The organism is Nonomuraea sp. NPDC059007 (assembly GCF_042740555.1).
Lineage (GTDB): Bacteria > Actinomycetota > Actinomycetes > Streptosporangiales > Streptosporangiaceae > Nonomuraea.
This window is the reverse complement of record NZ_JBHYJD010000056.1, coordinates 1-55,938: the sequence shown is the minus strand read 5'-3', so window position 1 is coordinate 55,938 and position 55,938 is coordinate 1. Positions and strand designations below refer to the sequence as shown.

Sequence of the window (55,938 nt, the reverse complement as noted above, 5' to 3'; positions counted from 1 at the left end):
GTTCTGTGTGAGCTGGGTGTTCGTCCTGTTCGGGATGATCGCCAGGACGCCGGGGGCGGTGCAGGGGCTGTCGTTCCTGGTGATCTTCCCGCTGACGTTCGGCACGAGCATGACCGCGCCCAAGGGCACCATGCCGGGCTGGCTGCAGATGTGGCTGAACGTCAATCCGGTCGAGCGGGTGATGGACGCCTCGCGGGCGCTCATGCTCGGCGGCCCGGCGGGTGGTCCGGTGCTGGCTTCGCTGGCATGGGGTCTGGGGATCGCGGCGGTGTTCGCGCCGCTGGCCGTACGGGCCTATCGGCGTCGCGCCTGAACCGGGGCTGAGGAACCTACGCACAGCCGTCGTCCTCCGGGAAACGAAGACCGGTCGCCGGAAGCGTTCCGCCCAGCTCGCGCCTGGTCCGTGATCGCTATGACAACAGTTCTTCCGCAACCCGTGCCGCCCAGGAGCCTGTTGGTGGGTTCATGGGCCGGTTGTGCCGCTGTGTTGATGCGTCGTCGGGCAAGTCTCCCCTGATCAAGATGCTCAGGCGGATGGATGGGGGAATGGATCATGGCGTTGCACAAGGCCACCGATCACAAGCAGGTCGACGACGCCACCGACCTGTTCGCCGGTCCGGTGGGCGTGCGCGTCGCGGCCAAGAACCGCATGCCGGAGCAGACGTCGCGGCCGGAGGCCGTCTACCAGATGCTCCGTAACGAACTGCTGCTGGACGGCAACGCCTCGCAGAACCTGGCCACGTTCTGCACCACCTGGTCCGAGGACGAGGTGCATCGGCTGATGAACGAGTGCCTCGACAAGAACATGATCGACAAGGATGAGTACCCGCAGACCGCCGAGATCGAGGCGCGGTGCGTGAACATCCTGGCCGACCTGTGGAACGCCCCGGCCGGCGCGTCGCCGATGGGTTGCTCCACGACCGGTTCCAGCGAGGCGGCGATGCTCGGCGGGCTGGCGCTGAAGTGGCGCTGGCGGCAAAAGCGCCTGGCCGAGGGCAAGCCGGCCGACAGGCCGAACATCGTGGCGGGCCCCGTGCAGATCTGCTGGGACAAGTTCGCCCGCTACTTCGACGTCGAGATCCGCCAGGTGCCCCTGGAGAAGGGCGCGACCGGTCTGCGGCCGCACCAACTGGCCCAGTACGTCGATGAGAACACGATCGGTGTGGTCGCGATCCTCGGGGTCACCTTCACCTGCGACTTCGAGCCGGTGGCCGAGTTGTCGGCCGAGCTGGACCGGATCCAGGCCGAGACCGGCCTGGACATCCCGATCCACGTGGACGCGGCCAGCGGCGGGTTCATCGCCCCGTTCCTGTATCCGGAGCTGGTGTGGGACTTCCGCGTCGAGCGGGTCGCCTCCATCAACGCCTCCGGCCACAAGTACGGCATGGCCCCGCTCGGCGTCGGCTGGGTGGTGTGGCGCGAGCCCGCCCTGCTGCCCGAGGACCTGATCTTCCGCGTCGACTACCTCGGCGGCGACATGCCGACCTTCGCGCTGAACTTCTCCCGCCCCGGCGGGGAGATCATCGCGCAGTACTACCTGTTCCAGCGGCTGGGCAGGCAGGGCTACCGCGAGGTGTACGAAGCCTGCGCGGCCACCGCCCAGTACCTGGGCAAGGAGGTCGCCGCCATGGGCCCCTTCGAGCTGCTCTACGACGGGCGGGGCGCGCTGCCCGCCATCTCCTACAAGCTCAAGGACCCGGACGGCGCGGGCTTCACGCTCTACGACCTGACCGACCAGCTGCGCATGCGCGGCTGGCAGGTGCCCGCCTACCCGCTGCCCGCCGAGCAGCAGGACACCGTCATCCAGCGCATCCTCATCCGGCACGGCATCGGCAGGGACGAGATGGCGCTGCTGGCCGAGGACATGCGCCGCGCCCTGCACCGCCTGACCGCGGGCAAGCCGGCCGAGCTGCCCGAGGACGTGTCCCGGATCGGATTCCACCACTGATGACCACACCCGCCGCGCCTGAGGCTCCCGGCGTGCCCGCCGATCTCGACCTTGCCGCGATCGTCGAACAGGCGGTGGCCGCCGCCACCCCGCACATCGGCGAGGGCAAGGTCGCCGACTACATCCCGGACCTGGCCAAGGTCGACCCCGGCCAGTTCGGCTTCGCCGTAGCCACCCTCGACGGGCAGATGCACACCGGCGGGCAGGCCGACGTGCCGTTCGCGATCGAGAGCATCTCCAAGCTGTTCGCCCTGTCTCTGGTGCTGTCGCGCGATGACGGCGCTCTGTGGCAGCGGGTACGGCGGGAGCCGTCAGGCGAGCCGTTCAACGACCTGATCTTGCTGGAGCTCGAGAAGGGCATCCCGCGCAACCCGTTCATCAACCCCGGCGCGATCGTGGTCACCGACCAGCTCCTGACCTACACCGGCGACGCGTTCGCCGCGATCCGCACCCTGCTGCGCGAGGAGAGCGGCAACCCGCAGTTGCACGAGGACGGCGTCACCGCCCGCTCCGAGGCCCGCACCGGCAACCGAAACCGGGCGCTGGCCTACCTGATGGCCGACTTCGAGAACATGACCAACCCGGTTCCCGACACGCTCGACCACTACTTCAGCCAGTGCTCGATCATGATCACCTGCGCCGAGCTGGCCAGGGCCGGGCTGCTGGTGGCCGGGCACGGCCTGCGCGCCGACGGCACCCGCCTGATCAGCCAACAGGACGCACGCAGAATCACCGCGATCACGCTGACCTGCGGCACCTACGACGAAGCGGGAGACTTCGCCTACCGGGTCGGCCTGCCGTGCAAGAGCGGGGTCGGCGGCGGGATCCTGGCGATCGTGCCGGGCAGGTGCAGTGTCGCGGCCTGGGGGCCGGGCCTGGACCCGCACGGGAACTCGGTCTCGGCGACGATCGCGCTGGAGACCTTCGCGAAGACGAGCGGGCTGTCGCTCTTCTGATCACTTGTGTTGGCAGGGGGGAATCCGTCATGAGCGACACCCGAGGCCCGGCGCGGGGGCAGAGCGCCAGATACATGGCGGTCTCCACCCTGGGGCTGGTGACCGCCGCCTCCATCGTCACCTCGCTGCGCGGGCTGGCGATGATGGCCAAGGAAGAGCTGACGATGTTCGCCTACATCGGCTTTTCCACCTTTCTGTTCCTGATCCCGGTCGGGCTCGTGGCAGCCGAGCTCGGCGGCGCGTTCGGCAAGCGGGAGGGCGGCCTGTACGTGTGGGTCGGCGAGGCGTTCGGCAAGCGCACCGGCTTCGTGGCGATCTTCCTGACCTGGGTGCAGAACATCGTCTGGTACCCAACCGGCCTGACCTTCGCCGCGGTCGCGGCCGCCTTCGCCATCGGCAAGCCCGACCTGGCGGGCAACCACGTCTTCATCGGGGTCTTCATCGTCGTGGCGTTCTGGCTGTGCACGGCCGTGGCGCTGGTCAGCAACCACTTCGCCACCAAGGTGGCCAAATACGGGTTCATGGCCGGCACGGTCGTACCGGGCGTCATCCTGATCGCCCTGTTCGTCGCCTGGATCGTCACCGGCCACGGCGCCGGCTGGAACGAGGCGACCAACCAGGCCGTGGCCACCGTCACCGACGGCCACCCGCACCCGCGCTGGTTCCCCTACATCACCGGCCTGGCCGGGCTGGCGTTCCTGTCCGGGATCCTGCTGAACTTCGCCGGCGTGGAGTCCCAGGCCGTGCACGCCAGCGAGCTCAAGGACCCCAAGCGCGGCTACCCGATCGTCATCATGATCGCCGCCGCCGTCGCATTCACCATTTTCACCCTCGGCGCGCTGGCCGTGGCCGGCATCCTGCCGTACCGGCAGATCGATGTGACCACCGGCGTGTTCGACGCGCTGAGCACAGCCTTCACGACGTTGATGAGCATGTCGTGGCCGGTGCAGGTGCTCGCCGTGCTGATCTGTTACGGCGCGCTCGGCGGTGTGCTGGCCTGGATCACCGGGCCCAGCCGCGGCGTGCTGGCCACCGCCAAGGACGGGCTGCTCCCGCCGGTCATGCAGAAGACCAACAAGGCCGGTGTGCAGCGCAACATCCTGCTCATCCAAGCCGTGATCGTCTCGGTCTTCGCGCTGCTCTACCTGCTGATGGACAACGTCAACACGGTGTTCTTCCTGATCTCGGCGATGGCCGTCAGCCTGTACATCATCGTCTACATGCTCATCTACGCCTCGGCGATCCGGCTGCGCTACACCCAGCCCGACCTGCCGCGCTCCTTCCGCGTCCCGGGCGGCATGACCGGCATGTGGCTGGTGGCCGGGATCGGCTTCCTGGCCGTCGCGTTCGCGTTCGTCCTGGCCTTCGTCCCGCCCTCCCAGCTACCCATCGGCAGCCCCGCCCTGTACGTGGGACTCGTCGCCGCCGGCGCGATCATCTTCACCGGAGCGCCACTGGTCATCGAACGCCTGGCCAAGCCGTCCTGGAAACCGCACGCCACCGACACGACGCCCTCTCGGGCGGCCCCGGTGGCCCGGCAACAACGCAAGCCCACCGACCAACACGACCCGCCTGCGTGAGACGACACAGACCGTGAACCCCGGCCACAGCGCGTGGCTGCTCATGACACCCGGCCCAGCACCCGCAGACGACCTGCCCGTGAACGCTGTCGCTTTCCGGGTGACCTGCGCGTCTTCGGGGTAGGGACGACAGAAACGCCGTGTCGTGACCTGAAGATTCTTTCCCGGCGATGTCGAATCCCCCGGTGCCCCGTTCGTCGGTGGGCGAAGCCACGTACCAAAGGAGGAGACTGACCATGAACGACAACCTCAACGAGGCGACAGCCCTCGCCCGCAACGCACCCAGCATGCCCGAAGCCGTCGACCGGGCCACTTTCCACGCCCAGGTGGACGAGTTGCGGGCCCGGGAGAAGGCGCACACGCGCGAAGGCGACGCGATCGCCGCGGCCCGGCGCCGGCTGCCCATGGTCGAGGTGGATCCCACGACCGAGCTGATCGGGCCTGACGGGCCGGTCAGCCTGCTGGAGACGTTCGAGGGACGGCGGCAACTGCTCGCCTACTACTTCATGTGGCGCGACGGCCGTCCGGCCGCCGAGCAGTGCGAAGGCTGCACCTGGTGCGGCGGCCAGATCTCGGAGCTGTCCTACCTGCACTCGCGCGACATCACCTACGCCGTCTTCTGCCAGGGCCCGTACCAGGAAAGCCGCCGTTATCGCGACTTCATGGGCTGGGACATGCCGTGGTACTCGGCGAAGGCCTCCCTCGGCACGCTGCTCGCCGGGCAGGAGGGCTCGATGCAACTGGTGAGCTACCTGCGCGACGGCGAGCGCGTCTTCGAGACGTACTGGACGACCGGCCGCGGCGTGGAGGCGATGGACTACAGCCTCGCGCTCATGGACCTCACCGTGTACGGCCGCCAGCACCCGGGCGAGGACTCGCCTCCCGGCTGGCCGCAGGCGTGGCGGGAGGAGTCACCCACGGAGTACTGGCGGATCGACGGACGCCCGCTCTCCCAGTGGTCGCGCATCGAAGCCGGACGCTCCGACGACCTCACCACCGCGCCTTGATCGTGCGGGTGGGCGTGCCATAGTGCTGTAGATGAAGTACGCACTGGTGATCTGGCACGGTGAGGAACACTCGGAATCGCCGCAGGAGATCCATGCGTGGCCGGAGCACGAGGCCTGGTTCGCCGACCTCGAGGCACGCGGGGTCTACCGGGGCGGCCACCGCCTGCGACCGGCGGCCACCACGAAGGTGCGGGTGCGCGACGGTGAGACGCTGATCTCGGACGGCCCGTACGCGGAGACCAAGGACCTGATCGGCGGCTTCCTCGTGGTCGAGTGCGAGCATCTGGACGAGGCGATCGAGATCGCGGCGGGGCACCCGTTCGCCGCTTTCGGCACCGTCGAGGTGCGGCCGGTGTGGGAGTGAGCGATGCGGTCGAATCGGCGGTGGCCGCGGCGTTCGCGGCGGAGTGGGGACAGGTCGTCGCGACGCTGATCCGGGTGACCGGTGACTGGGATCTGGCCGAGGACTGCGCCGCTGACGCGTTCGCGACCGCCCTCGATCGGTGGCGGCACGACGGCATTCCCGACAACCCGGGCGCCTGGCTCACCACGACGGCGCGTAACCGGGCCATGGACCTGCTCCGGCGCGAAGCCGTCGGCGCCGCCAAGGTGCGCCAGGCCGCCGTGCTGGCCCGCGCCGCCGAGGAGCCGGGGGAGCCGGACGAGGTTCCCGACGACCGGCTCCGGCTGATCTTCACCTGCTGCCATCCGGCGCTGCCGTTCGACGCGCGGGTCGCGCTGACGCTGCGGACACTGGCCGGGCTGACGACGGCGGAGATCGCGCGGGCGTTCCTGGTGGCGGAGCCGGCCATGTACCAGCGGCTGACCAGGGCGAAGAAGAAGATCCGCGAAGCGGGCATCCCGTACCGGGTCCCGCCCGCGCAGCTGCTGCCCAGCCGCCTGCGGGCCGTCCTCGCGGTGATCTACCTGCTGTTCAACGAGGGGTACGCGGCCAGCGCCGGCGACCGCCTCGTCCGGCAGGACCTCAGCGCCGAGGCGATCCGGCTGGCCCGCCTGCTCGTCCGGCTGCTGCCCGAGCCGGAGGCGCGGAGCCTGCTCGCGCTGATGCTGCTGCACGACGCGCGGCGCCCGGCCCGGGTCGACGAGGCGGGCGTGCTGGTCCCGCTGGAGCACCAGGATCGATCCCGCTGGGACAGGGCCAAGATCACTGAAGGGGTACGGCTGCTGCCCGGCACCCCCGGCCCGTACCAGCTCCAGGCGGCGATCGCCGCCTGCCACGCGACGGCCCCGAGCGTCGAGGCGACCGACTGGCCGGAGATCGTCCGGCTCTACGATGACCTGCTGGAACTGGTGCCCGCGCCCGTCGTCCGGCTCAACCGCGCGGTCGCCGTCGCGATGGCCGACGGCCCCGAGGCCGGGCTCGTCCTGGTCGAGGAGCTCGCCGCCGCGGGCGAGCTCGCCGGCTACCATCTGCTCCCTGCCACGCGGGCCGACCTGCTGCGCAGGCAGGGCTCCTACGGGCGGGCGGCGCGGGCGTACCGTGAGGCGCTGGTTCTGGCGCCGACCGACGCCGACCGCGCCTACCTGCGGGGGCGGCTGGAGGAGACCGAACGTCTCAGGCCGGGAACACCGGCGAGAGGCCGATCTTGAAGTTGACCGAGTTGGCGATGAAGCACAGCTCGTCCGGGTGTCGAGAATGTGGTGGTGGCTCCGTCCCAGGTACACCAGCGGCCACGACGGGCCGCGTAACGAAGAAGGAGAACCACCATGACGATCAAGCGGATGGACAACATCGGCATCGTCGTCGACGACCTCGACGTCGTGATCGCGTTCTTCACGGAACTCGGTATGGAGCTGGAGAACAAGGCGCTCATCGAGGGGCTCTGGGCGGCACGTGTCGTCGGGCTCGACGAGCAGCGGGTCGACATCGCGATGATGCGGACCCCGGACGGCCATGGGCGGATCGAGCTGGCGAAATACCACACGCCGGAGGCGATCGGCGGCGTGCCGCAGGACGCCCCGGCCAACACGCTGGGCATCCGCCGCATCATGTTCGCGGTCGACGACATCGACGGCGTCCTCGCCCGCCTGCGTACCCACGGCGCCGAACTCGTCGGCGAGGTGGCGCAGTACGAGGACAGCTACCGGCTCTGCTACGTCCGCGGCCCCGAGGGCATCGTGATCGCCCTGGCCGAGGAACTCGGCTGACCAGACCGTGACTTGGAGGAACGACCGAGACGAGCAGCACCTACGAGATGACGCCCGAGCAGTGGGTCGAGTGGGAGGCGGAGGTGCGTTCGCTCTACCACGACGGCATGGTCCGGATCGTCGTGACTCCGACCCGGGCGAATGAAAGTCCGCCGGGAAGTGTCGCGAACGGATGTCGAGAACCCGCCCGCGGCTCCGTCCCCGGAGTGAACACGGCCACAATGGGCCCAGAACACACCAAGGAGAAACACCATGGCCAAGTACCTGCTGCTCAAGCACTACCGTGGCGCGCCGGCAGCGGTCAACGACGTGCCGATGGAGCAGTGGACGCCGGAGGAGGTTTCGGCCCACCTGCAGTACATGCGTGACTTCGCCGCCCGGCTGGAGAGCACCGGCGAGTTCGTCGGCGAGCAGGCGCTCTCGCCGGAGGGCACGTTCGTCCGCTACGACGGCGAGGGGCGGCCGCCGGTCACCGACGGACCGTTCGCCGAGACCAAGGACCTGATCGCCGGTTGGATGGTGATCGACGTCGAGAGCTACGAGCGGGCGCTCGAGCTGGCCGGCGAGCTGTCCGCGGCCCCGGGCGCGGGTGGCAAGCCGATCCACGAGTGGCTCGAGGTGCGCCCGTTCTACGGCGAGCCGTGCGTGGTAACCGAGTGAACGAGTCGCTGCTGCGGGAGCTGGTGCCCGCGGTGATCGGCGTCCTCGTCCGTCGCGGAGCCGACTTCGCGGCGGCCGAGGACGCCGTGCAGGACGCCCTGGCCGAGGCCGTACGCGTGTGGCCGGACGACCCGCCGCGAGACCCCAAGGGCTGGCTGGTCACCGTGGCCTGGCGCAAGTTCCTCGACGCCGCCCGTGCCGACGCCTCCCGGCGCCACCGCGAGGTACGCGTCGATGCCGAGCCCGCGCCGGGCCAGGGCGAGGCGGTGGACGACACGCTCCAGCTGTACTTCCTGTGCGCGCACCCGTCCCTGACACCGGCTTCGGCGGTGGCGCTCACGCTGCGTGCGGTCGGCGGCCTGACCACGCGTCAGATCGCGCAGGCCTACCTGGTGCCGGAGGCGACCATGGCCCAGCGCATCAGCCGGGCCAAGCGCACCGTCTCCGAGGTCCGGTTCAACCAGCCCGGTGACGTCGCCACCGTGCTGCGCGTGCTCTACCTCGTCTTCAACGAGGGCTACTCCGGCGACGTCGACCTCGCCGCCGAGGCGATCCGGCTCACCCGCCAGCTCGCGAACAAGACCCACCACGAGGAGGTCGCGGGCCTGCTCGCGCTCATGCTGCTGCACCACGCCCGGCGAGCGGCACGCACCGGCGCCGGCGGCCGGCTCGTGCCGCTCGCCGAGCAGGACCGCTGCCTGTGGGACACCCGCCTGATCGCCGAGGGCGTCGACGTGCTCCAGGCGGCCCTCGCCCGCGACCGTCTGGGCGAGTTCCAGGCCCAGGCCGCCATCGCCGCGTTGCACGCCGACGCCCGGACGGCGGGGGAGACCGACTGGGTGCAGATCGTCGAGTGGTACGACGAACTGGTGCGCCTCACCGGCAGCCCGGTGGCCCGCCTCAACCGGGCCGTCGCGGTGGGCGAGGCCGACGGCCCGCGGGCCGGCCTGGCCGCCCTGGCCGGGCTCGACCCGGCGCTGCCCCGCCATACCGCCGTCCTGGCGTACCTGCACGAGCGTGACGGTGACGCGGCGACCGCGGCGCGGCTCTACGCCGATGCCGCCCGGTCGGCGTCCAGCCTCCCCGAACGCGAGCACCTCACGCGACAGGCCGCCCGGCTCAACGCTCGACTGCGCGGCTGAACGGCGGGCGCCCGGCGTTCTCCGGTTCCCAGCGAAGCAACCGCACCGGGAATCTCGTCGGTCATGGGCAAGATCGGCGGTTCCAGCAGGCACGCGGGATGTATCAGCGGGAGCGGCCTCAGCCGCGTGACGTGTGGCCGCGGCGTTGCGGGGTGAGTTGTCCACGGCCGAGGCCAGGCGGCGCCTGAACACCGCGCTCTGGCGGCTGCTGGGCAGGCTTGCGTGACCCGCGTGCCCGGTCACATCTCCTGGCCGGACAGGTCCATGATCGGGCGTACCTCCACCGTGGAGGTGCGGGCGCCGGGTACCCGGGCGGCGATCTCGGCGGCCCGGTGCCCCGAGTCGCAGTCGACCACCAGGTAGCCGGACAGCTGCTCCTCCAGCGCGGCCCCGCGCGCCACGCGCACGGTCACGGTGTTCACCGGATCGGCCAAGACCCCGCCCGCGACCAGCTCGCCGGGCTCGGTCACCTCGTCGGCCAGATCCGGCCGTTCCGCGCCGTCCGCGCTGTCCGGGCCGCTGTAGATCAGGATCAGGTACTTCATCAAGGGCTCCCCTCGGATCACCGGCTTCATCCAGAAGTCGAAACCCCGGGGACTTTTTCGACATGGTCTCGTCTCAGAGACTGGAAAGGCTTGCATGGACATGCAGTGGTGTGTATATATTTTTGCTCGTGTCCAAGGTTCTCACCTCCCTGCCAGTCGGCGAAAGAGTCGGGATCGCCTTTTCAGGCGGCCTCGACACCTCAGTAGCGGTCGCGTGGATGCGCGACAAGGGTGCAATCCCATGCACGTACACCGCTGACGTCGGCCAGGCCGACGAGCCCGACATCGCGTCGGTCCCCGGCCGCGCCACCGCCTACGGCGCCGAGATCGCCCGCCTGGTCGACTGCCGGGAGACGCTCGTCGAGGAAGGGCTCGCGGCGCTCGCGTGCGGCGCGTTCCACATCCGCTCCGGCGGGCGCACCTACTTCAACACCACCCCGCTCGGCCGGGCCGTCACCGGCACGCTGCTGGTGCGCGCCATGCTCGAGGACGGCGTGCAGATCTGGGGCGACGGCTCCACCTTCAAGGGCAACGACATCGAGCGGTTCTACCGGTACGGCCTGCTCGCCAACCCCTCCCTGCGCATCTACAAGCCGTGGCTGGACGCCGACTTCGTGCACGAGCTCGGCGGCCGCAAGGAGATGTCGGAGTGGCTGGTCGCGCACGCGCTGCCGTACCGCGACAGCACGGAGAAGGCGTACTCCACGGATGCCAACATCTGGGGCGCCACCCACGAGGCGAAGTCGCTGGAGCACCTCGACACCGGCATCGAGATCGTCGACCCGATCATGGGCGTGCGGTTCTGGGACGCCGCCGTCGAGATCCCCGCCGAGGACGTGACGATCGGCTTCGAGCAGGGTCGGCCGGTGTCCATCAACGGCAAGGAGTTCGCCTCCTCGGTCGACCTGGTGCTGGAGGCCAACACCATCGGCGGCCGGCACGGCCTGGGCATGTCCGACCAGATCGAGAACCGGGTCATCGAGGCCAAGAGCCGCGGCATCTACGAGGCGCCCGGCATGGCGCTGCTGCACGCGGCCTACGAGCGGCTGGTCAACGCGATCCACAACGAGGACACCCTCGCCGCCTACCACAACGACGGCCGCCGGCTGGGCCGGCTGCTGTACGAGGGCCGCTGGCTGGACCCGCAGGCGCTGATGCTGCGCGAGGCGCTGCAGCGCTGGGTGGGCACCGCCGTCACCGGCGAGGTCACGCTACGGCTGCGGCGCGGCGAGGACTACTCCGTCCTCAACACCGCGGGCCCGGCCTTCAGCTACCACCCGGACAAGCTGTCCATGGAACGCGTCGAGGAGCCCGCGTTCGGCCCGGTCGACCGGATCGGCCAGCTGACCATGCGTAACCTCGACATCGCCGACTCGCGCGCCAAGCTGGAGCAGTACGCCAGGCTCGGCATGGTCGGCAGCGCGCACCCGACGCTCATCGGCGTCACGCAGGCGGCGGCGAGCGGGCTGATCGGCGCGATGCCCGAGGGCGGCGCCGACGTGATCGCCGCCCGCCCCGAGGGCCCCGACGCCGACGAGCTGCTCGACCACGCCGCCATGGAGGTCGGCACCGACTGACGGTCAGTCGAGGTCGCGGACCTGGCTGACGGCTTGTTCGCGGGTGAGGCCGCTCCCCTCGGCGTACTCCTTGCCGAAGGCGGCCTCGCCCAGCTCCGCCCGCAGCCGCGCCGTCAGCGCGATCACGTCGGGGTGATGGACGGCGGGCAGGCCGCGCAGCTGCTCGGTGGCGCCCAGCACGCGCGCCGCGCGGGCGGGCTCGCCCCTGGCCGCCCACACCGCGGCCGCGGCCACCCCGATCGTGGCCAGCACCGGCATGTCCTTGACCGACAGCGCCCGCTCGACCGCGCCGCGCACCCGCCGCGCGGCGTCGGCGACGTCGCCGAGCGCCGCCGACAGGTGGGCCCGCTGCGCCAGGATCAGCGCGTGGAACTGCGGTGCGACCACCGGCAGCCGCTCGATCGTACGCGAGGAGATCGCGTAAAGGCGGCCCGCCTCGGTCAGGTCGCCCGCGCGTCTGGCCAGGTCGCCGAGCTCCAGCTGGGCGAAGGCCACGCTGCTGGCGTTCCAGCCGCGCGGCGGCTCGGCGGCCAGTGCCTCCAGCTCGGCCCGGCCGCGCGCGGCATCGCCCCGCAAGATGCGGGCGCCGGCCAGCCAGACCCGCTGGTGGCCGGTGGTGTTGGCCGCATCGAGGGCGCGGATCAGCTCGATCGCGGTCTCCAGCGCCGTCACCGCCCGATCGAACTCACCCAGCAGCACATGCGAGCCGGCCAGAATCGTCAGCGCCTGTGAGCGTGCCCAATGCTCGCCGAGCGCCGCCAGTTCGGCCTCGGCCACCAGCAGGTCGGCGCGCATGCCGAGAGAGTCGCCGCGGTTCTCCAGCAGCGCGCCCCTGGCCATGCGCAGGACCGCGCGGGTCCACGGGTCGGGGTGGTCCAGATGGCGCTCCACCGCCGCCAGCCCGAGCGCGTCGTCGTCGGTGAACAGGCCGAGCGCCGGCTCGATCAGCGCCAGCAGCGGGTGGTCGTCGTCGGGGTCGATCGCGTCGATCAGCTCCTGGACCCCCTCCACCGACTGGCCGGGGTTGTTCGGCGCGCCGCCGAACGCGCTGTTGGTCAGCATGACGGCCGTGGCGATGGTCCGGGCTCGCACCGGCGCCGGACCGGGCACCGCCAGCGCCGTCTTCAGCCAGCCGACCGAATCGCTGTTGTTGCCCCACGTCATCCAGAACTGGCCCAGGGCCGCGGCCAGCCGTACCGCGGTGTCGGCGTCCTCGCGGGCGGCGGCGTGGTGCAGCGCGGCGAGCAGGTTGTCGTGCTCGCCGATCAGCCGGTTGATCCACTCGCGCTGGGCGCCGCCGCGCAGGTGCGGCTCCGCGATCTCGGCCAGGCGCAGGAAGTACGCGGCGTGCGCGTCCCGGGCCGCCTCCGCGCCACCGCCGGCGACCAGGCGCTCCAGGGCGAACTCCCTGATCGTCTCCAGCATCCGGTAGCGCCCGCCCGGCGCCTGCTGCAGCAACGACTTGTCCACCAGCGCGGCCAAGGCGTCCAGCGAGGTGCCCACACAACCCGCCGCACCGGCGTCGAACGTGCCGGCGAACACCGACAGCCGCTCGGCCAGCGCCCGCTCGCCGTCCTCGGCGAGGTCCCAGCTCCACGCCACGACCGCACGCAACGTCTGGTGCCTGGGCAACGAGGTACGGCTGCCGCCGGTCAGCAGCGCGAAGCGGTCGTCGAGCCGCTCGGCCACCTGGCTCAGGGTCAGCGAGCGCAGCCGGGCCGCGGCCAGCTCGATGGCCAGCGGCAGCCCGTCGAGGCGGCGGCAGATCTCGGCGACCTGCGCTCCGGGCTCGAACGACGGGTCCGCCGCGACCGCCCGCTCCTCGAACAGCCGCACCGCCAGATCGAGCGGCAGCGGCCCGACCGGGGAGAGCGCCTCGCCGGCGATGCCCAGCGGCTCCCGGCTCGTGGCCAGGACGGTCAGCTCGGGACAGCGGCCGAGCAGGTCGTCGGCCAGCCGGGCGGCGGCGTCGACGAGGTGCTCGCAGTTGTCCAGCACCAGCAGCACGGGGCCGCCGGACAGCGCCTCTGCCAGCCGTCCCGTGGTGTCGCTCGGCGGCCGCCGGGGTGGCGCCGCGCCCAGCACCGCCTGGACGGCCTGCGCCACGTCGCCCGGATCGCTGACCGCGGCCAGCTCCACCAGCCACACCCCCTCGCGCACGTCGTCCACGGGTGTGGCGTCCGGGTCGAGGACGAGGGCGGCGACCGTGGTGGCCAGGCGGGTCTTGCCCGCGCCGCCCGGCCCGACGAGGGTGACCAGGCGGTGGTCGCGCAGCTGGCCGAGGATGCGGTCGATCTCGGTGGTGCGGCCGACGAAGCTGGTCAGCGGGGTGCGCAGGTTGGTGCGCCGGGGTGGGGGCGGGGTGGCGCGCAGCAGGTCCAGGTGCAGGGCCCGCAGGTCGGGGCCGGGGTCGGCGCCCAGCTCGTCGGCCAGGGCGTGGCGCAGGTGTTCGTAGGCGGCCAGGGCCTCGGCGGTGCGGCCCGCGGCGTGCAGGGCCCGGATGCGGATGGCGTGCAGGCGTTCGCGCAGGGGGTGGCGGACGGTGAGCTCGCTGAGCCGCGCCACCACCTCCGACAGTCCGGGGGCGCCGCGCAGATCGGCCAGGGTGAGGTCGGCTTCGGCGAGGTCTTCGATGGCCGACAGGCGCGATTCCTCCAGGCGGGCGGCGTGGCCGGTGGCGAAGGGGGCGGCGGTGACGTCCGCGAGCGCCGGTCCGCGCCACAACCCCAGTGCCCGGCGCAGCAAGGACGCCGACGCGGCGGGGTCGGGGGTGGCGGCGGCCTGCCGTACCAGCTGCTCGAACTCGGCGGCGTCGGTCACGGCCGTCAGGCGGTAACCACCGGGGACCGACTCCAGCGCCGACGGCGAGGGCAGCGCGCGGCGCAGGCGGGAGACGAGCGACTGCACGGCGTTGGCCGGATCGGCGGGGACGGCGCCCGGCCACAGAGCGTCGGTGAGCTCTTCGAGCGTGACGGCGCGACCGCCGGCCAGGGCCAAACGGACCAGCAGCCATCGCAGCCGGGTCCCGCCGATGGTGGCGGACCCGGCCGCGAGCGGGCCGAGGATCGCTATGCGCACCCGGTCAAGCGTGCCACTCGCCGGCGCCACCCGGGATCGGCGGCCCCTGCTCGTACGGCTCGCGCGTCAGGATGAAGGTGTTGAGGTCCAGGTGGTCGGCCAGCACCCGCAGGGTCTCGCCGGCGTAGTAGCCGTCGAGGCCGAGCCAGGTGCCGTCGGCCTGGGGGGCGAAGCGCGAGCCGCGGCTGGAGTTGGCGACGGCGTTCAGCGACAGCTTGCCGTCGGGCAGCACCCGCAGGTGGAAGGGGGTCGGGCCCCAGTGCCACAGCCCGGTCACCGCCAGCAGCGCCGGGTCGGTGGGGACCGGCCGCCACTCCTCCGGCAGGCGCGGCTCGTGCTCGTCGAGGATGGCCAGCAGCTCGTTGAGCAGCTGGTAGCGCACGCCGGAGGTGGTGTTGGCCAGGAACAGCACGCCGGTGCCCGCGTTCGCGTCGGCCCAGACGCCGGCCAGGAAGCCGGGCATGGAGCCGCCGTGCCCGCTCAGGCGGCGGCCGTCGATCCGGGCCAGTTGCAGGCCGAGTCCGAACCCGGCCACCCACGCGTCGCCGTCGGCCACCACGGCGGTCTCGCCCATCTCGGCCAGCGTCTCCTGAGACAGCACGCCGTCGCTGTGGCCGCCCAGGAACGCCGACCATCTGGCCAGGTCGGCTGCGGTGGACCACAGCTGGCCCGCCGGTCCCATCGCGCCGTGATCGTGCTCGGGCTCCTCCAGCAGCACGTCGGCCCACGGGTGGACGGCGAAGCCGGTGGCGTGCGGGGCGGCCGGGCGCAGGGTGGTGCGGGTCATGCCGAGCGGCTCCAGCACCTCCCGGCGCAGCGCCTCGTACCAGGTCATGCCGCGGTGCTTGGCGATCAGCCGGCCGAGCAGCGCGTAGCCGACGTTGGAGTAGTGGAAGGTGCGGCCGGGGCGGTGCTTGGCCTCGGCCGGGCCGATCCGGGCGAACAGGTCCTCGGCGGTGAGGCCGGGCGTGCGCTCCCACCACGTGGTCGGCGGTTCGGCCGTCAGGCCGCCGGTGTGCGAGAGCAACTGGGCGATCGTCACGTCGTCGAACGGCGTGCCCGGCACATGCCCGCCGACCGGGTCGAGCAGGCCCACCAGGCCCTCGTCACGCAGCCGCATGACCAGGACGGCGACCATGCTCTTGGTGATCGAGCCGAGGCGGTACTGGGTGTCGGCCGTCGGCGCGGCGCCCTCGACCTGCCCGCGGGCGCCGAACCAGGCCATCTGTCCGTCGCGCACGATCGCCGCCGCGAGCGAAGGGACCCGGCACTCACTCTGCTCGACGGCGAGCCTGCGCAGCAGGGCCCGCGCCGTCGTCTCCTCAACCTGACTCATGGCAGACCAGGGTATCCGTCAGGGGATGGGGATCAGTTCGGGGCCGATCAGCTCCCCTTGGTGCGGCTGCGGGTGGGCCTGGTCGTGGTAGTAGTGGCCGGCGTACCAGAGGACGAGGTTGGCGCCGTTGATGGATTCGCCGTTGACGAAGCGGTTGAGCATGGCGCGGTTGCGGGGGTCGGGGTCGCCGTCATAGAGCTCGCCGGGGTGGTGGCGCAGGAACCACAGGTCGGAGATGCCGAACGCGTCGGCGGTGCCGTCGAAGGGGCCGGGGTGCAGTTGCAGGCCGCGGCCGGAGGACTTGTCGCGTACCTGCCAGTACAGGGCGGGGTGGCGGCGTTTGCGGGAGGTCTCGCGGATGATCGGCACCGGTTCGGGGATGATCGAGCCGGTGTCGTTGATCTGCTCGACGACGTCGTTCTCGGCGCCGTCGAGGTCGAAGTCGAAGCGCCAGTACGCGTGGTGGCGGTGGACCTTGCAGGTCATCGGGTTACGGGTGGCGGCGAAGCCGAAGCGCGGCCGGATGGTGCCGTCGTCGCCCAGGCGCCAGTCGGAGGCGTAGCGGTACCAGCCGGCGGCCAGCTCGCTGACGATGCGCAGCTGCTCGCCGTCGTGGTGGAAGGCGACGCCCTGGAAGTTGCCGGCGTCGGTGGAGGGGCGCTCGATGATGGTGCGCGGCGCGGTGGCGCACAGGCGCCAGCCCCAGCCGACCGGGTCGCTGCCGGTGGCCGAGAAGCGGGTCTCGAAGCTGACGCCGTCGCGGAAGGTCGTGCCCTCCTCGTACTCGACGTTGAGGATGGGCACGTGGGCCTGGCGCAGCAGCAGGCGGCCCTTGTAGCGGACGTTGCGCAGTTCGACGCCGGATCCGGCTCCGTCCTGGGGTGAGGAGGCGCGCGGCCGTACGACGATGAGGTTCCACAGCTCGCTCTCGCCGCGTACGACGCGTACCCGCACCTGGTCGGGGCCGCCGCGGTCGGCGAGCGCGTCGACCTCCTCCGGGACGGTGTCCTCGCAGTCGTGGTGCATCCGCACGTTGATGCCGGCCGGGGTCCAGTCGACGGTGCGGGCGTGGACGTCGACGGCGACGATGCGGTGGCGCAGGCCGGTGGGGTCGCTCGGGGTGTAGAGGCCGAGGGCGGGGCGGCGGGTGGTGGTGCCGTCGGGGTTGTCCAGGTCGGCCAGGGGCGGCATGGGCCGGTAGACCACGACGTCCTCGCCCGCGGGGAAGGCCGGGTGGGCGCGCAGGACGGCGGCGGCCGCGGCGAGTTCGTCCCTGCCGGGTTCGGGGCGGGCGGCGGTGGGCGTGACCTCGGTGTGGTCGAGCCGGTCGAGGGTGCCGCTGAGCTCCAGGCCGCGGTTGCCGACCGGGTCGAAGACGGTGGCGCGGAAGGGCGCGTCGTCTCCCGGGTCGTGGCCGAGGGCCTCGGCGCCGCTGACCAGCAGGCGGCCGGGTTCGGCCACCTCCAGCTCGGCCAGGATCCCGGGATGCTCGGCCACGATCTGGCGGACACGCTCGGCCGACAGGCCGGGGCGGGCAACGGCCTCGATGATGACGCGAACCTCGTCGCTCATGGACTCTCCCCGTCGAAGATGAGAAATCTCCCCGAGGTGTTCATACCGCCCCGATCGTCGCGCCGGAAGGCCCATCAGCCGGTGGTCACCACGATCTTGCCGAACCGGGTTCCGGACTCCATGTGGCGGTGCGCGGCCACGATCTCCTCCAGCGGGAAGACGCGGTCGACGATGGGGCGGAAGGCGCCGGCGCGCAGGCCCGCGGTGACGAAGGCGACGGCCCTGGCGAGCCGCCGCGGGTCCCTGGTCGTCTCCATCATCGTGTACGTGCGCAGGTTCAGGGCGGGCATGCCCAGATCGAAGCCCGGGTAGGGCGTGGGCAGGCCGCTCAGGGCGCCGTACAGGAAGTGGGTGCCGCCTGGGGCGACGGCTCTGGCCAGGTCGGTGACGCCGGGGCCGGCGACGGCGTCGAAGACGTACTCGGCGCCGCGGCCCGCGGTCAGCTCCAGCACGCGCCCGGTCACGTCCTGCTCGTCGGAGGCGATCACCTCGGCCGCGCCCTCCTCGGTCAGCCGTCGCCGCTTGTCTCCGGTGCGGGTCACCGCGATGGGGACGGCGCCGACGCGCAGCGCGGTGTGGATGGCGGCCAGCCCGACGCTGCCGGCGGCGGCGTTGATCACCACCGTGTCGCCGGCCCGCAGGCCGCCCACCTCGACCAGGGCGCCGTAGGCGGTGACGTAGGGCATCCAGACGGCCGCGCCGGAGATCGCGTCCACGTCCGCGGGGCGGTGGACCAGCGCCGCGGCGGGCACGATGGCCCGTTCGGCGTAGACGCCGTAGTCGTTGGCGGAGAAGGCGGGCACCACGCTGACCGCCTGACCGGCGGCGAACCCCGCCACCTGTGGCCCGGCTGCCTCGATCACTCCGGCGGCCTCGGCCCCGAGCCGCGCGGGCAGTTCCTTGACCGGCTCGATGTAGTGGCCGCCGCGGAACAACGCCTCCGCCCGGTTGATCCCGATCGCCTCCACTCGCAGGAGCACCTCGCCGGGCCCCGGCCGGCCGGGATCGACGTCCTCCAGCCGCATCACCTCGGGGCCGCCGATCTCGTGGAAACGCACCGTCCTCGTCATGGCCACCACTGTGGGCCAGAAGTACGACGAGTGTCAAACTTCGATGCCTGTCGTACTATGGGACCATGGCCCGCACCCCGCCCCACCCCGACACCTTCGACCTCCAGCAGGTGCTCGAAGCCCTCGTCGATCCGGTACGGCGCAGCATCGTCACCCAGCTCGACGCCTCCGGCCAGGACATCAAATGCGGCGCGTTCGACATCCCGGTCAGCAAGTCCACCGCCACCCACCACTTCAACGTGCTGCGCGAGGCCGGCCTGATCCGGCAGTACTACGTCGGCACCTCGCGCATGAACACCCTGCGCAGGGCCGACCTGGACGACGCCTTCCCCGGCCTGATCGACGCCCTCATCACCCGCCCCGCCGGACGCTGACGGCGTCGAAGGCGTCCAGGATCAGCCCGGCCGCGTCGATGCGCCGGCCACCGTCCGGGCGTGGCCACACGTGGCCGGTTCCGCCGATCGTGTACAGCCGCAGGCTCGCCCGGTGGCGGCAGTTCTTCCAGGTGCGCAGCCGTACGCCGGTCCTGACCTTGGAGGTGGCCGGCTTGGCGCAGCCCATGATGCGGGCCCACCGGCCGGCGGTGCCTTCCACCGAGGCCAGCCGTACCAGCTTGGCCAGCGTCCGCAGCCGCGAGGTCGCCCGCGAGAACGGATGCCCGCCCCGGTAGGGGACGGTGCCGTCGCCGGTGCCGTGGAAGGCCACGATCGTGGTGGGCGCCGCCTCCTCGCACGGCGGCACGATGTTGAGCCCACCCACCGGCGCGACGGCGGCCAGCCGGCCCTTCATCGCGCAGACCAGCGCCATGGTCATCCCGGCGCCGTAGCTCATGCCGGCGGCGAACTGCCGGTCCTCGTCCGCGCATCCGGCGGCGACGAGCTTGTCGAGCAGCGCGGTCAGGTAGCCGGTGTCGTCGGGGCCGTAGTAGCCGGGCAGCGTCCAGGCCATGCGGTAGCGGGCCACCTGCGGGGTGACGACCGCGTACCCGCGCGCGGCGCCCACCTCGGGCAGGCGGCTCTTCTCCGCCTGGCGGCCGGCGTTGGAGCCGAGGCCGTGCAGGTTCAGCACCATCGGCCAGGGACCCTTGCCCTTCCCGGGCAGGGACAGCAGGTAGGTGCGTTCCTCGCCGGCGAAGCGCAGGCTGTGCCGTCCCGGCTTCAGCGCGCACTCGGCCTTGGCGGTGCGTGCGGGCGGGGTGGGGCTGCTCGTGCAGGCAGCCGTCAGGAGTACGGCCGGCAGCGCGCGAAGGACCCGTCTCACCATCCACCGATCATCACATGGCATATCGGGGGTCCTGCCTGCCGCCGTAGATGACCGTCATCGTGAAGCGGACCGGTTCGGCGCCCGGGTTGGCGTAGACGTGCGGCCGGTCCCCGCGCATCCGCAGCGCGTCGCCGGGCCCGAGCGAGAACGCCGCTCCGCCCACCGTCACCGCCAGCTCACCCGTGTTGACGTGCAGGAGCTCGCCGGTGCCCTCGGGATGGCCGGGCGAGCGCACCTCCTCGCCCGGCGCGATGAGGAAGTCCCACAGCTCGGCCCGCCCGTCGTTGATGAGCAGCCGCGCCTGCCCGCCCGCTCCGGCGGGGCGGATCGCCACCTCGGCGGCGCGCACCACATGGCCCAGTTCCTCCGGCGGCTCGACGAGGCGGCCGATGGAGACGCCCAGCGTGGAACAGATCCGGGCGAGGGTGGCGATGCTCGGATTGGTCCGGCCGGTCTCGATCTGCTGGAGCATGCCGCGGCTGACCCCCGAACGTGCGGCCAGGTCCTCCAGGCGCCAGCCGCGGGCCTGCCGGGCGGCGCGGAGGTTGGCGGCGAGCGCGCGGCCGACCGGCTCTGCGGGATCCATGCACACAGTATATTGCGTCTATGGCGCAATATAGTGCATCCATCCGCCGGTTACTCGTGTCGGGGCTGGTCGACTACCTGGGCGCCGGGTTGTTCCTGGCCTTCTCCGCCGTGTACTTCACCCAGCTCGTCGGCCTGACCATCGCCCAGGTCGGCCTCGGCATGGGGGCGGCCGGATGCGTGGCCATGGCCGGGGCGACGCCGCTCGGACGGCTGGCCGACCGGGTCGGGGTACGCCGCATGCTGGTGGCGCTGCACCTGGTGCGGGCCGGCGGCACCGCCGCCTACGCGGTCGTGGGGGAGTTCTGGGGATTCCTGGCCGCCGTGACCGCGGTGACCGTGGCCGACCAGTCGATCGCGGCGCTGACCCAGGCGTTCGTGGCCGAGCTGGCCGGGGAGGAACGGCGGGGCCGCGTCATGGCCGCCTACCGCACGATCGCCAACATCGGAATCAGCGTCGGCGGGCCGCTCGGCGGGCTGCTGACCGGAGCCTCCGGGCGCTCCGCCTTTCAGGTGATCTTGCTGGTCAACGCGGCGGCGTACCTGCTGACCGGGCTGCTGGTCCGCACGATCGGCCGGCGCGGCGCCCCCGCGACCGCGCCCGGCCCCTCGCCCGTCCGGCGCTCGCGCGCTCTGCGCGAGCGCCGGTTGCTGGCCTTCGCCGGCATCGACACGCTGCTGCAACTGTGGCTGCCGGTGCTGAACCTGGGATTCCCGCTGTGGCTGATCGCCGACGGGCAGGTGCCGCGGGCCTGGATCGGGCCGCTGTACGCGATCAACACGGTGCTGGGCGTGGCGCTCATGGTGCCTTCGGCCCGGTTCACCGCCTCGGTCAAGGCGGCCAGGCGCTGCCAGGTGGCGGGCGCCGTCGCGCTGGCCGCCGCCTGCCTGGCGTTCTGGGCGTCCTGGTTTCCGGTGGCGATCGTGGTGCTGACGTTCGGCGAGATCGCGGTGGTGGCCGCGGCCTGGACCCTGTCGTACGCGCTGGCCCCCGGCGAACGGCGCGCGGAGTACCTCGCCGCGTTCGGCATGGGCCGCTCCTTCGGCCGCTACGTGCTCGGCCCGCTCCTGGTCACCGGCCTGCTGCAGGCCCTGGGCGGGCTGACGTGGGCGATCCTGGCCGCGCTCTTCTGCGCGGCCGCCCTGGCCACACTCCTGCCGGGCGACCCCGGCACGTGAGCGGTCAGAGCCTGCCCAGCGCGCGGGCCAGGATGGTCGCGGTCTTCGCGATCACCGTGTTGTCGACCGAGGGCTGGTCGCGGTTGGTGTAGACGGAGATGATGATCGGCGCGCCCGACTTGCCCGGCCAGGCGACCGCGATGTCGTTGCCGGCGCCGATCTCGGTGTTGGTGCCGGTCTTGTCGCCGACGAGCCAGGTCTTCGGCAGGCCCGCGCGGATGCGCTCGTCACCGGTCTTGCTCGCGATCAGCCAGCCGTTCAGCCGCTCGCGGTCCTTGGGGTGCAGCGCCTTGCCCGCGGTGAGCTTGACCATGTCGCGCGAGATGGCCGCGGGCGTGGTGGTGTCGCGCCGCTCCTTCGGGTTCCAGTCGTTGAGCTCGGTCTCCCAGCGGTCCAGGCGGGAGATCGGGTCCTTCAGCGTGCGGAAGTACCGGGTCATGCCGGACGGGCCGCCGATCTGCTTGAGCACCATGTTGCCGGCGGTGTTGTCGCTCAGCGTGATGGTCGCCTCGCACAGCTGCGCGACCGTCAGCCCGTCCTCGACATGCTTCTCGGTGGTGGGGGAGTTGGGCTTCAGATCCGCCTTCGTCCACTTCACCACCTTCTCCATCAGCCCGGGTTCGACCGTACGCGCCCGGTGCAGCGCCGCCCCGCACAACGGCGCCTTGAACGTCGACAGCAGCGGGAACTTCTCACCCGCCCGGTACCCGAACGTCTCGCCGCTGCCCGTGTCGATCGCATAGGCGCCGATGCGGCCGCCGAAGGCCACCTCAAGCGCGCGCAGTTCCTTGCGCGCGGTGGCCTCCGGCGACTGCTTCGCCTGTACGGCCGGCGCCGTCGTCACACCGCCGACCAGGAGCGCGGCGGCCAACGCGAGACCGGCTGGGATACGAGTGATGCGCATAGGGCGTTATTTCCTTGCTGATCGCTTGACTGAACGGCAGGAGCCAAACAGGCAAGGCGTCGCCCTGTCCAATAGCGATATCGTCGGCGCGCCCATATCCAGTGAGATATCACCACAGGTCCATGGGGCGCGCCGGCAAGATCAGAGCCAGGTGATCAGCAGATCAAGACGGTAGGTCTTGAAGGGACCGATCTTGACCTTCCGCACGCACCGGTACTCCTTGGCGAGCTTCTTGCCGGTCGTGTAGAACTTCCCGGCGGCCTTGCACTGCCACTTCGTCGGGTAGTGCCCGTAGGTGACCCAGCGGGCCATCTGGACGGAGGCCGCGGCCGCGGCCGCCGGCTGCGGAGCGGCCTGGACCGCCGCGGGCGCGCTGAGCCCGAGGGCGGCGACGGCGACGAACGCGGCCGCGCCGATGCGGAACCTTCTGTTCATGACTTCCCCCATTTCAGCAGGTGACGGTCTTGTCGTAGCCGGACAGCGGCGTGCCCCACTTCCAGGCCCTGATGCTGCCCTTGCCCGTGCCGAAGCAGGGGCTGTCGGGGCCGCGCTTGATGATCACCTTGACCCACATCTTCTTCTTGCACGTGTTGCGCAGGATGATCGCTTTCTGGGCCTGGCTGACGTAGCGCGCGACGCAGGCCGGGGCCGTACCCAGCACCGCCGTGGCGGCTTGCGTCGCGGCGGATCCCGCGCCAGAGACGCCCGCGGCGTGCGCCGGCACGCCGGCGAGCAGTCCCACGGCGATGGAGGTGGCCGCGAGCGACCCGAACACCTTCACTCTCATGTCGCCCACTCTCATGTCGCCCACTCTCATGTCGCCTTCCTCTCCGTTGATGGAGCGAAGGTAGGGCGGCCGATGTTGGGAACCTGTTGAGGATCCGCTGAGACCCGATGTAGTGGGCGATGCTCAGGTGTGCGCCCGGCGGGTGCGGGGGCGCGGCGGGGAGGGGTGGGGCTGCGGCAGAATACCCGCATGGCACCTGATCGTCCGCCCGGCAGCGTCCTTGAAGCCGTGCTGGAAAGGGTGACATATGCGAATGAGGAAACGGGCTACACCATCGCGCGGGTGGCGACCGAGCGGTCGGGCAGTGAGTTGCTGACCGTGGTGGGGCCGCTGCTGGGGGCGCAGGTCGGGGAGTCGCTGCGGCTGACCGGGCGGTGGACGTCGCATCCGCGCTACGGCAAGCAGTTCGAGGTCTGGTCCTACAGTACGGTCCTGCCGGCCACGATCCAGGGGATCCAGCGGTATCTGGGGTCCGGGCTGATCAAGGGGATCGGGCCCAAGATGGCCGAGCGGATCGTCGGGCACTTCGGCACCGGCACGCTGGACGTGATCGAGAACGAGCCGGAGCGGCTGGTCGAGGTGCCGGGGCTCGGGCCCAAGCGGACCAAGATGATCGGCGCCGCCTGGGAGGAGCAGAAGGTCATCAAGGAAGTGATGATCTTCCTGCAGGGAGTCGGGGTCTCCACCTCGATCGCCGTCCGCATCTTCAAGCAATATGGCGATAAATCGGTGGAAGTGGTGAAGAGTCAGCCGTATCGGTTGGCGGATGATGTGTGGGGCATCGGGTTCAAGACTGCCGACACCATCGCGCAGGCGGTCGGCATCCCCCACGACAGCCCGGAACGCGTCAAGGCGGGCCTGCGCTACACCCTGTCCCAGGCCGCCGACGACGGGCACTGTTACCTGCCCGCCCCCAACCTCGTCGGCGACGCCGTCAAGATCCTCGACGTGCCCGCCGAGCTGGTCGCCGCCTGCCTGGAGGAGTCGGTGGCCGCCGAGGAGGTGGTGCGCGAGGAGATCCCGGCCGGCGACAACACCGTCCCGGCGATCTACCTGGTGCCCTTCCACCGCGCCGAGCTGTCCCTGGCCGGCGGCCTGACCTCGCTGCTGCGGGGCGGCCACGACCGGCTCAAGACCTTCGCCGACGTCGACTGGGAACGCGCCGAGCAGTGGCTGCACGGCCAGACCGGCGCGGAGCTGGCCGCCGAGCAACGTCAGGCGGTACGGCTGGCGCTGACGGAGAAGGTCGCGGTGCTGACCGGCGGCCCCGGCTGCGGCAAGAGCTTCACCGTGCGCTCCATCGTGCTGCTGGCGCGGGCCAAGCGCGCCCGCGTCATCCTGGCCGCCCCGACCGGCCGCGCCGCCAAGCGCCTGGCCGAACTGACCGGCCACGAGGCCACCACCGTCCACCGGCTGCTGCAACTGCGTCCGGGCGGCGAGGCCACCTATGACCGCGACAACCCGCTCGACGCGGACCTGGTGGTGGTCGACGAGGCCTCGATGCTGGACCTGCTGCTGGCCAACAAGCTCGTCAAGGCGATCGCGCCGGGCGCGCACCTGCTGTTCGTCGGCGACGTGGACCAGTTGCCCTCGGTCGGCGCGGGCGAGGTGCTCAAGGACCTGCTCGCCGCCGACGACATCCCGCGCGTACGGCTGACGCAGATCTTCCGCCAGGCCGCCGAGTCCGGCGTGGTCGTCAACGCCCACCGGGTCAACTCCGGCCGGCACCCGGTCCTGGAGGGCATGAAGGACTTCTTCCTGTTCCCCTGCGAGGAGCCCGAGGAGATCGCCCAGCTCACCGTGGACGTGGTGGCCCGGCGCATCCCGCGCAAGTTCGGCCTCAACCCGCGCCGCGACGTGCAGGTCCTGGCGCCCATGCACCGCGGCGCCGCCGGCGCGGGCGCGCTCAACATCGCCCTGCAGGAGGCGCTGACGCCCTCGCGCGAGGACCTGCCCGAACGCCGTTACGGCGGCCGGGTCTTCCGCGTCGGCGACAAGGTCACCCAGTTGCGCAACAACTACGACAAGGGCGCCGCGGGGGTGTTCAACGGCACGGTCGGCATCGTGGAGGCGATCTCGCCGGATGAGCATCAGCTGAGCGTGCTCACCGACGAGGACGAGAGCGTCGACTACTCCTTCGACGAGCTGGACGAGCTCGCCCACGCCTACGCGGTCTCCATCCACCGCTCGCAGGGCAGCGAGTACCCGTGCGTGGTGGTGCCGCTGGCGACCAGCGCGTGGATGATGTTGCAGCGCAACCTGCTCTACACCGCCATCACCCGGGCCAAGAAGCTCGTGGTCATCGTGGGCTCACGCCGGGCGCTGGCCCAGGCGGTGCGTACCCGCGGCGCGGGCCGGCGCCACACCGGGCTCACCCATCGGCTGTCACCAGCCGCCGGCCCAGACGCTGGGCGGGCGCTTCCACCCAGCGCCAGGTGAGCGCGCTGAGCGCGAACGTGGCCGGCACCGCCCACAGCGCCGGCATCACCCGCAGCAGCAGCGGGTGCAGCAGGTAGACCGAGTAACTGACCAGTCCAAGCCAGCTCAGCACGTACGGCACGCCCCGCCCGCGCAGCGCCATCCCGGCCAGGAAGATCGCCCAGGCGGCCACGAAGGCGGTCTTGAGATTGGTGCCCGGCGACAACAGCACCCCGACGACCGGTACGGCCAGCACGATGCACGCCCGAGCCCAGGTGATCTGCCCCTGCTCGGCGCGGTAAAGGGCGGTTCCGGAGAACATCGTGGCCACGACGATGAGGCTCTGCCAGGCGGGCAACCGGCCGTTGAAGGCCAGCAGGGCGGTGACCGCGACGAGGAGGACGGCCGCGCCGGCCTGCCGTACCGGACCATCGCCGCCCAGGACGGCGGCCAGGCCCGCGGCGATGACGGCCAGCGCGAGCAGGGAGGCGCCCGTGAGGGCGCCGGTGGGCAGCAGCGCGGCGCCGGCCAGCGCGACGGCGGCCAGCCCCAGCGCGATCTCGGCGCTGCGCCGGTGCGCGCCGAGCGTGAACAGGGCGGTGACCAGCAGGTAGAAGGCCATCTCGTAGGAGAGCGTCCAGAGCACGCTGACCGCGCTCGGGGTGCCGAGCAGGTCCTGCAGCATGCTGAGGTGGGCCAGCGGGGAGCCGGTGACGGGCAGGAGGAGCAGGGCGCCGGCCATGCACAGCGCCCACAGCGGGTAGAGGCGGAAGGCACGGCCGATCCAGAACGCGCGCACCTCGCCGCGGCGTTCCAGCGAGGCGGGCACGATGTAGCCGCTGGCCAGGAAGAACACCATGACGCCGCACCAGCCGGCGGCGAACCATGCGCCGCTGACGGCGTGCACGGAGGGCGACAGGCCGGCGACGGCGTGTTCGTAGACCACCAGGACGGCGGCCAGCCCGCGCAGCGCGTCGAGCCAGGCGAGCCGTTTGCCAATCCTTTGCGGTCCGGGGGAGAGCATCCGGCCAGGCTACGTCGTACCAGCGGGCTTGACCTGTTCTTGACCTGCGCTTGACGTCACTGAGTGATCGAAATGTGACCGAACTCTCCCGAATGAATCTGCGTCATACATGCAGGAGCATTAAGGTTTTGAGAGTTGTTTTAGGTAAATGGGGGAGAGGTCCGTTGTGAGTACTGTGCCCGGTTGGAGGAGACCCGCGGCGGGCGTGGCGCTGCTGGCAGCCGCCGCGTTGACGGTGTCGTGTTCGGGGGGCGCTCCCGCCGGCCCGGGACAGGAGGGCAAGCCCGGTCAGGCGGCGACGACGCCGCAGGCGCCGGTCATCAAGATCACGCCCGAGCAGGGCAGCGCCAAGGTGAGCCCGGACAAGAAGGTCGTCGTCGAGGCGGCCGGCGGCGTGCTGGACGAGGTCGTGGTGCAGGCCGGGACCGAGCAGGTCGAGGGCAAGTTCAGCGCCGACAAGACGCGCTGGGTGTCCAAGAGCCCGCTCAAGCCGTCCACCGACTACAACGTCACCGCCAAGTCGGGGGCCACGCAGGCCGCCAGCGCGTTCAAGACGCTGAAGCCGGAGCGGGTGTTCAAGGTCGTGGACGTCACGCCCAACGCCAAGGGCGAGAAGATCGGCGTGGGGGCGCCGATCATGGTCCGCTTCGACCAGCCGATCAAGGACAAGGCGAGCGTCGAGGCCGCGCTGAAGGTCGAGGCGGAAAAGCCCGTCGAGGGCGCCTGGCGCTGGATCGACGACACCTACGTGATCTACCGCACCGCCAAGTACTGGCCGGCGCACCAGAAGATCACGTTCCACGCCGACATCGAGGGCATCAAGGGCGGCAAGGGCCTGTACGGCGGCAAGGACCACGAGACCACGCTGCGGATCGGCGCCAAGCAGATCAGCAAGATCGACACCCGCAAGAAGATGATGTACGTCTACGTCGACGGCAAGCGCAAGCAGACCATGCGCATCAGCGCCGGCATGGCCACCACCCGCGAGTACACGACCACCTCGGGCATCCATCTGACGATGGAGCGTGGCAATCCGGTGCGCATGATCTCCCCCGGCCGCAAGAAGGGCGACCCGGGCTACTACGACGTGATGATCAACCACGCGGTGCGCATCTCCAACTCCGGCGAGTACGTCCACGCCAAGAACAACGTCTGGGCGCAGGGCGTGCGCAACGTCAGCCACGGCTGCATCAACTCCCGGCCCGACCAGGCCAGGTGGTTCCACGACAAGATGCAGCGCGGTGACGTCGTCGACATCGTCGGCACCAACCGCCAGCTGGAGTGGAACAACGGCTGGGGCTACTGGCAGATGTCGTTCAAGCAGTGGAAGAAGGGCAGCGCCCTGCACGGCAAGGCGTGATCGCCGCCATACCCGCAGCGGTGCCGTAGGCGCCACCGGGCGTTCACGCGGCGTTCACGGCCGGTGCCTACGCTCCGGTGAGATGAGAGGCAAGATCGTCCTGCTCGCCGCGGCGCTGACAGTGGCCGGATGCGGGACGCAGACGGGCGGCCCGGCGTCGATCCTGGACAAGGACGAGCTGGTCGTCGCGGTGAAACCGGACCAGCCCGGCCTCGGGTTCAAGACGGCGGGCGGCAGGTTCGAGGGGTTCGACGTGGATGTGGCCTCCTACGTGGCGGCCCATCTGGGGAAGAAGGTCACCTTCGTCCCGACCACCTCCGAGGGGCGCGAGGACAAGCTGAACTCCGGCGAGGTGGACATGGTGATCGCCACCTTCTCCATCAGCCCGCAGCGCAAGGCCGAGGTGACCTTCGCCGGGCCGTACTACGTCTCCCACCAGGACATCCTCGTGCGCGCGCGGACCACGGACATCCGCGGGGTGCGTGACCTGCGCGGGCGCAGGCTGTGCCAGGCCAAGGGGTCGATCTCGGCCTCGCGCATCGTCGAGGGGCGCCGGGTGATGGCCGGCCTCGTCCCGGCCGCCACCTACAGCGCGTGCGTGGAGATGCTGCGCGCGGGCCGGGTGGACGCCGTCTCCACCGGGGACCTGATCCTCGCGGGCTTCGCCGCCGCCGACAAGGGCGCGTTCGCCATCGTGAACGCGCCCTTCACCGAGGAGCGCTACGGCATCGCGCTGCCGCGCGGCGACGTGGCCGGGTGCGAGGAGGTCAACCGGGCCCTGACCGCCATGTACCAGAGCGGCGCGGCGGCCACGCTCCTGCGGGCGCGCTTCGGTTCGACGGGCCTGCGGCTGACCACCTCGGTGCCGCAGTTCGAAGGGTGCGAGTGAGTCTCAGGCGACCTCGCGGCGCAGGACCATGCCCGGCCAGGCGCCCACGCTGATCGGCTTCTCCCGGGTGAAGCCCCAGCGCTCGTAGTAGGCGATCAACCGGCCGTCGTCACCGGCATAGCAGTCCACGCGCAGCAGTTTCACCTGCCGTTCGCGGGCCTCGCGCAGCGACCGGTCCAGCAGCGCCCGGCCCACCCCGTGACCGGAGAAGCGCCGGTCGATCACCAAGGCCTGCACGTACAGCTCCGGCTCGGGAGCCGCGTCCACGTACGGGTTGGCCGCGCCGACCACCACGCACCCGGCCGGCTCGCCCTCCACCTCCGCGATCCGCATCCCCTCGCCCTCGGCCCACCCGCGCACCTGCTCGTGGCGCAGGGGGTTGGCGCTGAACGGCTCGCTGCCCCATTGGCCGGCACGCCCCTGGGCCACCAGCCAGGCCACCGCGCTGTCGAACATCCCGAGTACCGCCGCCACGTCCCGTGGCCCGCCTGTCCTGATCTTCATGGACGTCAGCGTATATTTCCTAGAAATCAGGTAGGAAATATTGCCATTATGGGCGGGCCCGCCTATCGTGAAGATCGTGAGTCCAGGCCTGACCCGTCGCGCGCACATCGACTACTGCCGCGTCGCCAGCGCACAGTGTCGCCGGTCCTAGCGCCGGACCCGATCCGCCGCATGCCGCAACCCGTCTGTCTGCTCTTCCGTCGAAGGACGATTCCGCATGCCCGCACATCCCCGCCCTCTGCTGGCCGTACTCCTCGTCTCCGTGCTTCTGGCCGCCTGCGGCCAGGCGGACGGCAGCACCCAGCAGGCCCTCGCCCCCGACGCGCCGCTGCCCACCACCGTGCCCCAGGGAACCAAGCTGATCATCGGCGACCCGGCGACCAAGATCGCGCTGGAGTTGTCCGGCGAGATCGGCACGTTCTCCTTCCCGATCGAATGGGCCAACCTCAGCGGCGGCCCGCAGACCTCCGAGGCCTTCCGCGCCGACGCCCTCGACGTGGGCGCGGTCGCCGAGATCCCGGCCATCCACGCCACCTGGACCGGGCTCCCCGTGAAGATCATCGCCTCGCGGTTCAGGAAGGACCCGCTCGCCCACCCCACCTACGAGCTCGGCATCGCCCCCGGCGTACCCGTCAAGACCCTGGCGGACCTGCGCGGCAAGAAGATCGCCTACAGCCCCGGCCAGGCCCAGGGCGCGCTGGTGCTCAAGGTGCTGAAGAAGGCCGGCCTCACCAAAAGGGACGTCACCCTCGTCGAGTTGCCCAGCACCGGCGACGTCTACCCCAACGCCCTGGCCAGTAAGCAGGTCGACGTCGCGCCCATCGGCGGCGTCAACATCAAGCGCTACACGGCCAAGTTCGGCAAGGACGGCGCCACCACCCTCCGCCACGAGCTGCGCGACGACCCCAGCCACCTGTACGTGCGCACCGAAACCCTGAAAGACCCGGCCAAGGCGGCGGCGCTGCGCGAGTACGTCGCGGCCTGGATCCGCGCCTCCCGCTGGGTCTACGAGCACCCCGAGGAGTGGATCGCCGGCTACTACGTCAAGGACCAGGGACTCACCCCGGAAGACGGCCGGTACCTGGTCGACCTGGCCGGCGAACCCGACCTGCCCACCGACTGGAGCCAGGCCGTCGCCCGCCACCAGGAGACCATCGAGATCCTGGCCGCCGAGACCGGCAACCGGCCGCTGAAGGCCGCCGACCTCTACGACCTGCGCTTCCAGACCGTCAGGGACGGTGCCTGATGCTCCTCGCCACCCCGCCCGACACCCTCGTCCAGGCCCGCGCCCGCCGCAGCCTGCGCCCCGGCCGCCCCCTGCGCCTCGGCTTCCTGTACGGCCCGCTCCTGCTGGTGGCCGCCTGGGCGGCCGGCTCGGCCACCGGCCTGCTCGACCCCCGCTTCCTGCCGGCCCCCTGGACCGTCGTGACCACCACCGGCGAGCTCATCGCCAGCGGCCGGCTGCAGGACAACCTCCTGTCCTCCGTCCAGCGGGTCGGGCTCGGCCTGGCCTTCGGCATCCCCGCCGGCACCCTGCTCGCCCTCGCCTCCGGCCTGAGCCGCTGGGGCGAGGCCCTCATCGACGGGCCCGTCCAGATCAAACGCGCCGTACCCGCGCTGGCCCTGATGCCGCTGCTCATCCTGTGGCTCGGCATCGGCGAAGGCATGAAGATCACCGTCATCGCGCTCGGCGTCGTCGTCCCCATCTACATCCACACCCACAACGGGCTGCGCGGCATCGACGCCCGCTACGTCGAGCTGGCCGAAACCGTGGAACTCGGCCGGGCCGCGTTCATCCGCAAAGTCGTGCTGCCCGGCGCGCTGCCCGGCTTCCTGCTCGGCATGCGCTTCGCGGTCACCACCGCCTGGCTGTTCCTCGTGGTCGCCGAGCTGATCAACTCCACCAGCGGCATCGGCTACATGATGGACCTGGCCCGCACCTACGGCCAGACCGACGTGATCCTCGTCGGCATCGTCCTGTACGGGCTGCTCGGCCTGTTCTCCGACGCCGCCGTGCGCCTGGTGGAAAGGAGGGCGCTGTCATGGCGACGGACACTGGCCGGCTGACGGCGGCAGCCGTACGCATCGAGGGGCTGACCCGCTCCTACGGCGAGCGCGTCATCCTGGACGCCCTCGACCTGGAGATCCCCGCAGGGCAGTTCGTCGCGCTGCTCGGCCAGAGCGGCTCGGGCAAGAGCACGCTGCTGCGCGCCCTGGCCGGGCTCGACTACGACGTGGCAGGCACCGGCCGCGTGCAGGTGCCCGAGCAGGTCTCGGTCGTCTTCCAGGACGCCCGCCTGCTGCCCTGGCAGCGGGTGCTGGACAACGTGATCCTGGGCCTGGACGGGGCCGAGGCCAAGGGCCGCGCCGGCCTTGCGGAGGTCGGGCTCGGCGGGCGCGAGCGCGCCTGGCCCAACGAGCTGTCCGGCGGCGAGCAGCAGCGGGTCGCGCTGGCCCGCTCGCTGGTGCGCGAGCCGCGCCTGCTGCTGGCCGACGAGCCGTTCGGCGCGCTGGACGCGCTGACCCGGCTGAAGATGCACGCGCTGCTGCGCCGCCTGTACGAGCAGCACCGCCCGGCCGTCCTGCTGGTGACCCACGACGTGGACGAGGCCATCGCCCTGGCCGACCGGATCCTGGTGCTCACCCGCGGCCGGATCGCCGCCGAGCAGCGCCTGGACGGCTCCAGGAGCCACAGCGAGATCAGGTCCGAGCTGCTGCGCGCGCTCGGCGTGAAGGGACAGGCCCGATGAGACAGCTCAACCTGAACCTGTTCGTCTACCCGGGCGGCCACCACGAGGCCGCCTGGCGCCACCGCGAGGCCAGGCCGGAGCGGGTCCTGGACATCACCTACTACCAGGAGCTGGCCCAGCGCGCCGAGCAGGCCAAGATGGACGCCGTCTTCTTCGCCGACGGGCCCTCGCTGCCCGACAACGTGCGCTACGCCAGCCGCTTCCGGCTGGAGCCGTTCACGTGGCTGTCGGCCATCGCGGCGGTGACCGAGCGCATCGGCCTCATCGCCACCGCCTCCACGACCTACCTGGAGCCCTACAACCTGGCCCGGCTGTTCGCCTCGCTGGACCACCTGTCGGGCGGGCGGGCCGGCTGGAACATCGTCACCACCGGCGCCCCGCAGGCCGCCCAGAACTTCGGCCTGGACGAGCATCCGGTGCACGCCGAGCGCTACGCGCGGGCGCACGAGTTCCTGGAGGTGGTCAGCGCGCTGTGGGACAGCTGGGAGGACGACGCGCTGGTCATCGACCCGGCCTCCGGCGTCTTCGCCGACACCGCCAAGATCCACGCGATCGAGCACGCGGGGGAACGGCTGCGCGTACGCGGCCCGCTGAACACCCCGCGCACCCCGCAGGGCCGCCCCGTCTACGTCCAGGCCGGCTCCAGCGAGGACGGCAAGGCCTTCGCCGCCCACCACGCCGAGGCGATCTTCACCGCCCACCAGACGTTGGACAACGCCCGCGACTTCTACGCCGACGTCAAGTCCCGGGTCAAGGCCGCCGGCCGCGACCCCGACCTGGTCAAGGTGCTGCCCGGCATCAGCCCGTTCATCGGCTCCACCGAGGCCGAGGCCCAAGCGCTGGAGCGGGAGTTCAACGAGCTCACCCAGCCCGAGTACTCCCTGCGGCAGCTGCGCCAGTTCCTCGGCATCGACCTCGCGGGCCACGACCTGGACGGGCCGGTGCCGCGCGAGAAGCTGCCCACCCACGAGCAACGCGGCTACGGCAGCCGCTTCGGCGTCGTGCTCGACATCATCGAGCGCGAGAACCCCACCATCCGCGAGCTCCTGCACCGCCTGGCCGGCGCCCGCGGCCACTGGGTGACCGCGGGCACGCCGGAACAGATCGCCGACCGCATCGAGCAGTGGTTCACCGGCGGGGCGGCCGACGGCTTCAACGTCATGCCGCCCTACCTCAACGGCGGTTTCGAGGTCTTCGCCGACCACGTCCTGCCCCTGCTGCGCTCGCGCGGGCTGTTCAGGAGCGAGTACGGCGGCGCCACGCTGCGCGAGCACTACGGCCTGCCCCGCCCGGCCGGCCGGTACGCGCCCGCGCCCTAGCGCCGCAGAGCCGAGCCGTCCGGGTCAGGGGCCGGACGGCTCGGCGCCCGGCGCGGGCGCAGCAGCAGCGCCGTGAGCAGGGCGGCGGCCAGCAAGATCGCCAGCGCCAGCCCCAGCGCGGCGACGTACCCGGGCACCGCGGCGGTGTGCGCGGCGGCCACGGTGTTGAGCAGCGCGACCCCGAGCGCCGCGCCCACCTGCTGGGCGGCGTTGTAGGCGGCCGAGGCGGCGCCGACGTCGTGCCCGCGCAGTCCCGCCGTGGCCAGCGCCGCGGTCGGGGGCAGCACGCAGCCGAGCCCGAGCCCGGTGAGCACGAGCGCCGGCAGCAGGTACCCGCCGAGCACGCCCGTGGTGCCCGCCTCCAGCCGGGTCAGCACGAACATCCCGGCGGCGGCCGCCAGCAGGCCCGCCACGATCAGCACCCCGGGCGGCACCCGCCCGTGCAGCCGCCCGGCGATGAGCGAGGCTCCGGCCAGGGCCGCGACCGCGTTGACGATCAGCGCCAGCCCGGCCTGGACGGGCGTGTAGCCGAGCGTGGCCTGGGTGTAGTAGCTCATGAACAGGTAGAAGCCGAACATGGCCACGAACATCAGGGTGATCGCCACGAACGCCCCGGCCCGCGCGCGGTCCAGCAGCACCCGCATCGGCAGCAGCGGTTCGGGCGCCCGCGTCTCCACCACGACGAACGCCGCCAGCAGCACGATCCCGCCCGCCAGCAGCCCGAGCACCCTGGGCGCGCCCCAGCCGAGCGGTTCGGCCTCGTTGAAGGCGTAGACCAGGGCGGCGAACCCCGCCACGCTCAGCAGCCCGCCCGGCACGTCCATCCGCCCGCGCGCCGCGGGGCGCCGCTCGCGGCCGGTCCCGGCCATGGCCGCCGCGGCCAGCAGCGCGATCGGCACGTTGATGTACAGGCACCAGCGCCAGCTCGTGTACTCCGTCAGCAGCCCGCCGGCCACCAGGCCGATCGCCGACCCGGCGGCGCCGACCGCGGCGAAGGCGCCGAAGGCCCGCCCCCGCTCGCGCGGGTCGGTGAACGTGGTCGCCAGCAGCGACAGCCCGGCGGGCGCGAGCAGGGCGGCGAAGACCCCTTGCAGCGCCCGCGCCGCGAACAGCATGGCCGGGCCCGAGGCCGCCCCGCCCAGCGCCGAGGCGGCGGCGAACCCGGCCAGGCCGATGACGAAGGCGCGCCGGTGCCCGAGCGCGCCGCTGACCCGGCCGCCGATCAGCAGCAGCCCGCCGAAGGCCAGCGCGTAGGCGGTGATCGCCCATTGCCGGTTGGCGTCGGTCAGGCCGAGCGCCTGCTGGGCGGTGGGCAGGGCGATGTTGACGATGGTGCCGTCCAGGACGACGAGGAGCTGGGCGGCGCTGACGGCCGCCAGTGTCCGCCGATGTGCGAGATCCATGTCTTCCAGCGTTACGTTGAACGCCTCCCGGAACCCTGGCCCGCCTCCAGCAGGGCCGACAGGCGGCCAACCCTCAACCCGCGGGGGAGACCGCCGTCGTGATCGCGCAGGAATCGGGCACTAGGGTGGGGCGCGTGACGTTGCCGCTTTTCGACCTGCAGATGCGCCGGCAGGCGCGGCCCGACGCCCCGGGCGTCCGGGTGGAGTGGACCGGCTCGGTGGTACGCCAGGTGGGCGGGCCCGAGGACTGGAACGGCATCCTGTGGTCCGACCTGGACGCCGCCGGGGCCGACGCCGTCATCGCCGAGCAGCTCGCCTTCTACGGCGGGCTGGGCCGTACCTTCGAATGGAAGCTCTACAGCCACGACCGCCCCGCAGACCTCGCGCGGCGGCTGGACGCGGCGGGGTTCGTCGCCGATGAGGCCGAGACGCTCATGGTGGGCCGCATCGGCGAGCTGAGCCTGAGTGAGCAGGTGCCGGGCGGGGTGGAGCTGCGGCCGGTGCGGGACGCGGCCGGGGTGGAGCTGATGAGCGCCGTGCACGAGCAGGCTTTCGGCGGGGACTCCTCGCGGGTGCGCCACCAGTTGCTGACCCAGCTGGCCGAGCGGCCGCAGGAGGTCGAGGCGGTGGTGGCGATGGCGGACGGGCAGCCGGTCAGCGCGGCGCGCATGCAGCTGCATCCGGGTACCGACTTCGCCAGCCTGTGGAGCGGCGGCACCGTCGAGAGCTGGCGCGGGCGGGGCCTGTACCGGGCGCTGGTGGCCTACCGCGCCCGGCTGGCGGCCGCGCGCGGGTACCACTTCCTGCAGGTCGACGCGGCGCCGACCAGCCGGCCCATCCTGGCCAGGCTGGGGTTCGCGGCGCTGGCGACGACCACGCCCTACCTCAGTCCGTGAACGCCTTCCTGGCCAGCAGGAAGGCCTGAGGCGCCCGCTCGTCCTCCGGCTCGCGCTCCAGCCGGGCGTGCGTGGGCAGCCCGGCCGCGCGCAGCAGCCGCGCCATCTGCTCGGCGCGGCGGCGGTGGAAGAGCAGGTCGATCGGGTGGCCGAGCGCGTCGCTCAGGTGCAGCGGCTCGTCGCCGACCTGGAAGGCCAGCAGCGCGTATCCGCCGGGCGCCAGGACCCGGTGGAATTCCGCCAGTGCCCGGGGCAGCAGCTCGTCGGGGATGTGGATGGTGGAGTACCAGGCCGCCAGCCCCGCGACGGACTCATCCGGCACCGGCAGCTCCAGCATGGAGCCCTCGACGAAGCGCACGTCCGGCAGCGCCTTTGCGGCCAGGGCGAGCATGCCGGGCGACAGGTCCACGCCGAAGACCTCGACGCCCCGCTCGTGCAGGAACCGGGTGAGGTTCCCGGTACCGCATCCCACGTCGGCCACCGGTCCCCGGCCGCGCACGAGATCGGCGAAGGCGCCGGCCATGGCGCGGTCGAGGGGTTTGCGGTCCATCTCGTCACGGGCCAGCTCCTCGTACCCGACGGCGATGGCGTCGGAGGAGGTGCGGGTGCGGGTCAGGAAGTCGGCTTCGATCACGGGGGTGCATCCTAGCCCCGCCGTTCACGGCGTGAGCGTGATCGCCCCCGACGGGCACAGGCCCGCCACGCGGCGCGCCGCGGCCTGGCCGGGGCCGGTGGGCAGCGGTTGCAGCAGCTCCACCCGCCCGTCCCGCTCGTCCTGGTCGAAGATCTCCGGCGCGCTCAGGGCACACATCCCGGCCCCCACGCACCGCTCCCGGTCGGCGACGACACGCATCGGCTAGCCCGCCTGCCAGGTGACCGGCAGCGCGTGCAGGCCGTAGATCATCATGTCCGTGCGCAGCGGCACCTCCTCATCCGGTACGGCCGGCCGCAACCCCGGCAGGCGCGCGAACAACGCCGGCAGCCCGGCCGTCATCTCCACCCGGGCCAGTTGCTGGCCGAGGCACTGGTGGATGCCGTGCCCGAAGGCGACGTGCCCGGAGGTCGAGCGGTCCAGGTCGAGGCGGTCGGGGTCGGGGAAGTGCGCGGGGTCGCGGTTGGCGGCCGGGATGGAGACGGTGACCGTCTGCCCCCGGCGGATGAGCTCGCCGCCGAGCTCGACGTCCTGCAGCGCGGCCCGCGCGGTGGCGGGGATGATGCTGAGGTAGCGCAGCAGTTCCTCCACCGCCGGGCCGGGCGCGCGCATCAGCTTCTCGACGCTTCCGGGCTCGCGCATCAGCGTCCAGGCGCCCAGGGCGAGCATGTTGGCGGTGGTGTCGAAGCCGCCGCCCATGAGCACGAAGGCGATGGTGACGAGCTCTTCGTCGGTGAGTTCGCCGCCGGTGACCAGGCCGCTGAGCAGGTCGTCGGTGGGGTGGGCGCGTTTGGCGGCGATCAGCTCGGCGATGGAGCCGGTGGCGGCGGCGAAGGCGGCGGCCTTGTCCTCGGCGCTGGCGCGGGTGCTGCCGAAGACGGGCATGTGGTGGCGGAAGCGCTCGCGTTCGTCGTCGGGCACGCCGAGCAGTTCGCAGATCACCACGCCGGGGATCGGCTGGGCGAAGTCGGCGACGAGGTCGGCGGGCGGGCCCTTGGCCTGCATGGCGTCCAGGTGGTCGGCCACCACGGCTTCGATGCTGCCGCTCAGCTGCCGCATGCGCCGTACCGTGAACTCGCCGGTGAGCAGGTGACGGTAGCGGGTGTGCTCGGGCGGGTCCATGGCCAGGAACGCGCCGGGCGGGGCCGGCTGCAGCGGGTCGCGGGCGCCCGCGCCGGGCATGGGAGTGTGCACGAGGTCGGCGCGGTGGCTGAAGCGCCGGTCGGCCAGGACGGCGCGGACCAGCTCGTGGCTGGTGACCAGCCAGCCCTCGTGCCCGTCGGGGTAGGTCATCGGGCTGACGGGGCATTCGCCGCGCAGCCGGGCCAGTTCGTCGGGCGGGTCGAAGGGGCGGCCCGCCGGGGGTTGCAGAGGCATCATGCATCCAGATAACACCACTCGAAGTAAAGTTACAACCGATGTAAATATACTGATGGTGTAAGGTTTGCGTATGGAGGAGACGCGCCGCGCGCGCAAGAAGCGGCAGACCAGGGAGCTCATCGCCGAGGCGGCCTTCCGGCTGTTCGCCGAGCGGGGTTTCGAGCAGACCACGGTCGCCCAGATCGCCGCCGCGGCCGACGTGGCCACCAAGACGTTCTTCAACCACTTCCCGAGCAAGGAGGACGTGGTCTTCTTCGCCGCCGGCGACTACTACGAGGTGACGCTGGAGGTGCTGGCCGGCCGCCGCCCCGACGAGTCCATCGCCGACCTGCTGCTGCGCACCTACGAGGAGGTCGTGGCCCGGTTCCTCGACCACGGCCCGCTCAGCGACGAGCCGGGGTGGGCCGCGCCCTACCGCACACTGGTCATGACCGTGCCCTCCGTGCAGGCCAGGGCCCTGATGGTGCTGCTCGACCTGCAGCGCAAGATCGCGGCCGCGTTCGCCGAGACCTTCCCCGAGGAGATCGACGAGGTCACCGCGGCGGCCGCGATAGGCGCTCTCATGGGCGCGCTGCAGGCCGCCTCGCTGGTCAGCCACGAGCTCGGCCACTCGGAACCGGAGCGGCGCAAGGCCGGCGCCGGGGCGGCCGAGCTGGCGATGCGCGGCCTGCGTTCGCTGTAGGTCACATCGCGCGCCGCAGGGCCTTGTCGCGGCGCGCGGCCACGCTCGAACCGGACTCCTTGCGCGCCATCCTGCGCAGCACCACCGGAGCCAGCAGCAGGCCGAGCACCGCCCAGGCGGCCAGCACGCCGGTCGTCTCCAGGTGCCGCCAGGACTGGCCGATCTCGACCATGACCGCCGCGTCCGGCAGCAGCGCCGAACGCATTCCCAGGCCCAGCCAGTAGAAGGGGAAGGCCTGGGCGATCCACTGCACCCACTCCGGCAGCGCGGTGATGGGGTAGAAGATGCCGGAGATCGCGATCATGCCGAGGATCGGCAGTTGCAGCAGTCCCTGGCCGCGGGCGCTGGGGAAGACCGAGCCCAGCACCGCGCCGATCGGCAGCGTGGCCACCATGCCCAGCGCCAGCACCCACAGCAGCGCCGGCCAGGAGGCCGCGCCGGGGTCCAGGCCCTTGACGATCAGCAGGCCGGGCACGAGGAAGATCGCCAGGTCGGCCAGCAGGCCGCCGGAGACCGACACGACCTTGCCCACCAGGTAGCTCTGGATGCCGTGCGGGGTGGCCTTGGCGCGCAGCAGCGTGCCGTCCTCGCGTTCGTAGGTGAGCTGCTGGCTGAGGCTGACCAGGCCGAGCGCGGCGTTCATGCCCAGGACGCTTGGCAGGGCGAGGGTGCCCAGCAGCAGCCCGGAGGCGCCGAAGGAGCTCTCGCGCAGGAAGTACATGACGACGAGCATCAGCACCGGCCACAGCAGGTGGCTGAACAGGTCGGGCCCGTTGGTGAAGGACTGGCGCAGCTCGATCACGCCGCGCCGCCATCCGGCGCGCAGGACCACGGCGTTCATCGGTTCTCCTGTTCGGCGTGGCGTACCAGCGCGAGGTAGGTCTGCTCCAGGGAGGCGCGCTGCACCTCCAGTTCCTGTACGGCGGCGCCGTGGCGGGCGAACAGCTCGCGCGCGAAGCCGGTGGAGTCGGCGGTCGTGTGCGTGTGGCGGCGGCCTTCGTGCACCCAGCGGACCTCGTCCTGGCCGGCGATGCGGCGGGCCAGTTCGGCGGCGCTGCCGTCGGCGATGACGCGGCCGCCGTCCAGGATGACGATGCGGTCGGCGAGTTTCTCGGCCTCGGCCAGGTCGTGGGTGGTCAGCAGGATCGTGGTGTGCTGGTCGCCGGCCAGGCCGCGCACGAGTTCGTGGAAGTCGTGGCGGGCGGCGGGGTCGAAGGCGGCGGTGGGCTCGTCCAGGAACAGCAGCTCGGGCCGGCCGACGATGCCGATGGCCACGTCGAGCCTGCGGCGCTGGCCGCCGGAGAGCGTTTTGATCTTCTTGCCGGCGTGCGGGGTGAGGCCGACCGCCGCGATGAGCTCGTCGGGGTCCCAGGGGCGGGTGTAGGCGGTGTAGTGGGTGGCGAGGTGGGCCAGCAGTTCGCGGACGCGCCATTTGCCGTGGTCGCGCCAGGACTGCAGGACCACGCCGACGCGGGCGCGCCAGCGTTCGCCGCCGTCGGCGGGGTCGGCGCCGAGGACCTGGACGCGGCCGGCCGAGCGGCTGCGGAAGCCTTCGAGGATCTCGATGGTGGTGGTCTTGCCGGCGCCGTTGGGGCCGAGCAGGGCCAGGACCTCGCCGTGGCGGGCCTGGAAGGTGACATCGTGCAGGACGTCGGTGCTGCCGTAGCGCATGCGCAGGCCGTCGACGTCCAGCACGGGGGTGCCGGAGGGCATGGCGGAATTCTCCCTGTGAGGTGAGTGAGTGCTTACTAACCCATGGCGGCAGGACCGTTCCGCGGTGATGCGGCGAAACGGGAGGCGGGCCGCGGGTCAGACGGGACCGGGTCAGACGGCCCGGGTCAGACGACCTGGGTCAGATGGTCCGGGTCAGAGGGCCTGGGCGCGGTTCAGCAGGGCCTCGCGGTCGACGCCGGCCAGGGCCAGGGCGCGCGGCACGGTGCCGACCTGCGCCCGCAGGATGCCGGCGAGCAGGTGGGCGGAGTCGAGGTCCTTCTTGCGGACGGTGGTGAAGGCGCGCTCGAGCGCGAGTTTGGCCGAGGCGCCCATGCCCGGGGACTTGGGCGCCCCGCCGGCTGGGGGCAGGTGGTAGGCGGCGGCGGAGATGCCGACGGCGTTGAGGCTGTGCTCGAACTCGCGATCCAGCGCCGCGCGCACGCCGCCGCGGTCCAGGCCCACCTCGGCCAGGAGCCGGTGGGCGGTGGTGCCCTCGTAGCCGGCGATGGCCAGCAGCAGGTGGTGGGCCTCGACGGTGGCCGAGTGGTCCTGGTGGGCCTCGTATTCTCCCTGGGTCATGATCGTGTGGAAGTAGTGGTCGAAGGGGGTCACGGCTCAGCGCCTCCTCAGCTGGACGCCCGCGGCGATGAGCCGCTTGGCGTGCTTCTTGTGGACCGCCTGGCGCGTCACTCCGAGTGCCTCGGCGACCTGCGGCCAGCTCCAGCCCGCCCGCATCGCCTGCTCGACGGCGGAGTCCTCCAGCTGGTCGGCCAGCCGCCGCAGGGCCGCCACCGCGGCCAGGCCGTCGGCGGGGTCGGAGGGAGCAGGGATCTCTTCAGCGGACATGCGAGCAACTGTAGTTGACTAAGCCGGATTGAGCAACCTGGGTTGCTTAACGCTCTGACTCGTCCCTTAACTGGCATCGCTCCTGCTTTGGTACGATCTTGGCCCACGTTACTGGCTGGAGGCTGGGTGCCCGAGGTGTTGGCCCTGTTGGACGAGGACCCCCGGGCGGTGGGGCCCTACCGCCTGGAAGGGCGGCTGGGCGCGGGCGGGCAGGGCACCGTCTACATCGGGCGCACCGGCAAAGGCGCACCGGTCGCGATCAAGCTGCTGCACCCGCATCTGATCGCCGACCTGCGCGAACAGCAGCGCTTCCTGCGCGAGGTGGAGACCGCCAAGCGGGTGGCGCCCTTCTGCACCGCGCACGTGCTGGACTCCGGGTTCGTGGGGGCGCGGCCGTACATCGTCAGCGAGTATGTCCAGGGGCCGTCGCTGCAGGCCTCCGTGCGCGACAACGGCGCCCGCGGCGCCGCCGCGCTGCAGCGCCTGGCCGTCAACACCGCGACCGCGCTGGCCGCCATCCACGAGGCCGGGGTCGTGCACCGCGACTTCAAGCCCGGCAACGTGCTGCTGGGACCCGACGGGCCCGTCGTCATCGACTTCGGCATCGCCCGCGCCCTGGACCTCAGCCAGTCGGTGGTCAGCAGCCAGCCCATCGGCAGCCCCGCCTACATGGCGCCCGAGCAGATCGCCGGCGGCGACATCGGCGCCGCCGCCGACATCTTCGCCTGGGGCGCGACCATGGTCTACGCCGCCACCGGCCAGCGGGCCTTCGTCGGCGACTCCATCCCGGGCATCCTGCACCTCATCCTGCAGGGCGATCCCGACCTCGGCGAGCTGGACGGCCCGCTGCGCCTGCTGCTGGGGGAGTGCCTGGCCAAGGAGCCCGCGCGGCGGCCCACCGCGGCCCAGGTGATCGAGCGTCTGCGGGCGCTGCCTCCGCCCGCGTGGGACACCGTCCCGGTCCGCCGCACCGCCGCCACCGGCTTCGCCGCCCCGGACGTTCCCGGCCTTCCCGCCGCCGCGGGCGCCCCCACGACGCCGGTGGCCGTCGCGCCGGCGCGGGCGGGGGCGCGCCGCGGCCTGGTCCTCGGTACGGCGGGCGCCGTCCTGCTGGCCGCCGCGGTCACCGGCTACTTCGTGCTGGGGCCGGGCGCCGCCGGCAACCACGCCGCCCTGACCACCCCGGCCGCCGCGAAGGCCTCCGTCCCGGCCGCCGGACCCTCCACGCCCGGCTCCACCCCCGCGCCCTCCACGCCCCCGTCGTCCACGCCCGCGCCGTCCGCTCACGTGGGCGCCACCCCGGCCGTCCACGGCACCCCGGCGCCCGGGGCCACGAAACGCTCGCAGTCGGCCAAGGCCGTACCCACACCCAGCACTTCCCCGCACCGCGCCACCCCGAGCGCCACCCGCAAGGCGCCCCGCACCCAGGCGCCCGTCGAGCCGACCGACGCCGCGCCCACCCACAAACCCACACAGAAACCCACGCAGAAGCCCACGCCCACCAAGAGCAGCGAGCCGGCCGCGCCCTCCCAGGCGCCGATCACCCTCGACGACGCCCACGCCTACTGCAAGACGCAGGGCGCGAGCATGGCCGGCGGCGGCTGGGCCAACCTGTGGTGCATGGGCGGTTCGAACGCCAAGATCTCCGCCTCGACGGTCTGCCAGTGGAAGTACCCGGGCCGCAACGCCGTCGCCGAGCAGCCGCAGAACGGGATGGCACAGGAGGTCACCTGCCGCTTGTCATGAGGCGCCCGCACCACGCAGACTGCCGTCATGACGCACGGTCACGACCACGACCCGGCGTGCGAGGCCGCCCACGGCCACGCCCCGGCCGAGCGGCAGGCGCGCACCCTGGTGGCGGTCTTCGCCTCGCCGGTGGCCGATTGCCTGCTGCGCTACGGCGCCGAGCTCGGCTACCGCACGGTCCTGCTGGAGCCCGACCCCGCCCGCGTCCTGCCCGGCCACCCGGCCGAGCGCGCACCCGGCCCCTACCTCGACGCCGGTACCGACGTGGTGCTCACCGACCATCACCGCGAGGAGATCGGCCCGCTCCTGCGCGACCTGCTGGCCACACCGGCGCGCTGGATCGGCATCATGGGCAGCCCCCGCCACACCGGCCCGCACGTGCGCGCGCTGCGTGAGCTCGGCGTGCAGGACGCGCAGATCGCCCGCGTGCACCGGCCGATCGGCCTGAACATCGGCTCCCAGACGCCGCCGGAGATCGCCGTGGCCACCCTGGCCGGGCTGATCGCCGACCGCAACGGCCGGCCGGGCGGGTTCACGTTCTAGAGCCGTGTCCAGGCGCTTTGTGCTAGCTGGGGCGGGTGCCGGGGATGACCAGGCCGCTTTCGTAGGCGGTGACCACGGCCTGGGTGCGGTCGCGCAGGCCGAGCTTGGTCAGGATGCGGCTGACGTGGGTTTTGACGGTTTCCTCGGTGACCGTCAGGCGCAGCGCGATCTCCGGGTTGGACAGGCCCTCGGCCAGCAGGCGCAGCACCTCGGTCTCGCGTGGCGTCAGCGCGCGCAGCGACGCCGCGGCCGACGGGTCCTGTTGGGGGCGTAGCTGGGCGAACTCGCTGATCAGGCGCCGGGTGACCGCCGGGGCCAGCAGGGCGTCACCGGCCGCGATGACGCGTACCGCCTCGAACAGGCGCTCGGCGGTGACGTCCTTCAGCAGGAAGCCGCTGGCTCCGGCCCGCAGCGCGTCGTAGACGTACTCGTCGAGATCGAACGTCGTCAGGATCAGCACGCGCGGGCCCGCACCGGCGGCGGCCAGGCGGCGGGTGGCCTCGATGCCGTCCATGCCGGGCATGCGCACGTCCATGAGGACCACGTCCGGCGCGTGCTCGCGGCAGACCCGCACCGCCTCGGCGCCGTCGGCGGCGGTGGCGACGACGGTGAAGCCGGGCTGGGTGCCGAGCATCTCCGCGTAGCCGGTGCGCACGACCGGATGGTCGTCGGCGACCACGATGCGCACCTGGCTCATGGCGTCTGCTTTCCGGGCAGGTGGGCTTCGATGAGGAAGCCGCCGCCGTGGGCGGCCGCGGTGCTGAGGCGTCCGCCGACGGCGACGGCACGCTCGCGCATGCCCGCCAGCCCGTGCCCGTCGCCGCCGCCGGAGGGGCCCGGTCCGTTGTCGCGCACGCTCAGGTGCAGGCCCTGGCCGCTGTAGTCCAGGCGCACGTCGACGGCGGCGCCGGGCGCGTGGCGGCGGGCATTGGTGAGGGCCTCCTGGATGATCCGGTACGCCGCCAGCTCCACCCCCGGGTCCAGCGCCGCCGGTGTGCCCCGCAGGATGAGCCGCATGCCGGTGCCGGAGGCCTGGCGGGCCTCGTCCAGCAGCTCGTTGAGTTCGCCCAGGCCGAGCCCCGGCTGTGGCCGGCGGGCCGCGGCGCTCGCTCCGGCGTCCTCGCGCAGCACCCCGAGCAGGCGCCGCATCTCGGTCAGCGCCGCGCGGGCGGTGTCGCCGATGGCCGACAGCCGCTGCGCCCCGGCGGGCGGCATTCCGGCGATGCTGACGCGGGCGGTCTCGGCCTGCACGGCGACCATGGAGATGTGGTGGGCGACCACGTCGTGCAGTTCGCGGGCGATGCGGGCGCGTTCACCGCGCGCGGTGTGCTCCAGCAGCGAGTCGGCGATGACCTGCCGGGCCTCGGTGTGCTCGCGCGCCTCGGCGCGGGCGCGGCGGGCGACGGCGGCCAGCGCCGTGGCGGGCGCCAGGCAGGCCAGCACGAGCGTGTGCGTCGCGGTGGCCGCGCCGGCCGTGCCGATGATCGCCATCACCGGGTACGGCGCCGCCACCGCCACGGCCGCCACCGGGGGCCCGGCCCGTCCGGCCAGGTAGCAGGCCAGCAGCAGCGCCCCGGCCCCGGCGGCGGTCAGCGTCTGGAAGGCCAGCAGCGACAGCACCACCGAGGCGCTCACCAGCGCCGCGCCCGCCACCCGCTGACCGCGCAGCAGCACGAGCGGCGCGGTGGTGGCCAGCGCCAGCAACGGCGGAACCAGCCGCGACAATCCCGGCCCCAGACCGCCCAGCTCCGGCCCACCCAGCCCCGGCCCACCCGGCCCCCGACCGCCCAGCCCATGACCGCCCGGGCCCAGCTCCGGGGGGCCCAGGTCTGGCGGGCCCATGCCGGCGGGCGGGCGGGTTCCGGCCGGGGTGATGTCGCTCACCGGCCCCCACCCGTCCACCGGCAGGCCACGCGCCCGCAGCAGCGCCTCGCCCACGGCCAGCACCGCCAATGCCACGCCCGCCGCCAGCTGCGCCCGCTCCCGCGTCCACCCACCGCCGCCCTGTCGGCGCTGGTCATCGCCCTGTTTCACGCTAGCCATTGTGGCCTGCCCGCCGAGCGCCCGGCATCCCTCCTGGGAGGGAGTCACCCGGGCAGGGAGGATCGCTCGTGTGCGGGACGACCCACCGGGCCGGGCCGCCTACGCTTCCGGACATGGAGGCGAGTATCGAGGTCGACGGGTTGCGCAAGCGGTTCGGCGCGGTGGCGGCGCTGGACGGCATGTCGTTCACCGCCCGGCCGGGGCGGGTCACCGGGTTCGTCGGCCCCGGCGGCGCGGGCAAGTCCACGACGTTGCGGGTGGTGCTCGGGCTGGACGTCGCGCAGGAGGGCACGGCGCTGGTGGGCGGCCGGCCGTATCGGAGCCTGGGGGAGCCGTTGCGGCACGTCGGCGCGCTGCTGGACACCGGCGCGCCGCACCCGGGCCGCACGGCCCGCGACCACCTGCTGTGGCTGGCCCACGCGCAGGGCGCCGGGGCGCGGCGGGTGGATGAGGTGGCCGAGTTGGTGGGGCTGGGGGCGGCGATCCGGCGGCGGGCGGGCACGCTGGCGCAAGGGCAACGGCAACGGCTCGGGCTGGCGGCGGCGCTGCTGGGCGATCCGCCGATTCTGGTGCTGGACGAGCCGTTCACCGGCCTGGACCAGCGGGAGGCCGGGTGGATGGGCGGGATGCTGCGGGACCTGGCCGGCCAAGGGCGCGCGGTGCTGGTCGCCGGCCGCCTGATGAGCCGGATGCAGGACACCGCCGGGCATCTGGTCGTGGCCGGGCGGGGGCGGGTGGTGGCCGATCTGGGCGTGGACGAGCTCCTCGCCGGCGCCTCACGCGGGCGCTTCACCGTGCGCACCGGCGCGCGGGAGGCGGCCATGGCGGCGTTGGCGGGCGCGGGCGCGACGGTGGCGGTCAGCGGGCCAGAGGGTCTCACCGTCCGCGGGCTCGACGGGCGCGAGCGGGTGGCGCGGGTGCTGGACGGCGCCGCCGTGCCGTACACCGAGATCGCCGCCCATCGGGCCACGCTGGAGGAGGCCTACATGGAGCTGACCCGGTGAGCGTGGCGTTCGGCCGGATGGTGCGGGCGGAGTGGACGAAGCTGCGCACCGTGCGCGCCTGGACGGCGGGGCTGGCCGCCGGGCTGCTGGCCATCGTCGCGCTGGCGGTGGCGACGGCGGCGGCCAGCACGACCAGCTGCGGGATGAACGACACCGTGGTGGCCTGCCCGGCGCCGCCGATCGGGCCGGGCGGGCAGGCCGTGCGGGACCTGCCCTCCTTCGTCCACCGGGAACTGCGCGGCGACGGCAGCATCACCGTGCGGGTGGCCTCGCTGCGCGGGGCGGCGCCGTGGGCCAAGGCGGGCCTGCTGGTCAAGGACGGCACGCGGCCGGGGGCGTCGTACGCGGCGGTGATGGTGACGGCCGGGCACGGGGTGCGCCTGCAGCACGACTTCACCGAGGATCTCGCCGGCGGCCCCGGCGCGGCGCCACGGTGGCTGCGCCTGACCCGCACCGGCCAGGACGTGACCGGCGCCGAGTCCGCCGACGGCCGCCAGTGGCGTACGCTCGGCACCGTCCGGCCGGCGGGGCTCGGCGCGCGGGTGCGGGTGGGGATGTTCGTCGCCTCACCGGAGCAGCCGCCGGAGGGGGCCGATCCGGGCGGGGCGGCGGCGACCGGCGTCTTCGACCATCTCACCCTGCACGGAGATGCTCCCGGGCAGGCGTGGACCCCTCCGGACGGGGGCGCCGTGACCGAGGCCGCGGGCGTGTACACGGTGAGCGGCGGCGGCGACATCGCCCCCGTCGGCGCCCACGGCGGCGCGACGCTCCAGCAGCTGCTGACCGGGGTCGTGCTGGCGCTCATCGCCGTCATCGTGGTGGCCACCGTGTTCGTCACCGCCGAGTACCGGCGCGGCCTGATCGCCGTCAGCCTGCTGGCCAGCCCGCGCCGCGGCCGGGTGCTGGCGGCCAAGGCCGTGGTCGCCGGCACGGTCACCTTCGCCGGCGCGCTGGCGGTGCTGGTCGCGAGCGCGCTGGTCGCCGTGCCGCTGCTGCGCGCCAACGGCAACCTCGTCCTGCCGGTGCCCGCCCTCACCCAGGCGGGGGTGCTGGCCGGCACGGCGGCGCTGGTGGCGTTGACGGCGGTGCTGGCGGTGGGGCTCGGCGCGTGGCTGCGCCGGGCCGCCCCGGCCGTCATCCTCGCCGTGGCCGCCGTCGTCCTGCCGTACGTGCTGGCCACCACCTCGCTGCTGCCGCCGCCGGTGGGGCAGTGGCTGCTGCGGGTGAGCCCGGCGGCCGGCTTCGCCGTCCAGCAGAGCGTGCCCGCCTACCCGCACGTGCCGGGCGGCGCTCTGCCGCAGGAGGGCTACTTCCCGCTGCCGGGCTGGGCCGGGCTGGCGGTGCTGTCCGCCTACACCGCGCTCGCGCTCGCCCTGGGCGCGCGCCGCCTCGGCCGCGGCGACGCGTGAGCTCTCACCGCGTCGCGGCCTGCTCGATGGCGGCGATGATGCGCGGGCGCAGCTCGGCGGCGCCGATGATGGCATCGACCGACCCCACCTCGACGGCCCGCTGGATGCTGTGCACCCGGTCGAACTCCGCGGCGACCTCGCCGAGCTTTTCCGCCCGCACCGCGGAGGCCACCTCGGCGAGCTGGGCGTTCAGCGCCGCCCGCTCGGCTCCGCTGGCCGCCGAGACCCGCGCCTGCAGCTCGGTGACCCGCGGGTCGGTCGCGGTGCGGTTGTTGACCTCGCCGGAGAAGACCACGGCCGCCGCCGGGGCGCCGCCGAGCACCGAGGCGAACGAGCCCTCCAGCGCCAGCACCGTCATGTTCGGGTTGAGCGCCTTGGAGAAGACCACGAACGCGCCGCCGTGGTAGCGGGAGATGACGCAGAACACGATCGGGCCGTCGAAGTTGACGATCGCCCGGCCGATCTCCGCCCCGTACTCCAGCTGCAGCTTGCGCATCGATTCGGGTGAGCCGTCGAAGCCGGACAGGTTGGCCAGCACCACCAGCGGCCGGTTGCCGGAGGCGGCGTTGATCGCGCGCGCGGTCTTCTTCGACGAGCGCGGGAACAGCGTGCCGGCGGTGTAGGTGTCGGGGCCGTCGGTGGGCGGGAAGCCGCGCCGCGGCACCGAGCGCGACTCGATGCCGATCAGGCAGACGGGGAACCCGCCGATGTGGGCGTCCTGCACGGCGGAGGTCTCGGCGTCGGCCATGCCCGCCCACCGCTCCAGCACCGGGTGGTCCTGGTCGGAGACCGCGCGCATCACGGTGCGGATGTCGAACGGCTTCTTGCGGTCGGGGTTGTGCTCGGCGGAGAAGATCTCGCCGACGGTGGTGAAGTCGCTGCCGGCGATCTGGTGCGGGTAGGCACGCACGTCCCGCCCCGCCGGGTCGATCGTGGACGCCCGCCGCGGCCCGCTTTCGCCGGGCACGACATAGGTGTGGTCGTAGTGCGCCATGAGCACCTCGCGGGCCGCGGCCAGGTTCGGCGCCCAGTACTGCGCCTGCCCGTTGGGCCCCATCACCCGGTCGTAGCCGCCGATGCCGAAGTTGTCCTCGGCCGAGACGCCGCCGGAGAAGTCGAGCGACTGCTTGCCGGTCAGCACCATCGCCGAGTCCGGCGTCATCACCAGGATGCCCTTGGTGTGCATGAGCATCGTCGCCTCGGCGTTCCAGTACGGCTGCGCCCCGACGGTGATCCCGGCGACCACGATGTTGATCTCACCGCCGGCCTGGGTGAAGGTGACGATGCGCTTGAGCGCGGCCGCGACCCAGTCCATGTTCTCGGTGCCGGAGGTCATCGAGATGCGCGCCCCGGCCGACAGCGCGAACCACTCCAGCGGCACCCGCATGCGCTCGGCCAGGTCGAGGGCGGCGATGACGCGCGCGCACTCCGGCTCCGACAGCGCGCCCAGCGCCTTGGTCGGATCGCCCAGCAGGACGACGCGGGTGACGCCCTCGGGGTGACGCTCGGTGATCGTGGTGACCACGCCCGCCACGAGCGCCGCGGCGTTCTTGCCCGGGGGCCGGCGCACCGGCACGAGCGCGCCGTGCTCGTCGAGGTCGTGCTCGGTGAAGGCGCCGCGCGGCCCGGCCAGCAGACCGGTCAGCTCATAGGGGTAGACGGTGCCGCGGCGGGCGGCACGCAGAACCTTCTGCCGGTAGTCGTCCAGCGGCTGCAGCGGCTCGGTGGAGGGCTTGCCGACGTGCACGTGGGCGCCGCGTCCCGCATCCAGCGTGATGCGCACCGACACCTCGGCCAGCTCGCCGGAGGCGGTGCGCTGGCGGGCCACGAACTGGACCTCCTCCAGCCCGGCGCCGGCGGTGGTGGGCAGAATGCGCTGGACCAGCATGTTGAGCTCGTCGGTGGAGATCTCCGTCGAAGGCCAGACGTACATCATGATGCGGTTGGTGTCGAAGCGCTTGTTCTGGGGGCGCTGGGCCTGGATGTTGCGGATGGCGTCCAGGCCGGCGGTGATGGCGTCCTCGACCGCGGGCAGCGCCACCAGGCGGCCGTCGGCCTCGCGCAGCGGGGTCAGGTCGCGGACCTGGCCCATGGCGATGAGCCGTTCGTCGGCCGGGTTGCTCTTGGCCACGGCCTTGAACAGGTAGACCTCCTCGTCGGCCGACGGCAGCCGGGTCAGGTCGAAGGCGCGCAGGCGCTGCAGCTGCAGGCGCTGGGCGATCTGCGGGTGCAGGCCGCGGATCAGCCGGTCCTCGGTGAAGCCGCCGGCGCCGTCGGGCCGGAAGGTGAAGTGGTGGTGCATCACGGCGCCGCCGGTGCCGGCGACGGTGGTGGTGATGCGGCGCACGCCGTGGGGGCGGGCGTGCTCGGCCAGGACGCGGCCGAGCCGCTGCGCCATGGCCTCGGCGTCGGGCTGGTCCTCCCAGGTGAGGTAGAGGTCGGCGACCAGTTCGCGCCGCAGGCCCTGCTCCTGGCCGGTGTCGGGTTCGGTGAAGGCGGCCAGCGCGGTGACCGCCTCAGGCAGGGCGGCGATGTCGACGGCGGTGGTGACCACGCGGGCCAGACCGTTGGGGCCGCTGTGCTCGGCGGTGACGAACCGGCTGCCGCCGGCCTGGCTGAGGCCCACCTGCGACAGGGCGCGGTTGCCGTAATAGCGGCGGGTCAGCACCTCCAGCAGGGGGGCGTGGTCGCGTCCCGGGCGGCGCATGCGCTGGCCGATCAGGCGCACCAGCGGCTCGGCGCTGGCCACCATGACCTGGATGCGGTCGGCGCGGTCGGGCGCCTCGGGGTTGTGGTCGAGGTAGCGCAGCTCGTCGCGGACGGCGGCGTACACCTTGGCGCGGTTGCGGCGCAGCAACGGCTGGGCGAACCAGCGGAAGACCACGCCGCGGGCCAGGTCGGAGACGGTGGGGAAACGCACCTGGGTGGCTTCGACCAGGTGCTCCAGGGCCAGCCCGGCCCGCTCGTACAGCGACTCCAGCGGGGGCGTGCCGCCCAGCCACTGGCGCAGCAGTTCCGAGACGATGGCGACATCGGTGCTGATGCGCTGCTGGGCCAGGAAGATACGGAAGACCGCGGCCTCCAGCTCCGGAGTGCGGTCCAGGCCGGTGATGCCGTAGTGGGCCAGGACGGTGGCGAGCTTGGCCTGGAAGCTCTCGGTGAGGCCGGCGCGTTCGGCGTCGAGGCTCTGCAGGTAACTGTGGAAGAACTCGCGCGGGCTGTGCACGGCGCTGTCGGGTTCGGCGTCGAGTTCGACACCGGGCTTGTTACGGCTGAGCTCGCACAGGTCGGCGAACAGGGTGAGCAGGTTCAGCTCGCCCTCCAGCAGCCGGCCGCCGAGCTCGGCGCGCGCCGACAGGTAGGCCGACAGGACCCGCTGGCCGTCGTGGGGGTCGACGTCGAAGCCGAGCAGCAGGCTGCGCAGGTCCTGCAGGCCGCGCTCGACGCGCTCGGCGGGGGAGGCGGGGGCGGGCTCGGCGGGCAGTTCGATCTCCACGTCGGCGCCCGCGGCCTGCTCCTGGCCGGGAGCGTCGTCCGACAGCGGCTCGAGCCGCATGAGCGGCGCGGCGGTCTCGACCTGGCTGCCGACCGAGACCGGGCATTCGCGCACGCGGGCGCGGAACGGCGCGCGCAGCACGGTCTCCATCTTCATGCTCTCCAGCACCAGCAGCGGCGCCCCCGCCTCGACCTCGTCACCGACGGCCAGCGGCGTGGCCACGACCAGCGCGGGCGCCGGCGAGCGCACGACGCCGCCCTCGTCGCGGCTGACGCGGTGGGTGACGCCGTCGACCTCGACCAGGTGGATGGGGCCGTGGGTGGCCGAGACCAGGCGGAAGCGGCGGCCGTTGACGACGATCTGGCCGCAGTGCTCGTCGAAGCGCTCGACCTCGACGTCGGCCGGGTACGGCCGGCCGCCCCCGGACACGGCGACGCGGAAGCGGTTGTGCCCGACGCGGGCGACGCTCACCCGGTAGCCGACGCCGCGCAGTTTGAGATCCAGCGGACGGCCGGGGTCGTGCTGGACCTGGGGCCGGCCGCCGTGGGCGGTCGACAGCAGCCGCTGCCGGCTGACCTCCTCCTCATCCTGGTAGGCCTCGATGGCGGCCGCGGCCAGGGCGATGGCGGAGTGGCGGTGGCTGACCAGGCCGCCTTCGGCGCGCACGCGGTCGATCCAGCCGGTGTCGGCGCTGGCCTGGACGACCTCGGGCCGCTCCAGCAGGTCCAGGACGAAGCTCTTGTTGGTGGCGCCACCCTCGATGATCACCGTGGTGTCGGCCATCGCGCGGCGCAACCGGCCCAGCGCCTGCTCGCGGTCGCTGCCGTAGGCGATGATCTTCGCGATCATGGAGTCGAAGTCGGCGGGGATGGTGTCGCCCTCGCTGACGCCGGTGTCGACCCGGATACCGGGCCCCGACGGCAGCACCAGGCGGGCGATGCGGCCGGGCGCCGGCGCGAAGTCACGGTCGGGGTCCTCGGCGTTGAGCCGCGCCTCGACGGCGTGCCCGATCTCGGCCGGCTGCCCGCCTTCCAGCCGCCCGCCCGCGGCCACGTGCAACTGCAGGCGGACCAGGTCGGTACCGGTGGTGACCTCGGTGATCGGGTGCTCGACCTGCAGCCGGGTGTTGACCTCCAGGAAGGCGAACAGCTTCTCACCCGGGTGGTAGAGGAACTCCACCGTGCACGCGCCGCGGTAGCCGACGGCCACGGCCAGCCGTTCGGCCGAGGCCTTCAGCTCAGCGCTCTGCGCGGCCGACAGCACCGGCGAGGCCGACTCCTCGATGATCTTCTGGTTGCGGCGCTGCACCGAGCAGTCGCGCACGCCCAGCGCCCAGGCCACGCCCTGACCGTCGGCGATCACCTGGACCTCGACGTGCCGGGCGCCGGTGACCAGCCGCTCCAGGAAGACCACGCCCGAGCCGAACGCGCGCAGCGCCTCCTGACTGGTGCGCTCAAAGGCCTCGGCCAGCTCCTGGCTGGAGGCGACCATGCGGATACCGCGCCCGCCGCCGCCCGCGCTCGCCTTGAGCATCAGCGGGTAGCCGATCTCCCGCCCGGCGGCCAGCGCCTCGGCCGGCGTGGCGACCTCGCCCCGGCTCCACGGCGCCACCGGCACACCCACCTGCTCGGCCAGGAGCTTGGCGCCGATCTTGTCGCCGAGCCTGCGCATCGCCTCGGCACTGGGCCCGATGAAGGTGACGCCGAGCTTCTCGCACAGCTCGGCGAAGGCCGGGTCCTCGGCGACGAACCCCCACCCCACCCACGCGGCGTCGGCGCCGCACGCGGCCAGCGCCCGCTCCAGCACGGCATGGTCGAGGTACGGCCGCGCCGAGGCGGGCCCCAGCGGCACCGCCAGATCGGCCTCCCGCACGAAGGTCGCGCCGCGGTCGGCGTCGGTGAACAGGGCGACCGTCTCGATCCGCTGCCCGGTCTCCGCTGAAAGATCCCGCACCGCGTGAATGAGCCGCATCGCGGCCTCTCCCCGGTTGACGATGGCCACACGACTGAACACCGGCTGAGCCTCCCCAAGACGTCACGCACAGAAGGCGACGTCCGAAACCCGGAGCGTCGCCTGCACCCTGTCCCCATACCCTGCTCGATCACCGCCGGGTATACCAATGTCCGCATCGCGCATGGTGAGGCCCCCATCTTGTGGGGACCCCACAAAAGCCTCCCGGCGTTCAGGACGCCGACAGCGCCCGCGCCAGCACGTTCACCCCCCGCCCGTCGACCGGTTCCTTCAGCATGATGGGCCCCTGCGACATGAACCGGGGCTCCTCGCCGCGGTGCTCGTCGGCGGCGTGCACGGTGTAGGGGTGCAGCAGGTACACATCCCCCGGCGCCCCCGTCGCATACGCCGTCGGCCGGTGCGCGCTGGCCTCATCCACCAGCGGCCCCGCCACCATCGCGTCCATCGCCTCCTCGCCCAGCACGGCGAAGGCGTCGCGGTGTGAACCCACCCGCACCCGCGTCGGCGCGTCGTCCGGCCTCACGTGCGACAGCAGCACCAGCAGCAACATCGTCTGCGAACGGCCGCTGACGCCCCAGCTGCCGTCGCGACGCTGGGTGTTGGCGTCGATGTGCCAGCCGCGGTCCTCGGCCGGCGGCAGGCGCGGGAAGCGCACGGGCACCATGCCCAGCGCCCCGCGCGGCAGCCAGCCGCCCGGCCCGGCCACGGCGTCGTAGGCCGCGTGCAGCCGCGGGTTCCTCATGATCTGCCCGAACGGGCCCGCTCCCGTGGTGTCCATCGCCCACACGACCGGCTCGCGCCAGGAGGCCGGCTCGTCGGGCGACAGGCCGATCTGGCGCCACAGCAGCATGCGGGCCTCATCGGCCACCTGCGGCTCGACGACCGCCTCCACTTTGGCGAAACCGTCCGCGGCGAAACGCTCGATATCGATGACGTCCATGCCCGCCACGCTAACGACCATGTCCACCGATTTACCCCCTGCGACACCCCAGAGCCGCAGGCCAAGGCGCGGGTAGGGGTTGCCGTTGATCGGCGCCGGCACGAGCGTTACGCCCAGGCACTCCCACAGAAAGGACCACCGGCTCGATGTCGCGCTTATCCCGCATAGCGGCCGTGCTCGTGCTGGCCGTACTGCCGACCACCCTCACCTCGACCTCCGCGGCCGCGCGCACCGCCGGCGCGGTCGACGTCGCCCTGGAGTGGTACGACGCCTCCGCCCTGACCGTCAAGCTCGGCGGCGCCTCCGCCGCGGCGACCAACTCGCGCGTGTGGGCGATCGGCTGGACCGCGGCCACCCGGGCGCTGGTGCGCCAGCCGCTGGCCCCGGCCGCCTACCAGCAGGCCGCGCTGGCCTCGGCCGTGCACGCGGCCCTGCTCGACTTCGCGCCGCCCGGAAAGCCGCAGCTGGACGCGGTCCTGGCCGGCACGCTGGCGCGCATCCCCGAGGGACAGGACAAGGAGCGCGGGATCGCCGCCGGCAAGGCCGCCACCGCCGCCCTGCTGGCCGAGCGCGCCGGCGACGGCCTGGACCCGGCGTCCGTCGACGCCCCCTACCACCCGCGGCCGGGCGCGCCGGGCGTCTGGCAGCCCACCCCTCCGTCCCACACCCCCGGCATCCAGTACGGCCTGCGCCGGGCCAAGCCGTTCCTGCTGGCCGGCGGCAGCCAGTTCCGGCCCACGCCCGACCCCCTCGACTCCGAGCGCTACCGCCGCGACATGGAGGAAGTACGCCTCTACGGCGCCGCCGACTCCACCGCCCGCACGCCCGAGCAGACCGCGGTGGCGCAGTTCTGGGCCACCACCCCGCTGCCGATCTTCACCCAGGTGCTGCGGGGGGCGCTGGAGCAGAAGGCGTCGTGGCCGCTGGCGGCCCGCGCCGGCCTGGTGGCCGCCTTCCACGTGGCCTCCGTCGACACGCAGATCGCCGTCTCCGACGCCAAGTACGCGCACGTGCGCTGGCGGCCGGTGACCGCGCTGCGCGCCGCCGGGTACACCGGCTGGACGCCGCTGCACGAGACCCCGCCCCACCCCGACTACGTCAGCGGCCACGCCGCCTACGCCGGCGCCGCCGAGCAGGTCCTCACCGCGCTGACCGGTCCCCGCCCGGCGCGGCCCGTCACCGCCTCCAGCGTGGTGGCGCCCGGGGCGGACCGCACCTACACCTCCTGGCGGCAGTTCACCCAGGAGAACCTGGACGCCCGCGTCTGGTCGGGCATCCACACCCGCAACGCCGACGACGCCGGCGCGCAGCTGGGGCGGCGCGTGGCGCTGCACTCCCTGCTGCACCTGCCCGGCCTGCTCTTCTAGGCCTCCGCCGCCCTTGACGGCCACACCGCCGGGGGCGGGGGTGGAAGACCGGTGGCGGGCCCCACCCCCAGGGTCCGTCACTACCGGCGCCTGTTCCCCGTGCCCGGGGGACAGGCGCCGCTTGCGCGAAAGCCGCGGGCGCCGCGAGGCACGCGGCACTGTCACGGTGAAGGCGCCGGTGCCGCCGGGGGGGGGCGGGGGGGGGGCGGGGCCTGGCCCCCCCCC

Annotated in this window: 51 protein-coding genes (1 of these 51 only partly in view); 27 read left to right on the top strand and 24 right to left on the bottom strand. The window is 72.6% G+C overall.

Going from position 1 to position 55,938, the window contains the following annotated elements:
• The 10 genes from ACFWY5_RS49515 to ACFWY5_RS49470 form a co-directional block, all read left to right on the top strand.
• Positions 1-313 carry the end of an ABC transporter permease gene (locus ACFWY5_RS49515; RefSeq protein WP_379622823.1) on the top strand. It extends 494 nt beyond the left edge of the window, so only the last 313 of its 807 coding nucleotides appear in the window; the start codon falls outside the window, past its left edge; its stop codon occupies positions 311-313.
• Positions 314-553: 240 nt separating this feature from the next.
• Complete coding sequence (locus ACFWY5_RS49510; RefSeq protein ID WP_379622825.1) at positions 554-1,948, top strand: glutamate decarboxylase; 1,395 nt, start codon at positions 554-556, stop codon at positions 1,946-1,948.
• The gene (locus ACFWY5_RS49505) at positions 1,948-2,904 is read left to right on the top strand and encodes a glutaminase (protein WP_379622827.1); all 957 of its coding nucleotides are present in this window, start codon (positions 1,948-1,950) and stop codon (positions 2,902-2,904) included. Before ACFWY5_RS49510 ends, ACFWY5_RS49505 begins: the two co-directional genes overlap by 1 nt.
• 29 nt (positions 2,905-2,933) lie before the next feature.
• The gene (locus ACFWY5_RS49500; RefSeq protein WP_379622829.1) at positions 2,934-4,484 is read left to right on the top strand and encodes an amino acid permease; all 1,551 of its coding nucleotides are present in this window, start codon (positions 2,934-2,936) and stop codon (positions 4,482-4,484) included.
• Positions 4,485-4,720: 236 nt separating this feature from the next.
• The gene (locus ACFWY5_RS49495; protein ID WP_379639126.1) at positions 4,721-5,491 is read left to right on the top strand and encodes a DUF899 family protein; all 771 of its coding nucleotides are present in this window, start codon (positions 4,721-4,723) and stop codon (positions 5,489-5,491) included.
• 31 nt (positions 5,492-5,522) lie between these two features.
• On the top strand, positions 5,523-5,855 hold the full coding sequence (locus ACFWY5_RS49490; protein ID WP_379622833.1) for a YciI family protein: 333 nt from the start codon (positions 5,523-5,525) through the stop codon (positions 5,853-5,855).
• Positions 5,846-7,102 carry an RNA polymerase sigma factor gene (locus tag ACFWY5_RS49485; protein WP_379639124.1) on the top strand — a complete coding sequence of 419 codons (1,257 nt, stop codon included), beginning with the start codon at positions 5,846-5,848 and terminating at the stop codon, positions 7,100-7,102. Before ACFWY5_RS49490 ends, ACFWY5_RS49485 begins: the two co-directional genes overlap by 10 nt.
• Positions 7,103-7,219: 117 nt before the next feature.
• Complete coding sequence (locus ACFWY5_RS49480; protein WP_379622837.1) at positions 7,220-7,660, top strand: VOC family protein; 441 nt, start codon at positions 7,220-7,222, stop codon at positions 7,658-7,660.
• Positions 7,661-7,912: 252 nt separating this feature from the next.
• The gene (locus ACFWY5_RS49475; protein ID WP_379622839.1) at positions 7,913-8,320 is read left to right on the top strand and encodes a YciI family protein; all 408 of its coding nucleotides are present in this window, start codon (positions 7,913-7,915) and stop codon (positions 8,318-8,320) included.
• On the top strand, positions 8,317-9,462 hold the full coding sequence (locus ACFWY5_RS49470; protein WP_379639123.1) for an RNA polymerase sigma factor: 1,146 nt from the start codon (positions 8,317-8,319) through the stop codon (positions 9,460-9,462). The genes ACFWY5_RS49475 and ACFWY5_RS49470 overlap by 4 nt, the downstream gene beginning before the upstream one ends.
• 239 nt (positions 9,463-9,701) lie before the next feature.
• Here the strand turns inward: ACFWY5_RS49470 and ACFWY5_RS49465 are convergent, their stop codons facing one another.
• The gene (locus ACFWY5_RS49465) at positions 9,702-10,007 is read right to left on the bottom strand and encodes a YciI family protein (protein ID WP_379622843.1); all 306 of its coding nucleotides are present in this window, start codon (positions 10,005-10,007) and stop codon (positions 9,702-9,704) included.
• A gap of 128 nt (positions 10,008-10,135) precedes the next feature.
• On the opposite strand from ACFWY5_RS49465, the gene argG reads away from it, so the two are divergent.
• Entirely contained in the window at positions 10,136-11,584 is a 1,449-nt protein-coding gene (gene argG / locus ACFWY5_RS49460) for an argininosuccinate synthase (RefSeq protein WP_379622845.1), read from the top strand.
• Between the two features lie 3 nt (positions 11,585-11,587).
• On the opposite strand, the gene ACFWY5_RS49455 is transcribed toward argG, so the two are convergent.
• From ACFWY5_RS49455 to ACFWY5_RS49440, 4 genes are all read right to left on the bottom strand, one after another.
• A complete protein-coding gene (locus ACFWY5_RS49455; protein ID WP_379639122.1) occupies positions 11,588-14,662 on the bottom strand; it encodes a BTAD domain-containing putative transcriptional regulator in 3,075 nt (1,024 codons plus the stop codon).
• A 4-nt stretch (positions 14,663-14,666) separates the two neighbouring features.
• Positions 14,667-15,998 (bottom strand): serine hydrolase domain-containing protein, encoded by a 1,332-nt coding sequence (locus tag ACFWY5_RS49450; RefSeq protein WP_379639121.1) that lies wholly within the window; start codon positions 15,996-15,998, stop codon positions 14,667-14,669.
• An 18-nt stretch (positions 15,999-16,016) separates the two neighbouring features.
• Positions 16,017-17,570, bottom strand: coding sequence for a hypothetical protein (locus tag ACFWY5_RS49445; protein ID WP_379622853.1), 1,554 nt, complete (start codon positions 17,568-17,570; stop codon positions 16,017-16,019).
• A 74-nt stretch (positions 17,571-17,644) separates the two neighbouring features.
• Entirely contained in the window at positions 17,645-18,640 is a 996-nt protein-coding gene (locus ACFWY5_RS49440; RefSeq protein WP_379639120.1) for a zinc-dependent alcohol dehydrogenase family protein, read from the bottom strand.
• Positions 18,641-18,705: 65 nt separating this feature from the next.
• Here ACFWY5_RS49440 and ACFWY5_RS49435 point away from each other — a divergent pair, with 65 nt between their 5' ends.
• Complete coding sequence (locus ACFWY5_RS49435) at positions 18,706-19,014, top strand: ArsR/SmtB family transcription factor (protein WP_379622857.1); 309 nt, start codon at positions 18,706-18,708, stop codon at positions 19,012-19,014.
• On the opposite strand, the gene ACFWY5_RS49430 is transcribed toward ACFWY5_RS49435, so the two are convergent.
• The gene (locus ACFWY5_RS49430; protein WP_379639118.1) at positions 18,992-19,903 is read right to left on the bottom strand and encodes an alpha/beta hydrolase family esterase; all 912 of its coding nucleotides are present in this window, start codon (positions 19,901-19,903) and stop codon (positions 18,992-18,994) included. The genes ACFWY5_RS49435 and ACFWY5_RS49430 overlap by 23 nt on opposite strands.
• A 10-nt stretch (positions 19,904-19,913) precedes the next feature.
• Positions 19,914-20,489, bottom strand: coding sequence for a helix-turn-helix domain-containing protein (locus tag ACFWY5_RS49425; RefSeq protein WP_379639117.1), 576 nt, complete (start codon positions 20,487-20,489; stop codon positions 19,914-19,916).
• Positions 20,490-20,509: 20 nt separating this feature from the next.
• Here ACFWY5_RS49425 and ACFWY5_RS49420 point away from each other — a divergent pair, with 20 nt between their 5' ends.
• Positions 20,510-21,667 carry an MFS transporter gene (locus tag ACFWY5_RS49420; protein WP_379639116.1) on the top strand — a complete coding sequence of 386 codons (1,158 nt, stop codon included), beginning with the start codon at positions 20,510-20,512 and terminating at the stop codon, positions 21,665-21,667.
• A gap of 4 nt (positions 21,668-21,671) precedes the next feature.
• Here the strand turns inward: ACFWY5_RS49420 and bla are convergent, their stop codons facing one another.
• From bla to ACFWY5_RS49405, 3 genes are all read right to left on the bottom strand, one after another.
• A complete protein-coding gene (gene bla, locus ACFWY5_RS49415) occupies positions 21,672-22,571 on the bottom strand; it encodes a class A beta-lactamase (RefSeq protein WP_379622865.1) in 900 nt (299 codons plus the stop codon).
• Between the two features lie 141 nt (positions 22,572-22,712).
• Entirely contained in the window at positions 22,713-23,006 is a 294-nt protein-coding gene (locus ACFWY5_RS49410) for a hypothetical protein (RefSeq protein ID WP_379639115.1), read from the bottom strand.
• 13 nt (positions 23,007-23,019) lie between these two features.
• Positions 23,020-23,358 (bottom strand): hypothetical protein, encoded by a 339-nt coding sequence (locus ACFWY5_RS49405; protein ID WP_379639114.1) that lies wholly within the window; start codon positions 23,356-23,358, stop codon positions 23,020-23,022.
• Positions 23,359-23,547: 189 nt separating this feature from the next.
• Between ACFWY5_RS49405 and ACFWY5_RS49400 the strand changes: the two genes are divergently transcribed.
• On the top strand, positions 23,548-25,797 hold the full coding sequence (locus ACFWY5_RS49400) for an ATP-dependent RecD-like DNA helicase (protein WP_379639112.1): 2,250 nt from the start codon (positions 23,548-23,550) through the stop codon (positions 25,795-25,797).
• On the opposite strand, the gene ACFWY5_RS49395 is transcribed toward ACFWY5_RS49400, so the two are convergent.
• On the bottom strand, positions 25,730-26,800 hold the full coding sequence (locus ACFWY5_RS49395) for an acyltransferase family protein (protein WP_379639111.1): 1,071 nt from the start codon (positions 26,798-26,800) through the stop codon (positions 25,730-25,732). The genes ACFWY5_RS49400 and ACFWY5_RS49395 overlap by 68 nt on opposite strands.
• 205 nt (positions 26,801-27,005) lie before the next feature.
• Here ACFWY5_RS49395 and ACFWY5_RS49390 point away from each other — a divergent pair, with 205 nt between their 5' ends.
• Together ACFWY5_RS49390 and ACFWY5_RS49385 are read left to right on the top strand one after the other, a co-directional pair.
• A complete protein-coding gene (locus ACFWY5_RS49390) occupies positions 27,006-28,160 on the top strand; it encodes an Ig-like domain-containing protein (protein ID WP_379639110.1) in 1,155 nt (384 codons plus the stop codon).
• A gap of 82 nt (positions 28,161-28,242) precedes the next feature.
• The gene (locus tag ACFWY5_RS49385; protein ID WP_379639109.1) at positions 28,243-29,049 is read left to right on the top strand and encodes a glutamate ABC transporter substrate-binding protein; all 807 of its coding nucleotides are present in this window, start codon (positions 28,243-28,245) and stop codon (positions 29,047-29,049) included.
• 3 nt (positions 29,050-29,052) lie between these two features.
• On the opposite strand, the gene ACFWY5_RS49380 is transcribed toward ACFWY5_RS49385, so the two are convergent.
• Positions 29,053-29,553, bottom strand: coding sequence for a GNAT family N-acetyltransferase (locus ACFWY5_RS49380; RefSeq protein WP_379622879.1), 501 nt, complete (start codon positions 29,551-29,553; stop codon positions 29,053-29,055).
• Between the two features lie 217 nt (positions 29,554-29,770).
• On the opposite strand from ACFWY5_RS49380, the gene ACFWY5_RS49375 reads away from it, so the two are divergent.
• From ACFWY5_RS49375 to ACFWY5_RS49360, 4 genes are read left to right on the top strand one after another with little or no spacing between them, the layout of a single operon-like run.
• The gene (locus ACFWY5_RS49375; RefSeq protein ID WP_379639108.1) at positions 29,771-30,799 is read left to right on the top strand and encodes an ABC transporter substrate-binding protein; all 1,029 of its coding nucleotides are present in this window, start codon (positions 29,771-29,773) and stop codon (positions 30,797-30,799) included.
• Positions 30,799-31,620, top strand: coding sequence for an ABC transporter permease (locus ACFWY5_RS49370; RefSeq protein ID WP_379639106.1), 822 nt, complete (start codon positions 30,799-30,801; stop codon positions 31,618-31,620). The genes ACFWY5_RS49375 and ACFWY5_RS49370 overlap by 1 nt, the downstream gene beginning before the upstream one ends.
• Positions 31,596-32,303, top strand: a complete 708-nt coding sequence (locus tag ACFWY5_RS49365) for an ABC transporter ATP-binding protein (RefSeq protein ID WP_379639105.1) — start codon at positions 31,596-31,598, stop codon at positions 32,301-32,303. Before ACFWY5_RS49370 ends, ACFWY5_RS49365 begins: the two co-directional genes overlap by 25 nt.
• On the top strand, positions 32,300-33,622 hold the full coding sequence (locus ACFWY5_RS49360) for an LLM class flavin-dependent oxidoreductase (protein WP_379639104.1): 1,323 nt from the start codon (positions 32,300-32,302) through the stop codon (positions 33,620-33,622). Before ACFWY5_RS49365 ends, ACFWY5_RS49360 begins: the two co-directional genes overlap by 4 nt.
• Here ACFWY5_RS49360 and ACFWY5_RS49355 read toward each other — a convergent pair.
• Positions 33,619-35,025, bottom strand: coding sequence for an MFS transporter (locus ACFWY5_RS49355; protein ID WP_379639102.1), 1,407 nt, complete (start codon positions 35,023-35,025; stop codon positions 33,619-33,621). The genes ACFWY5_RS49360 and ACFWY5_RS49355 overlap by 4 nt on opposite strands.
• 134 nt (positions 35,026-35,159) lie before the next feature.
• Between ACFWY5_RS49355 and ACFWY5_RS49350 the strand changes: the two genes are divergently transcribed.
• Entirely contained in the window at positions 35,160-35,921 is a 762-nt protein-coding gene (locus ACFWY5_RS49350) for a GNAT family N-acetyltransferase (protein ID WP_379622891.1), read from the top strand.
• Here the strand turns inward: ACFWY5_RS49350 and ACFWY5_RS49345 are convergent.
• From ACFWY5_RS49345 to ACFWY5_RS49335, 3 genes are read right to left on the bottom strand one after another with little or no spacing between them, the layout of a single operon-like run.
• Positions 35,911-36,555 carry a class I SAM-dependent methyltransferase gene (locus tag ACFWY5_RS49345; protein WP_379639101.1) on the bottom strand — a complete coding sequence of 215 codons (645 nt, stop codon included), beginning with the start codon at positions 36,553-36,555 and terminating at the stop codon, positions 35,911-35,913. The two genes, ACFWY5_RS49350 and ACFWY5_RS49345, sit on opposite strands and share 11 nt — an antisense overlap.
• Positions 36,556-36,579: 24 nt before the next feature.
• Positions 36,580-36,774, bottom strand: a complete 195-nt coding sequence (locus ACFWY5_RS49340) for a ferredoxin (RefSeq protein WP_379639100.1) — start codon at positions 36,772-36,774, stop codon at positions 36,580-36,582.
• Between the two features lie 3 nt (positions 36,775-36,777).
• Entirely contained in the window at positions 36,778-37,953 is a 1,176-nt protein-coding gene (locus ACFWY5_RS49335; RefSeq protein WP_379639099.1) for a cytochrome P450, read from the bottom strand.
• Positions 37,954-38,023: 70 nt separating this feature from the next.
• Between ACFWY5_RS49335 and ACFWY5_RS49330 the strand changes: the two genes are divergently transcribed.
• On the top strand, positions 38,024-38,635 hold the full coding sequence (locus tag ACFWY5_RS49330; protein ID WP_379622899.1) for a TetR/AcrR family transcriptional regulator: 612 nt from the start codon (positions 38,024-38,026) through the stop codon (positions 38,633-38,635).
• A gap of 1 nt (position 38,636) precedes the next feature.
• Here ACFWY5_RS49330 and ACFWY5_RS49325 read toward each other — a convergent pair whose 3' ends face one another.
• From ACFWY5_RS49325 to ACFWY5_RS49310, 4 genes are all read right to left on the bottom strand, one after another.
• On the bottom strand, positions 38,637-39,476 hold the full coding sequence (locus tag ACFWY5_RS49325; protein ID WP_379622901.1) for an ABC transporter permease: 840 nt from the start codon (positions 39,474-39,476) through the stop codon (positions 38,637-38,639).
• Entirely contained in the window at positions 39,473-40,348 is an 876-nt protein-coding gene (locus ACFWY5_RS49320) for an ABC transporter ATP-binding protein (RefSeq protein WP_379639098.1), read from the bottom strand. The genes ACFWY5_RS49325 and ACFWY5_RS49320 overlap by 4 nt, the downstream gene beginning before the upstream one ends.
• Positions 40,349-40,501: 153 nt before the next feature.
• The gene (locus ACFWY5_RS49315; protein WP_379639097.1) at positions 40,502-40,960 is read right to left on the bottom strand and encodes a Clp protease N-terminal domain-containing protein; all 459 of its coding nucleotides are present in this window, start codon (positions 40,958-40,960) and stop codon (positions 40,502-40,504) included.
• A gap of 3 nt (positions 40,961-40,963) precedes the next feature.
• Entirely contained in the window at positions 40,964-41,194 is a 231-nt protein-coding gene (locus ACFWY5_RS49310; RefSeq protein WP_379622907.1) for a hypothetical protein, read from the bottom strand.
• Between the two features lie 126 nt (positions 41,195-41,320).
• Here ACFWY5_RS49310 and ACFWY5_RS49305 point away from each other — a divergent pair, with 126 nt between their 5' ends.
• Complete coding sequence (locus ACFWY5_RS49305) at positions 41,321-42,940, top strand: serine/threonine protein kinase (RefSeq protein ID WP_379639096.1); 1,620 nt, start codon at positions 41,321-41,323, stop codon at positions 42,938-42,940.
• Between the two features lie 27 nt (positions 42,941-42,967).
• The gene (locus tag ACFWY5_RS49300) at positions 42,968-43,483 is read left to right on the top strand and encodes an XdhC family protein (protein ID WP_379622911.1); all 516 of its coding nucleotides are present in this window, start codon (positions 42,968-42,970) and stop codon (positions 43,481-43,483) included.
• Between the two features lie 22 nt (positions 43,484-43,505).
• Here the strand turns inward: ACFWY5_RS49300 and ACFWY5_RS49295 are convergent, their stop codons facing one another.
• Positions 43,506-44,180, bottom strand: a complete 675-nt coding sequence (locus ACFWY5_RS49295; RefSeq protein ID WP_379622913.1) for a response regulator — start codon at positions 44,178-44,180, stop codon at positions 43,506-43,508.
• Positions 44,177-45,517, bottom strand: coding sequence for a sensor histidine kinase (locus ACFWY5_RS49290; RefSeq protein WP_379639095.1), 1,341 nt, complete (start codon positions 45,515-45,517; stop codon positions 44,177-44,179). The genes ACFWY5_RS49295 and ACFWY5_RS49290 overlap by 4 nt, the downstream gene beginning before the upstream one ends.
• Before the next feature lie 122 nt (positions 45,518-45,639).
• Between ACFWY5_RS49290 and ACFWY5_RS49285 the strand changes: the two genes are divergently transcribed.
• Both ACFWY5_RS49285 and ACFWY5_RS49280 read left to right on the top strand, forming a co-directional pair.
• Positions 45,640-46,530: an ABC transporter ATP-binding protein gene (locus tag ACFWY5_RS49285; RefSeq protein WP_379622917.1), complete on the top strand. Its 891-nt coding sequence runs from the start codon at positions 45,640-45,642 to the stop codon at positions 46,528-46,530.
• A complete protein-coding gene (locus ACFWY5_RS49280; protein WP_379639093.1) occupies positions 46,527-47,939 on the top strand; it encodes a hypothetical protein in 1,413 nt (470 codons plus the stop codon). The genes ACFWY5_RS49285 and ACFWY5_RS49280 overlap by 4 nt, the downstream gene beginning before the upstream one ends.
• A gap of 4 nt (positions 47,940-47,943) precedes the next feature.
• Here ACFWY5_RS49280 and ACFWY5_RS49275 read toward each other — a convergent pair whose 3' ends face one another.
• Both ACFWY5_RS49275 and ACFWY5_RS49270 read right to left on the bottom strand, forming a co-directional pair.
• Entirely contained in the window at positions 47,944-53,448 is a 5,505-nt protein-coding gene (locus ACFWY5_RS49275; protein WP_379639092.1) for a carboxyl transferase domain-containing protein, read from the bottom strand.
• A gap of 169 nt (positions 53,449-53,617) precedes the next feature.
• Positions 53,618-54,346 (bottom strand): phytanoyl-CoA dioxygenase family protein, encoded by a 729-nt coding sequence (locus ACFWY5_RS49270; protein ID WP_379639091.1) that lies wholly within the window; start codon positions 54,344-54,346, stop codon positions 53,618-53,620.
• A gap of 146 nt (positions 54,347-54,492) precedes the next feature.
• Between ACFWY5_RS49270 and ACFWY5_RS49265 the strand changes: the two genes are divergently transcribed.
• Complete coding sequence (locus ACFWY5_RS49265) at positions 54,493-55,713, top strand: vanadium-dependent haloperoxidase (protein WP_379622925.1); 1,221 nt, start codon at positions 54,493-54,495, stop codon at positions 55,711-55,713.
• Positions 55,714-55,938: the final 225 nt, after the last annotated feature.

Coding starts and splice junctions, on each gene's coding strand:
- ACFWY5_RS49500 (WP_379622829.1), top strand. CDS start 2,934: ATGAGCGACACCCGAGGCCCGGCGCGGGGGCAGAGCGCCAGATACATG.
- ACFWY5_RS49495 (WP_379639126.1), top strand. CDS start 4,721: ATGAACGACAACCTCAACGAGGCGACAGCCCTCGCCCGCAACGCACCC.
- ACFWY5_RS49510 (WP_379622825.1), top strand. CDS start 554: ATGGCGTTGCACAAGGCCACCGATCACAAGCAGGTCGACGACGCCACC.
- ACFWY5_RS49370 (WP_379639106.1), top strand. CDS start 30,799: ATGCTCCTCGCCACCCCGCCCGACACCCTCGTCCAGGCCCGCGCCCGC.
- ACFWY5_RS49380 (WP_379622879.1), bottom strand. CDS start 29,553: ATGAAGATCAGGACAGGCGGGCCACGGGACGTGGCGGCGGTACTCGGG.
- ACFWY5_RS49430 (WP_379639118.1), bottom strand. CDS start 19,903: ATGGTGAGACGGGTCCTTCGCGCGCTGCCGGCCGTACTCCTGACGGCT.
- ACFWY5_RS49420 (WP_379639116.1), top strand. CDS start 20,510: ATGGCGCAATATAGTGCATCCATCCGCCGGTTACTCGTGTCGGGGCTG.
- ACFWY5_RS49320 (WP_379639098.1), bottom strand. CDS start 40,348: ATGCCCTCCGGCACCCCCGTGCTGGACGTCGACGGCCTGCGCATGCGC.
- ACFWY5_RS49465 (WP_379622843.1), bottom strand. CDS start 10,007: ATGAAGTACCTGATCCTGATCTACAGCGGCCCGGACAGCGCGGACGGC.
- ACFWY5_RS49395 (WP_379639111.1), bottom strand. CDS start 26,800: ATGCTCTCCCCCGGACCGCAAAGGATTGGCAAACGGCTCGCCTGGCTC.
- ACFWY5_RS49480 (WP_379622837.1), top strand. CDS start 7,220: ATGACGATCAAGCGGATGGACAACATCGGCATCGTCGTCGACGACCTC.
- ACFWY5_RS49335 (WP_379639099.1), bottom strand. CDS start 37,953: ATGATGCCTCTGCAACCCCCGGCGGGCCGCCCCTTCGACCCGCCCGAC.
- ACFWY5_RS49340 (WP_379639100.1), bottom strand. CDS start 36,774: ATGCGTGTCGTCGCCGACCGGGAGCGGTGCGTGGGGGCCGGGATGTGT.
- ACFWY5_RS49310 (WP_379622907.1), bottom strand. CDS start 41,194: ATGTCCGCTGAAGAGATCCCTGCTCCCTCCGACCCCGCCGACGGCCTG.
- ACFWY5_RS49365 (WP_379639105.1), top strand. CDS start 31,596: ATGGCGACGGACACTGGCCGGCTGACGGCGGCAGCCGTACGCATCGAG.
- ACFWY5_RS49265 (WP_379622925.1), top strand. CDS start 54,493: ATGTCGCGCTTATCCCGCATAGCGGCCGTGCTCGTGCTGGCCGTACTG.
- ACFWY5_RS49375 (WP_379639108.1), top strand. CDS start 29,771: ATGCCCGCACATCCCCGCCCTCTGCTGGCCGTACTCCTCGTCTCCGTG.
- ACFWY5_RS49405 (WP_379639114.1), bottom strand. CDS start 23,358: ATGAGAGTGAAGGTGTTCGGGTCGCTCGCGGCCACCTCCATCGCCGTG.
- ACFWY5_RS49425 (WP_379639117.1), bottom strand. CDS start 20,489: ATGGATCCCGCAGAGCCGGTCGGCCGCGCGCTCGCCGCCAACCTCCGC.
- ACFWY5_RS49285 (WP_379622917.1), top strand. CDS start 45,640: ATGGAGGCGAGTATCGAGGTCGACGGGTTGCGCAAGCGGTTCGGCGCG.
- ACFWY5_RS49410 (WP_379639115.1), bottom strand. CDS start 23,006: ATGAACAGAAGGTTCCGCATCGGCGCGGCCGCGTTCGTCGCCGTCGCC.
- ACFWY5_RS49435 (WP_379622857.1), top strand. CDS start 18,706: ATGGCCCGCACCCCGCCCCACCCCGACACCTTCGACCTCCAGCAGGTG.
- ACFWY5_RS49450 (WP_379639121.1), bottom strand. CDS start 15,998: ATGAGTCAGGTTGAGGAGACGACGGCGCGGGCCCTGCTGCGCAGGCTC.
- ACFWY5_RS49400 (WP_379639112.1), top strand. CDS start 23,548: ATGGCACCTGATCGTCCGCCCGGCAGCGTCCTTGAAGCCGTGCTGGAA.
- ACFWY5_RS49295 (WP_379622913.1), bottom strand. CDS start 44,180: ATGAGCCAGGTGCGCATCGTGGTCGCCGACGACCATCCGGTCGTGCGC.
- ACFWY5_RS49505 (WP_379622827.1), top strand. CDS start 1,948: ATGACCACACCCGCCGCGCCTGAGGCTCCCGGCGTGCCCGCCGATCTC.
- ACFWY5_RS49300 (WP_379622911.1), top strand. CDS start 42,968: ATGACGCACGGTCACGACCACGACCCGGCGTGCGAGGCCGCCCACGGC.
- ACFWY5_RS49490 (WP_379622833.1), top strand. CDS start 5,523: ATGAAGTACGCACTGGTGATCTGGCACGGTGAGGAACACTCGGAATCG.
- ACFWY5_RS49325 (WP_379622901.1), bottom strand. CDS start 39,476: ATGAACGCCGTGGTCCTGCGCGCCGGATGGCGGCGCGGCGTGATCGAG.
- ACFWY5_RS49440 (WP_379639120.1), bottom strand. CDS start 18,640: ATGACGAGGACGGTGCGTTTCCACGAGATCGGCGGCCCCGAGGTGATG.
- ACFWY5_RS49270 (WP_379639091.1), bottom strand. CDS start 54,346: ATGGACGTCATCGATATCGAGCGTTTCGCCGCGGACGGTTTCGCCAAA.
- ACFWY5_RS49475 (WP_379622839.1), top strand. CDS start 7,913: ATGGCCAAGTACCTGCTGCTCAAGCACTACCGTGGCGCGCCGGCAGCG.
- ACFWY5_RS49445 (WP_379622853.1), bottom strand. CDS start 17,570: ATGAGCGACGAGGTTCGCGTCATCATCGAGGCCGTTGCCCGCCCCGGC.
- ACFWY5_RS49355 (WP_379639102.1), bottom strand. CDS start 35,025: ATGGATCTCGCACATCGGCGGACACTGGCGGCCGTCAGCGCCGCCCAG.
- ACFWY5_RS49330 (WP_379622899.1), top strand. CDS start 38,024: ATGGAGGAGACGCGCCGCGCGCGCAAGAAGCGGCAGACCAGGGAGCTC.
- bla (WP_379622865.1), bottom strand. CDS start 22,571: ATGCGCATCACTCGTATCCCAGCCGGTCTCGCGTTGGCCGCCGCGCTC.
- ACFWY5_RS49360 (WP_379639104.1), top strand. CDS start 32,300: ATGAGACAGCTCAACCTGAACCTGTTCGTCTACCCGGGCGGCCACCAC.
- ACFWY5_RS49385 (WP_379639109.1), top strand. CDS start 28,243: ATGAGAGGCAAGATCGTCCTGCTCGCCGCGGCGCTGACAGTGGCCGGA.